Genomic DNA, 57671 nt, shown 5'->3' with positions numbered 1-57671 from the left:
CTGCCTTACATGTCTAAAATGACAGAGGTACAGCATCGAGTATCAGAGGCTGCACAGTATACTTCTTGGGAACGAACAGTGTGGAAGAATAGTCGTCCCAGTTTGTTGCCAAATAATAGCTCTCATCATTCGGCAATTATGCCAGAAAATGATATTGCAATGCGTATTCCTTGGCGATTTTATCAGAAAAATGGGCTGTTAATTAGTAGTGAAAATCGAAATGAATGGGATTGGGACGAGAACGTTCATCCATTACTAAAATCTCAAACTACACAGAACTCATCAAATGACAATTTATTATCCTTAACGGATGAGAATATTGCTGACGGTGAGTTTTCTCGATTTGAACGAACAGAGCGAAGTGGTAAAACACCTGGAAGTATAGGGAGTACGATAGATAATGCGGTTGGATTATTATCTTTTACAGGATTAAATTTAGAAAGATCGCCATATTACGAAACAGAAGTTAGCATTAAATTACAAAATCACTATTTAGAACCCTTTGATCAATTAAATTTAAGTTTTAAAGGGAATAGTGCATTAATGGCTTCAGGGTGGAATGCTGGAGGTGCTGTTCATGCAGATAAGAGAGTGAATAAACTAGTGTTAACCTCAGTTTTAGATAACAGTCTTGTAGGCCTTGTTCAAACAATTGGTGGTTTTATTCCGTTTGGCAAAGAACTTAAAACTAACTCTTTAAAATTTGGTCATGTAGATTCTGATGTCTTACCGGAAAATAGGTTATGTCGTTATGGTACTGAAAATTGTGGTGGTTAAATTATGAATAAGTTATTCACTCTCCTTCTATTATGCATACCTTCTATATGCATCAGTGTTGAATGGCCTGATATCGAGTTTCCGGAAGGCGCGGTTGTAGAAATTGTTGCAGAAGACATTAAAATGTATGGGTATCCAACTAAAACTTGGATTGTTAAAGATAATGCGAGTCAAATGTTAACCGCAGCATTTTTTAAAAAGCAATGGAAGAGTAAAAGCGATAAGTTTGACGAGCAAAAACTAGGCAGTGATTATGTCATTAATAGTCTGCAAGATCCTTTTTTACTGACAGCTCGAATTAAGAAGGAATATGATGGTGTGACTGTTTTAGTTGGCATAACACAAAATATTGAAGCAAGTTCCAATAATATTAGCGCTGATCAATTTCCATCACCACTTAACTCGAATATAATTTCTGATATTAAGTCGAAAGATTTATTTAAAAACGGTAGAACAGTAATTTTACAAAACAAAAGGAGCATTTCAGAAAATTACCATTACTATCGAAGATATTTTCAACGACTTGGTTGGAGCGAAAATACTGGCATTCTAGATGTTAATTCAGGAAAAGCGGTTTTAATGATGAGTAATGGAGCTAATACGGTTGATATCAGTTTTAACAAAAAAAGTGAAAATGTAAATGTAGTGTTCAACCAAGTCATGGATGGACTATGAAATGACAAGATATACATATAATAAAGGACAATCGAGTGTTGAATATTTAATTGTATGTGCAGCATTAGTCGCTGCATTATTTACTCCATTAGAAAATGATAAAAGTGTAATCGATAATTGTGCTGAATCATTAAAAGAGTGGTATAGCGCATTTGCATACAATAAATCAATGTCAACATTACCAGATTATAACTAGGGATAGGAAATGCGATTTAAATCTATAGATTTCAACTGGATTTTACTGATTATAGCTATTGTGCTAGGTGGTGTTTCAGCTTGGGCAACAAAAAATTACTTTATTACTAAAGAACAGCAGCTTAGAGATGAGCTTTCGAATGATAATATCGTAATGGCTGACGTAGTTGTCGCAACGCAAGAATTACGAAAAGGTGATGTTGTATCGCAAGACAATATGTCAGTAAGAAGAGTTCGGGCAGATATTTTACCTTTAGACGCCGTGCATCCTTCACAGTTTGATTTAGTGGTAGGACAAATGTTATTGGCACCTATGAGTGAGGGAAGGCCTCTAATATCGACATATTTGCCAGGTATGCACGCAAAACAATTTTCGGATTTACTTAAAGAAGGTGAGCGTGCGGTTACAATTAATATAGATGAAATTAACTCAACAGCAGGAATGTTAGTACCGGCTGACCACATCGATTTATTATTAGCCTTTAAAGACGATAAAGATGAGCAAGAAACAGAAAAACTGCAATTGCTTATTGAAAATGTGGTTGTGCTAGCAGCTGGTCGTAGAAGCTTAGACATCAACCCTGAATTAGTCGATACGTTTTATGATAACCCGAATGCTTACAATACTGTAACACTGGCATTATCGGTAGAAGATGCTGCGAGAGTTTCTTTAGCGAGAAATAAAGGCAAGTTTGTGACTTTGCTGCGTAATCAAGTAGAAGATAAGCCTTTAGAGTTTGTTTCATTAAAGGAAAGTCAAATATTTAATGTTGTTAATAATGATACTGCTGAAAATAATGTTGAAATGATTATTGGCGGTAGCGGAATTAAAACAACGACTCAAAGCTATCCTCTTCCTAAAGAAATGCTTGAGCAATTAAATCAATATAAGAATAATTTATCACTATGAAATCATTAAATTTAATTTTTGTTTTTTTTATTTGTATTTTTACATCACCGTTAGCGTCTGCGCATAACAATACCCCATTTAAGTTATATGTAGGTGCCGTAGAATTATATAAAGCCAAAAATATTGAAAGGATAGTGGTCGGTAATGGTAGCGTGATTAGCACTAAAGTTGTCGATAATAACGGTCTTATTATTATTGGTGAGTCAGCTGGAGACACTGATTTACAAATATGGCAAAAGTCCGGTAATGTTATTAAATTAAGTGTCACGGTAACGCCTGACAACTCATTAAAAACGTCAGCGACTATCAAGAAAATGTTAGCGGCTTTTCCTGCTTTGCAAGTTAGTGAAAATGATGGCTTGATTATTGTTCAAGGTGAAGCCGATCTTAATCAAAAGGAACAGTTAGAGAAAATATTTGAGGCAAGCCCGAATATAGTCTCACTAGTCAAGTATGCAAAATATGCCACTGCAATTGCTCCGATGGTGAGAATGCAGGTCAAAATTGTTGAATTTAACAAATCGACCTTGAATAATATCGGCATAAAATGGGATTCAGTTATGGCTGGTCCTGCATATGGTGCCGCAAAAGCTTTTACAGCGAATCCAATTTTTAGTGTTGCTTCTTCTGGTCAGTTCGTTGATCAAATCTCAAGTGCTGTCACAGAAAGTATTGGAGTACTAGATAATCGTAGTTGGAGTTATTTTGGGGTAGTGACAGGTATAAGCTCGCAAATTCAATTATTAGCACAAAAAGGTGATGCAAGAATGCTTGCTGAACCTAATCTCACTACTCGCAGCGGTGAAACTGCATCATTTTTAGCCGGGGGGGAGTTTCCTATTCAAAGTGTGAGTGGACTTGGTGCCGTAGATGTTGAGTTTAAAGAGTATGGTATCAAGTTAGATATCGAACCCGTGGTAGACGAGAACCAAAATATTGTGAGTAGAGTAATGGCCGAGGTCAGCTCAATTGATCCTTCTGTATCAATTGGGAGCATCCCTGGCTTACTCACCCGTAAGACTGAATCGGTCATTAATGTCAAAAATAATGAAACGATTGTGATCTCTGGTTTAGTGAGTAGTGAAATGTCAAAATCAGTCAGTAAATTTCCTTTTCTGGGTGAAATCCCTATCCTCGGTGAATTATTTAAATCGAGAGATTTTAGAGAAAAGAAAAGTGAATTAGTTATTTTTGTTACACCCACGATAGTGTATCCAGGTGAAGAAAGTCATGACGCACAGTTAGCCAGAGGTGTGGAGTTAACTGATGAAGCGTCCAAACTTGAAGCGTTTTATATCTTAGATTAAAAGGATTTACAGATGTTTAACGTAATAGTGAGTACAACTAAAGGTACTAAAGTTGGTGAGTTTCAATGCATACATTCAGAATGTCATGTGGGCAAAGATAATGGACAACTGATACAACTCCGTGGGTTTAAAGTATCAAAGCATCATGCCACGCTATCGCAGAATGAGATTGGTATATTTGTCTCTGATAATCAAAGCCGCACAGGCTTAAAAGTAAATGATGAAAAGCAAAAAGAATTTGGCCCTTTATCTCTAATCGACAAAGTACAAATTGGTGATTATATCATTAGAGTGCAATCATCTGATCCTAAAACAATTACATCTGAAACTTATCATAATGAAGACCTAAGCCTAACGGATAGCAGTATTATAGATTCCGAAATAGCTCAAGTTAACGAGTTAGATAAACAAACTACCCTTAATCGTGAGGCTATTGCGTCAGATGAATTAATTCAAAGAATTAAAGTTAGAAATGAATGCAGACGTAAAGTTCATCGAGAACTACTAAAATTGATGGATTTAAGGCGCGTGAATGTCAACGAAATGAGTGACGATGAATTAAGAATCCAAAGTTCCAAATTGATTGAGCAGATTATTGCATCTATGACTCTTCCTGACGAAATAGAAGTCAACTCGCTGATTAAGGAAGTCTTAGACGAGACCATCGGTTTAGGGCCATTAGAGAGTTTAATTGCCGATCCCGATGTTACCGAGATTATGGTTAACAGCCATGATCAAATTTTTTATGAAAAAGCAGGTAATTTGTTTTTATCTGATATTTCTTTTTCAGATGATCAGGCGGTTTTAGGAGCAATAGAAAGAATCGTAACACCTATTGGGCGTCGAATTGACGAAAGTTCACCAATGGTTGATGCAAGGTTAAAGGATGGCTCTCGTGTTAATGCGGTAATACCTCCATTAGCCCTAAAAGGTCCATGTATTACAATTCGTAAATTTATGCAGAAAAGACTTAGCTGCAATGATTTAGTTAACTTTGGTTCAATGAACCAGCCGATGGCTGCATTTTTAGAAATGGCGGTTAAGCAAAAAAGAAATATTGTTATTTCTGGTGGTACTGGTTCAGGTAAAACAACGTTGTTGAACGTTTTATCTAACTTTATCCCCGATAATGAGCGGATTGTAACGGTAGAAGATGCCGCTGAACTGCAACTATATCAGCCAAACCTTGTTTCATTAGAAGCCCGTCCACCCAACCAAGAAGGGAAAGGAGCGGTAGAAATTAGGGATTTAGTTAAAAACTGCTTACGTATGCGTCCAGACAGAGTGGTTATTGGGGAATGTCGAGGTGGTGAAGCTCTCGATATGCTTCAGGCAATGAACACTGGCCATGATGGCTCATTGACCACCGCACACTCTAACTCTCCTCGTGACTGTGTTTCACGATTAGAGGTTATGGTGATGATGGCCGGTATGGATTTACCTATATTAGCGATTCGTGAGCAAATTACCTCAGCTGTTAATATTATTGTACAGCAATCTCGTTTTTCTGATGGATCAAGAAGAGTGACAAGCATATGCGAATTAACAGGACTAGAAGGAAGTGTTGTTCAGTTATCTGAAATTTTTAAATTTCAGCAAACAGGTTTTAATACTGAAGGTAAAATTGAAGGTTTTTATACTGCAACAGGCACCGTGCCAGAGTTTTATGAGCAGCTACAAAAACGAGGTGTAAAGATTAAATTGGATATTTTTGATACCGGAGGCCGTAAATGACAATAATTATACTTGCAGCTTCTTTAGCATTTATTTCAATCGCCTTATTGGTTTGGTCTTTAAAGCATTTATCCGAAAGATTTGCATTGAACTATCACCAGACATTTACCTCGTCTGCAAAAACGAATCTGACAGAAATGTTTTTATTCATTGAACCTAAACAGCTGTTTATCGTGAATATGATAACCCTTTTATCGCTGCCTATTCTGTTTAGGCTTTTTCTGGGTACATGGGTTTTAGGCATTTTATTAAGTATATCTCTGGCTCTGTTACCCCGGTTTGCTTATAAGTATCTACATAAAAGACGTCGTAGAAAGTTTGTACACCAACTACCTGACTCGCTCAATATGGTTGCTACCTCCATGCAATCTGGGGCTAACGTTACTAGCGCAATTGAATTTATGGCTGAAGAAATGGAGTCACCATCAAAGCAAGAGTTTCAGTTGTTTCTTCGTGAGCAAAGGCTTGGTGTTGAGTTTAATAAAGCGTTAGACAATATGCTGGTGAGAATTCCTGAAGATGAATTTCAACTTGTTACAGCAGGTATGCAAATATCAAGAGAGATTGGTGGCAACTTAGCTGAAGTTTTACTCAGACTTTCAGATACCCTGCGAAGAAAAATTGAGATGGAAGGTAAAATTGATGCATTAACCTCACAAGGTAAAATGCAAGGTGTGGTAATGACGTTATTACCTGTCTTTATTGGCTTAGTACTATATCAAATGGAGCCATCATCAATGGGGCGTATATTAACAGAGCCAATGGGATGGGCGTTAATTGCGCTTATCACCATCATGTTATTTGCTGGCTATATGTCAATCCGAAAGATTGTTACAATAGATGTATAGGGAATATTATGGTTAATCTTATTGTAGCGTGTTACACAATAGCCATTATTTTTTTGGTCGTTAGTTGTATTCGAATTTATCGAAAAGTGCCCAACGATAATCGTGAATTTATGGATCCACTATCACCAGGACTAAAATTGATTTGGCCTTTGGTGAAAATATTCGCTTTTTATATAAGTGAAAATTTAAGTGTTGATTATCTAGAGCGTGTTTCAAAAAAACTGCAAATCTCTGGGCTGTCATACATAATGACCGCTGAACAATATTTTGCCATAAGGGTATTAAGTACACTTTTTTCTCTCGGGTTAACAATATTTTGCGGTATATTATTGGAGAGTTTGGAAACTAATTACTTAATTTTTTCTGTTGTTTTTGGTTACTTTTTACCTGTATTAACCTTAAATGATTTACGGAAAAAGCGTCAAGGCCTGATCGTCAAATCGCTGCCTGTTTATTTAGATTATTTGACCATGGCTATTGAGGCAGGGTTAAATATGACTGGGGCGTTGTCACAAGCCGTAGACCGTGGGCCAGCCGGACCGTTACGTATAGAATTAGAGAAAGTGATCCGCGATATGCGTGCAGGTATGTCAAGAGCGCAATCTTTTAGAAACATGGCCGAGCGTGTACAAATTACCGAAGTAAATAGCCTTGTGAGCGCACTTGCTCAAGCAGAAAGAACCGGTGCAAGTTTAGGTCACACATTACGCATTCAATCAGATCAACGACGTGTTGAGCGTTTTCAGCGTGCCGAGAAGAAGGCTCTTGAAGCGCCGGTTAAGTTAGTGTTTCCGCTAGTTATATTTATTTTCCCCGTCACTTTCATGATACTAGCTTTTCCAATCGCCATGAAATTTATGTATGAGCTATAAAATGGATTTTATTAGTATTAAAAGCGACAAAGGCAGCATTATTGATAGTGTTGCTTTGGCAGATAAAACCCTTAACAGATTAAAAGGCCTTTTAGGTAAAAAAGGGCTAACGATGCAACAAGGTTTACTGATTAGCCCTTGTAACTCAGTACATACCGTAGGGATGAAGTTTGATATTGATGTCATTTTTTTAAACAAACAAAATCAAGTTATCAAAATTAAACCATCAGTAAAGCCAACTAGAATGGTCAGCTGTTTTCGGTCAAAAAAAGTACTAGAACTGGCGTCGGGAAGTGCTCAATACAACAATATTTCAATAGGAGATTCATTGTCATGGTAAGACAACTATCATTCATTGTAGCTTTATTATTTTTGGGTTTAAGTGGTTGTACAACTACAAAAACAGATGTACCAGAAGGTAATCAGCAAATAATGCAAATTCAAGCGAATGCGGAACGTGCTTATAAAATGGCGATGTTAGACAAAGCAGAAAGTCTGTACTTTGAAGTATTAGCTAGTGTGCCTAACTATGCTCCAGCATGGTTCCGTTTAGGTAATATTTATACTCGAACTGGTCGTCATGACGCAGCAATAGCAGCTTATTCAAAAAGTTTAGAGTTTGAACCTGATAATCAAAAAGCATTTTATAATATAAGTCTGGTTAGAATTAAGCAGTCAACCGAAGCGTTATCGGCAGCAACCAAACATGGTGATATTAACTCGCCGATTGGCAAACAAATACAAGCATTATTAAATGCGCTTAATCAATTACAGAGAGAGCCTCGCAAACCCGATCAGCAAATCGAAGCGTCGTTATAATGAAACGCATAATTTTTCAAAATCAGAAAGGTCAAAGTATGGTTGAGTTTAGCCTTGCTGTGCCTTTTTTAATGCCAATCGTTTTAGTCACCATGATGCTAATTGTACAGTGGGCCTTTATATATTCAGCCAAAAGTACCCTAAATGCGGCCACAATTAATGCTGTTAGGGCAGGCACGCTGCACAACGGTAATATCAATGAAATTCGTAATGGGCTTGCTCAGGGGATGATGCCTTTATTTGCCCATGGGACTGATATTTCTGACACTCTAGAGGCTGTTGCAAAATCAAAAGTGGCAGTAGCATTACAAAGCGATATTACTATTTTAAGCCCAGATAGAACCGCTTTTGATGAGTTTAAAGTGAGGGTGAGATATCCCCAAGGCAATCTTTATGAAATACCTAATAATAATTTAATGTACCGAAATCCGGCATTAAAAGATTTAGGGCAAGGTAGAAAGTTAAATGTACAAGATGCCAATTTATTACAGATAGAAGTCAGATGGTGTCAAAAATTGATAGTCCCATTTGCTAATTATGTTATTGAAGAAATTATAACGTCGGCACTGTACTTACCCGGTCCAGAACAACTTGTTTGCAACGCGCTTGGGCAAGCAACAGGTGATAGTTATTTAGCAATGGTTTCGCAAGGGTTAATGCGAATGCAAACACCTTTTAGATTGTAATTGAAATAAAGATGAACTTGACATAACAGTCAATAAAAATTGAAAAAATGGATTTATATAGGGATATATTCAATGAAACATAATGCACTTTGGTTAGCTATTTTATTAGCTGCCAGCGTAGGAATGAGTGGTTGTAATAGTGAGTTAGAGGAAGGGGAAGGCGTTGGCGTTGTGGTGCCCACTCCGGTAGATCCGGTTGATCCAACAGATCCTATCGACCCAACGGATCCGGTTGATCCTACTGATCCTGTCGAGTTTGTCGGTACCTGGGAAAACAAGGATGAAGATGGTGATGGCGTGCCAGATGAGCAAGATGATTATCCGTTTGATGCGAGTCGATCTGAATACGAATTGGTTTATGAGGAAGAGTTTAATAATAATGTTGCTCAAGCAAATCTAGCAGGTCGTATTCCATTTCGGATTCAAGGATCCATAAGTGATTCACGTGATATCGATGATTTTAAGTTCACCGTATCAAGTGAGGATATTGTCGCAGAAAATATTTTTAGTTTTATGCTTTATAAAGATGAGCCTAAATTCAAACCAAGAATAGTTATCATAAATGATGATGGTATTGTTCTTCAAGCGCCAAGTTTAGCTATTGATGTGGTTGGCCGAATAGGTTACGCAATATCTTTTAAACCTGAAGGTGCTGGGAATTATAATATAAGTGTGACTGACTATAATGGGAATAGTGATGTAGGTTTTACATATTTATTAGAGTCATTCGTTGATCAAGATAGTGATGGCGTTGCTGATGAATTAGAAGTTGCCTTAGCTATGAATCCTAATATACAAGATACAGATAAAGATAATATTCTTGATGGTAATGAATATCATGTCTTTAAAAATCAATATTTACGTGATATCGATGTCGACTCGGATAATATTCCTAACTGGTTAGATAGTGATTCTGATGATGATGGTATTTTGGATTTATTAGAATCTACAACGAATTTTGATGGAGATAATTATCCAAATTTTGTAGATTTAGATAGTGATAATAATAATGTTTATGATAAAGATGATTTTGATGATTCTATAGGGTACCTGCAAGATACCGATGGAGATAATATACCCGACTATGCTGATATCGATGATGATGGTGATCTGCTTTTAGATATAAATGATATAGAAAGTAAAATCGCTTTGTTAACATTTGATAGAGAAAGTGCTACTTCACCAAAAATACTAAATGTCCAATTAAATATTAATGGTAGCTATGCAATAAACAAAATCTCTGCATTTAACCCTGTAGTTATTAATGGCGAAAACTTAAATTTATCAAGTGAAGCTTTTGTTGTTTTAAGTAAGGATGATGCAAATGGGAAAATGTCAAATATAAAGGTTAACGTTGCTTCAGAAAATAAAATTGAATTTGTTGTACCTGATTATGGTGATATTGCGTTTGGCGGGGAATATGTAGAATTATTTCTTGTTATTGATGGTAAGAGAACAGAAAAAATACGTGTTAGATTGCTGGATCCACTAAACCCACAGTTGTATACGTTTACCCCAACTTCTACAGAATCAGGGCAAGTTATTAGTATCGTTGGTGAGAATTTATCGGCAGGCACAAATGTAGTTATTAATGATCAAGAAATCCAACTGAGTATACTTAGCTCAAACTCTGCACAGTTTATAATACCTGAGTTAGCTTTAACGTCTAATATTTATCTAAAGAATCAATATGGTACAAGTGAACCGAGCTTATTGATTATAACTAAAAATCAAAATGTTGTAATTGATATACCGGCACAATATCAAAATGTAGTTGGACCGTTTCGCTTATCAATGGTTGATAAATCATTTGTTGAACTAAGTAATATTCAAGGTTATGCATATCCATTTAATAGTGCGCAACCCGATACTTTGCTGATAACAAATTCTAATGGCATCAGTATATTGCGTACTATAATGTTACCTTCTGAATCGCAAATTAATGTTAGTTTAGATTCAACTATTAAGGCTATGGCTTTGACTAGCTTTATTCAGGATAAAACAGAAGCACAAGTCATTGAAGCGTTAGAGTTACTTCCACAGTTGTCAAGTTATCATTCTCTTGAAGAGTATGTGTTGGCTGGTATAAGTACAGATATAGATGCTACATTAGATTTAGGTAATATGGCTATAGCGGCTAAAATTTATGATGTAAATGAAGAATTAAAACAATTATTAACACAGACATCCAATTCACCAGAACACAAAAGCAGTTTTAAGAATTATATAGAAAGCGCGATAGTTGGTAAGTCTTCAGCTTCTGATCCTCAAAGACCTGTAATCACACCCGCAGAGTCACAAGACGGTATCAAAGTTGAACCCACAAGAAAGGGTATTACAGATTTTTTCGATTATGATGGCTATACAGAATTGCAAAATAGCACTCAGATGTATTTGAGTGCAGCTGTATATAAAATTAATAGTAATTTAGACGTTCAAACCTCGCCAGCAGTTGGTATAGATCCGTCAAATAACAAAACAAGTAAGACTTATAGTCATATTGATTCTTTTCTTGACCGCGATATGATTGCTCCTATCAACTATACTGCATTTTCAATTGCTTATTGGTCGAAAGATACTGACTTAGATGTGTGTAAATACCAAGACTGTTTAATTGAAGTAATTACTCCAGGACCTAATGGTGAAGAATTAACTGATGCAACAAAAAAAAATGTTGCAAAGAATTTATTTATTAGAAATTTAATCGATAGAGCAATTTGGCCTACTTTTAAGTCAATTTCAGAGATTATTACTAAAGCAACATCTAAAGATAGTAATAAGCAAGGAATTGGCTCGGATGGATACGTTCGAGATCCATCCAAGCCTGAAATGGCTAAACATATAACCGAAATATTTATATCTGTACTTCCTAATGTAATGGACTCTATACATGATGCATTTAAAGATGGAAAAGTTACTCCTGCAGAAGAAAAAGATATTATTAATGAACTAACTAAGGTTATGGATGCAGAAACTAATGCTTTAAAATCACTAAAGTTAGGACCTGTTTTTACTGCAATTTATTCAGCAGCAGGTTTTGATTTAGCCGATTTACTTAAAGATATTTCAACAGCCATAAGGGATAAGATTCTTGAAAGTTTTATTCCATATTATGGTCAAGCCATTAGAGTTATTGAGGTTTTAGAATTAATTAATAATGGGGCTGATGCTGCAGAGGCTTGGTATCATTTATTTACATTAAATCAAAAGTATGAATATAGAGTTACTTGGGGATTACGTATTGTAGCCATGGATCCAGGAGTGATTCAAATAAAAGAAAATGATTTGGTTGAGTTAAAGATAATAGGTATTGGTATTTGTCCTGTTACGGATTGGGCTGGAGATCCTACTTATCCGGTGATAAAGTTTCATGATAAAACGACAGGTGAAATGACAACATTAGTTATTGAGAATCGAGGGGAACTATATAATTCTTATCGAGTGAATAACCTATGTACTGAAGCGAAAATATATATGCCACCAACATATTTATCTAAAATGACAATTGATTCCAAAGTGACAGTAGAACTTGAATTTTCAGGGGATATCGCGAATAGTGAAGTTCAACAGTCGAAACCACAATTTCTTACTTTTGGTGATGGTTTAAAAATCGATAAGATAACACCGCAACCAGCATTTATTAATAGTGAAGTGATTATTACAGGCTTAGGTTTTTCAGATACACCTAGTAACAATGAGGTTTATTTTGTTGATAAATTGAATAATAAGATATCTGCTAGGATAGTAAAATCAACAGCGAATAAGCTTACTGTATTGGTACCTTCTAGCGCTGTTTCTGGTAATGTCTATGTTTTGGTTGATAATAAAGAGGTAGTTAGTAATATTGTCATAAGCTCTACTGAGATGATATTTACTTTTGGTGATAATGGTAACGAAACAGACGATAGCTTTCAAGTTCTGGTAAATAACGTTGCGGTTGATGAATCAACAGCAGGTCAAACTAAACGTACAAAGAAATTAACTTTACCACCAGGAGAGGTAGACTTCGAGCTTGTAGGTATTACAGTTCCCGACTCTCGGGCGACATATTATGTTTGTTTTTCAAATAATGTAGATGTGGTTAGTGGTATTACATCTGCTAAAGTAGATTTCGAACCTGGAAGCCAGTTTTCTACTAAACTTAGATTAAATGTTAAGTCAGAGTCAGCTTCTAATCCGGTGAATTGTAGGTACTTCGATCCAACAACCAGCCAAACAATTGTAATGTGGGAAGAATAATCATGAATATTGTAGTTAAGTCGCTAATATTGGCTTTGCTCGTTAGCTTGTCATATGAATCGTATGCAGATGATAGTAATTATAATTTTGTTGCGAACAGTAATACCGATAATATTTTTCTTGATAAATGTAAGATTTATAGGGAAATACTAAAAACCAACGATATTGAGTTATTCAAAACTTTTATCGATCCGTCATTGCATGAGCATCCTCGTTTAGCTAAAGGTTTCTCTACTTACGTAAAGAACTATGAGCGAGAAGTCGGTGAAGAGGCTTATACATTGGAAAGCATTGTCATAGTGAACTTAGAAGACCAAAACTTTGCTGGTGTCGATTACATATATTCATTTAATAATGGCAAAGGCCATGGTAACTCAGGTTGTACATTTACCCGTTTAGAAGGTAATCATTGGAGACTACGACCTCGTTAATATTAAGTATATTAATAAGATCTACAGCAAAATGAAAAAGTGTAAGTCGATTAAGGAATAGGATGTTTAACAAGTTAACAGGGACGTTATTGATTACCGCGTCATCATTTTCAATTGTGTCAGCTGTTGAAAAAATAAAGTGGATTTTTATATGCTTTAATCTGATTTATGTGGTGTTGGCGGTAAGTGTTTTTTCTTTTTCGGCTGAAACTGTCGGGCGTTTAATGCTCAGTATATTGTCGATGTTGGTAGCGTTTAGTTATCAATGTCGATGGTGTTTTGATGCCTCACGCAATGTGTTAATACAGTTCCATGGTTTCAAGTTAGGGAGGAAATCCATTTATTCCCTTCAACAACAAGATGTTGATTACTCAATAATAAAAAATATTGAGTTAAAAGAAGTGCATAATACTTATAAAGTGATTTTGCATGTTAAAGAGAGTCAACAAGCTCCATTTCCTGAACCGATATCGATATTGTTAAAAGTGAAGCAACATAAGTTGCCCACATTGGTGCAACAATGTCGAAAAGAGTTAATGTCGCAGGGGATTAATGTTGTCGGTCAATTTGATAGCGTTAGCCGTAAAGATTGGCCAACCTTTAGTTCAGTTCCGCTCGACCAAGATACCGTAAAAGCCTTTATTGGGATTAAGCTATTTAACGACCCGATAAAATTACAATACCCCGTCACACTGTTTATGCTGCCTTTACCTCGGCAATACTTTCATCAAGTCTGGGCTTCAAGTTATATTAGTTTTATGGCCGCCCTGTTTATCCTTTATTCCAGCCATAATATCGTAGCGGGCATAGTGGTTGCATTATTTGGGGTAGCTGTGTCTGCTGTAAGGCGAAAGCTCATTTGCGATAAGCATTATACACAGGGGATATCGAATCCTAATGAGATTGTTATCAGCGAGAATTCACTTGTTATTCCAAGAGTGTATTTTGAGGACAAGCAAGTTAGACAGATAGAAAAGTCTGCGATTAAATCAATTAATATTGAGTGGAATTGGTATAAAGCTGGTGATGGTGACGGTACCTGGAGGCAATACAGGCGACCTTTTGTCTTTAGGGTAAACATTGATGTGAGTAACGGTGAAAGCATTACGTTAGCCGGGCAAACATTTGATAGTAATAAATTTGTTATTGCACTGTCTCAACTCGGCTACAGTGCAACGTTGACGCAAATCCCAAAAATAGCAGCGGTATGGCGTTTTTACATACTCATACCGATGGCTATAGCGCTACTAGGTATGACAGGCTTTGGCTTGTACTCGCTATATATTCGTTATTTGGTTTAACAGCAAAAGCATTTACGTTGTCATAGCACGACAGAGTTAGTGTTATAAACGTGAAACCTCTGGGAAATGGTATAGACAAATATCGAAAGATGAATTTTATACCCTAGTGCTTCACTACAATGATGACTCTGGCTTTAAGCCAAATATCTATTTTTCAGGCGAAGATGGTATGGCATTGAATTTTGGTAAGATACCAATAAGTAACGCATTGAAAATTATTGCAATTAACGTTGGGATCTTAAAAGACGGAAAGTATCACATCGGTGTTAATGACATTGATTTTGATGGCAAAGAGAGCTTTACCTACAATGCCACAACCTTTATTGATAGAGATGGATATGCGCTCAGTGATGATCTGGAATCTGCAATGGGTATTAATAACTTAACCCACGATACTGATAAAGATAACATTTGGGATGCGCAAGAGTATTACTTTGGTTATTTCGACTCATTTAATGTTGATCATGACGATGATGGTTTACCCGATTGGCTAGATAAAGATATATAAAATCAATTAGCTGTTCTATTTATAAAATAATATTTCGTATCGTTGTTAAGGATAACAAATGCAGTATTCGCAATTACCTAAACAGTATAAATTTATCAATCCGGTAGGGTTGCCAGAGCAATTACGCATTGCCACTAAAAGGCATTATTTTTGTAAGGCGTTTTGTTTTCTTGGGCTAATACCTCTGTGTGCATCAGTGCTAATGACTTTAACACTTGATGGAAACCAGCAACTTTTTTATCAAGCTGTGGTGGCGTTATTATTACCGACGCTAATATTGTTAGGTTTGTGCCAACATTACCTCGTGTTTGACCGCGCAACTCATCAACGTTTTGTGCAATTACAATTGTTAGGTTATTACTTTAAAAAAAATAACTGTGAGTCACTGCAGTCAACTGAATTAATCTTGCTGCATAATGTTAATGACAGAAGCCAATACGAAAATAACATGGCCACCCAAAATTGTTGGCTAAATATTAAACACTCAACTACGCTTTATTTACCCTTCCTAAATGGTATTTGAAGATGGCCAGACCAAGACAAACTATCGTTAGCTTAGAAGATACACCTTACTATCACTGTTGTTCACGTGTGGTACGTAAGGCTTTTTTGTGCGGTTTTGATAGCTCAACAGGTGAAAACTTTGAGCATCGACGAGAATGGGTTGATGCCCGTATTATTGAATTAGCGACAATTTTCGCCATTGATATTTGTGCGTATGTTGTCATGAGCAATCACTTGCATGTAGTGATTAAAGTGGACGCAGATAAAGCAAAAAACTGGTCAGATAAAGACGTACTGATTCAGTGGCACAAAGGCTTTAAAGGTACCTTACTGACACATAAGTTCGTAAAAGGTGAAGACCTGAATGAATTTGAATTAAAGACGGTAAATGACAGTATCATCCAATATCGCAAACGTTTGATTGATATCAGCTGGTTTATGCGCTCGCTTAGTGAGCCAATAGCCAGACAGGCCAATAAAGAAGATAAATGCACCGGAAGATTCTGGGAAGGCAGGTTTAAATCTCAAGCGTTGCTTGATGAAGCCGCAGTGTTAGCTTGTATGGCCTATGTCGATTTGAATCCTATTCGCGCTCAAATGGCCACCACACCCGAAAGCTCAGACTATACCAGTATTCAGCGTCGAATAAATTCAGCGATAAAAGGTGAGCAACCAACAGCGTTATTGCCTTTTGTGGGTAATGAGCGCTTAAACATACCTAATGGGTTAATGTTCAGTGTAAAAGACTACATCGTACTGGTTGAAGATACTGGTAGGATTATTCGACAAGATAAGCGCGGTGCCATTAGTTCAAGCAGCCAAGATATTCTTAATAGACTCAACATCCCTGCTGAGAACTGGCTAAAAATTACTACCGAGTTTGGCGCGTTATTCAAAGGCGCAGTAGGGGCTTTACCTGCATTAACTGACTATTGTGAACATTTAGACCGAAAGCGACGACAAGGCGCTTCAAATTGCCAGCGTTGGTTGTGTGCTTAAGGCTTAATGTCGAGAAAACTATAATGTTTTTAACACGTTGGTTGGTATCGGTCAAAGTGTTGCCTTGATTTTGGCCTATAAGCTGATTATCAAGTTTAAAAACTTATTTGCTGTTTAAAAGGATATATTTTGGTTTTTGTATAGTCATAAAAGGCTATCGTAATTCAAGTGAAAAGGCAGTAAGTTATTTCATTAAAAATGGGTGGCATTGTTAATATTTGGCCAGATGGACAATTGGTATTATCGAAAAATGATATAAAGGAAATAGATTTAATTTATAATGTTCAAACCAATAAAGGCCATTCTATTCGCACCGTATATCAAGTTACTATTTGTTTAGCTTCTGGTAAGGAATTAAATTTTGATATGTTGCATTACCCATTAAAAAGTATTTTTTATTTATTAGTTTATTTTAATTACCCTATGAAATTGACTCAGCGACGGTGGACGATGAAGTATCAGTTACATGTAGTGGTGTTAATTTTCCCTATACTAGCTCATTTTGCATTGACTAGCTTGATGGTTTTATTGGTATTTCCGTTAAATTTATAATGATTTTAAGTCATTTACATGACTTATCTCCGCTCACTCCGTTTACACTATATGGTGTGTGTATTGTTTTATTCTACATCACTTATGATAATTGGTGTCGCAACCTACAAGCTGTTAATATTATTTCTATTCATATTTTTTAATTTAATGAATTCCAAAAATGGGTGGCATCTTTATATTAGTCCATCTCGAATCTTATTTAATATCGCATGGGGCATCGAAATAAAACGATTGTCGCCAGCGATTGTTACCACTGAAAACGATGCGCCTATAACAGTCCATGGTGTAGGTTTTTGTATTGAAGAAGGTTGGTGGAGTGATGATATCCCTCAATTTACTGTTGCAGATTATAATGATGATGACCTTAATTATGAAGTGGAGGATCTTGTTAAAGAAGATGTCAGCGAAGATTGTCGGTTCGTAAATTTAATGGTTCCAGCAAACTTTCTTCGTACTGTTGAGTCATCAGGTAGCAGCAAAATAAAAGTGAATGTCGAGCATTTAGGTGACAGAGCATCTTCTGCAGGTATTGAGTCATTAAATAAACCTGCAGCTCAGCCTGAATACATTCAAATTGGTAATGGCGTTGTCATAGGTGAGATAAATCCAAATCCTTCTTATACTAATCAAGATATTGAAGTCAGTGCTATTGGGTATTCATCATTTATAGATAGAAATAAATTTTATATCACCAATAAAAACGGTGGCCGCACATTAGTGCCTCTGCTTGAAGAGCCTGTAAATAATGTCGCAAGAATAACCATTCCTGACGATGCTGTGACAGGCTCACTGACATTGGAAGTGACACGTGTAACTAACACACACATTCCCGAGGTTGTTAAGTCCGAACCAGTCGATATTGAAATTGTAGAAAGTTATATTCAGATAAAATATGACGATAACGGTAATTTTGATGATGATCAATTTGCTATTTATCATAATGGCATTGAAGTTGATAAAACTGCAGTGGGTCAAAGAGATAAAGTCTTTAGCTATAATTTAGCAGTAGGGCAATACAGTCTTGAAATTAAAGGGTTAGTTGCGCCGGATAAAATTGCAACCTATTCAGTATGCTTATCAGATAATGTCGTGATTGTGTCTGGTGATAGTAATGGCCGCGTCGAAACTGACGAGCAAGCTAATCCATCAGGAATATTTAGTAATCCGTTGGTTATTAAGGTAAATAGTGGTGATGGGCAAAATATCACTAGTTGTAGTAATGTTGCCTCTGGTGTGTTGTCGCGCATGAGTGCATTAAATGGAGATTAATATGAGATTAACGACAGTAACAATAACTTTTTGCAGCATGATGCTGCTAAGTACTTCTGTAAATGCCCTTGAGCGATTTGCAGGGTTTGAAGATGGCTCTGACGAAAATTTAAGAACCGTTTGCCAAGACTATATGGTAAACAGCTTTTTAAAAAATGATCCCGAACTGTTTTTTCATTTATTACCTAAGTCATTGACAAGCCGTGTGGAAAGGCTAGAGGAAAAGTGGTACGAAGGGCATTTGAAGCGCTTTGGTAGCGAGCCATTATATGAATACGACGTATTTGAGATGGATGAAAAAATTACAGAAAAAATGTACAAAGGTAATAATATAAAGCGCATAAAAATAAAATATAAAGCAGGGACAATGAAAAAGGTAAGAAGAAGTTCGTGTGGCTTTGAACAGTTTGAAGATAATCGCTGGTACCTTGCCCAAAAACCTTGATTACGTAAGTAAAGCCCTATTGTGAAAGCAATAGGGTTTTGTTTTTAAATGGCTAAAAAAATATTAAAGGGATGTAATGGGTTACAAAATTTGTAAGCAGACTGATGAACACATTGTATTGCAAACTACTGGTGGTATCGTCGATTTTATTTTTGGTGCAGTCATGGGGGCAATTGGCGCTGTAATTATGTCTTTAGGATGGTTTAACTATCAGGACACTGGCGAGATTATTATGTCTCTCGTGTTTCTATTGCTAGGGAGCTGTTTTTTAATTCCTGCTCTTAAGCGTAACCGTGTGATTGTTGACGTAACTAATAAACAGTTTGTCAAAACTAAGTCTTGGTTTGGTATTACCACCAATAAAGAAATTATCACCAATAATGGTTTAACTTTACTGGAAATGTCTGGCGCTACCAGTGGCGAAGTAAATGCGTTTTTTGATAATCAAAAACAAGTCAGTCATCATTACCGTCTTAAATTCTATAGCTACCCGGAATGGAACCTTTCGATGAGAGGCTTTTCAACGATGCTGGATGTTGCGCTATTTATTGAGCAGCATTTTGATGCTGATTTGGCGATGGTCGTGCAGCATAAAAGGCATAAATTTAGCACTAAAGGGCTATTACAAAATCATCAGAAAACGCCATTACCTAATGACTCTATTGTTAAAGAAACGGGGTTCCAACAGTTAACCATATCAGCCGCAAAGGGGGGAGTAATTGGGCAGTGGATTGTGGCTATTAGCATTATCACTTGGGCAGTATTGACCAGCGTATTTTTGTTGTACTTATCTGAGATGGAAGGTTTTACATACATCCCTTTTGCCGTTCAGCAGTTAATAGCATTCATCATTGTGAGTGGTCTTAGTTATATTAGTATTAATAGCAGCGTATCGACTCGCTTGAAGATTGACCATGGTAATTTGATTGTGAAAACAAGCCTATTTGGTGCGAGGAAGTACCCATTATCTGAAGTGATTGGCGTGGTTAATGTGGCTAAAATAACTTATTTGATAACACGTAAAGGCTCAGAACAACTCGCTTATAAAATACCGACTAAATATAGTTACGCGATTCATAGTTGGTTAATGAGCTTTATTAAGTAACCAATATTATGGCTTATCTTTAAAGTGAATTAACAAACTAAAATAACATCTAAAATAACATTAAAATAACATGGCCACCCAAAACTGTTGGCTAAATATTAAACACTCAACTACGCTTTATTTACCCTTCCTAAATGGTATTTGAAGATGGCCAGACCAAGACAAACTATCGTTAGCTTAGAAGATACACCTTACTATCACTGTTGTTCACGCGTGGTACGTAAGGCTTTTTTGTGCGGTTTTGATAGCTCAACAGGTGAAAACTTTGAGCATCGACGAGAATGGGTTGATGCCCGTATTATTGAATTAGCGACAATTTTCGCCATTGATATTTGTGCGTATGTTGTCATGAGCAATCACTTGCATGTAGTGATTAAAGTGGACGCAGATAAAGCAAAAAACTGGTCAGATAAAGACGTACTGATTCAGTGGCACAAAGGCTTTAAAGGTACCTTACTGACACATAAGTTAGTCAAAGGTGAAGACCTGAATGAATTTGAATTAATGACGGTAAATGACAGTATCACCCAATATCGACAACGCTTAATCGATATTAGCTGGTTTATGCGCTCACTCAGTGAGCCGATAGCCCGAATGGCCAACAAAGAAGATAAGTGCACAGGCAGGTTCTGGGAAGGACGCTTTAAATCTCAAGCACTATTAGATGAAGCCGCAGTATTAGCTTGTATGGCTTATGTTGATTTAAATCCTATTCGCGCCCAAATGGCCACCACACCCGAAAGCTCAGACTATACCAGTATTCAGCGTCGAATAAATTCAGCGATAAAAGGTGAGCAACCAACAGAATTATTGCCTTTTGTGGGTAATGAGCGCTTAAACATACCTAATGGGTTAATGTTCAGTGTAAAAGACTACATCGTACTGGTTGAAGATACTGGTAGGATTATTCGACAAGATAAGCGCGGTGCCATTAGTTCAAGCAGCCAAGATATTCTTAATAGACTCAACATCCCTGCCGAGAACTGGCTAAAAATTACTACCGAGTTTGGCGCGTTATTCAAAGGCGCAGTAGGGGCTTTACCTGCATTAACTGACTATTGTGAACATTTAGACCGAAAGCGACGACAAGGCGCTTCAAATTGCCAGCGCTGGCTGTGTGCTTAAGGCTTAATGTCGAGAAAACTATAATGTATTTTGACACTTTGGTTGGTATCAATCAGCTAGTGTTGCCTTCATTTTGGCCTATAAGCTGATTATCAAGTTTAAAAACTTATTTACTGTTTAAAAGGATGTATTTTTGTTTTTGTATAGTCATAAAAGGCTATCGTAATTCAAGTGAAAAGGCAGTAAGTTATTTCATTATAAAAATGGGTGGCATTGTTGGCAGCATTGTTGGCAGTAAGTTATTTCATTATAAAAATGGGTGGCATTGTTGGCATTTCGTATCGTTGTTAAGGATAACAAATGCAGTATTCGCAATTATCTAAACAGTATAAATTTATCAATCCAGTAGGGCTGCCAGAGCAATTACGCATTGCCACTAAAAGGCATTATTTTTGTAAGGCGTTTTGTTTTCTTGGGCTAATACCTCTGTGTGCATCAGTGCTAATGACTTTAACACTTGATGGAAACCAGCAACTTTTTTATCAAGCTGTGGTGGCATTATTATTACCGACGCTAATATTATTAGGTTTGTGCCAACACTACCTCGTGTTTGACCGCGCAATTAATCAACGTTTTGTGCAATTACAATTGTTAGGTTATTGCTTTAAAAAAAATAACTGTGAGTCACTGCAGTCAACTGAATTAATCTTGCTGCATAATGTTAATGACAGAAGCCAATACTGCATGAGATTAAACGGTACCAGCTATATGATTGGTACTCTTGAAGAAACATCTGAGCTTGTGTTATTTATTTCACAAAATTTTAATATTACAGCAAAAGAGCAAGTTACTGACTTTCCTAACATCCATACTTTAGATACTCATGTGCCAGCCGCATCATTGGCTGAATCGGGCTCTCAAGGCATTTATACCATGGATATGCCTACCTCTAACTCTAACTCTTTGCATAAAGCTAATGCCAAGCAGACAAATTCCATTGATTCACCGTCAATGTTTATCCAACCACTTTGGCAAGTTCGTATTGGATTAAGGCTGTTATACCCATTACCTTTTATATTGTTATTTTGCTTTTCCATGAAATACATCGGAGGCTTATAGCATGTTTTTCAAACCACTATCGCCAACAAAGGCCGTTATGGCCAAGACTCGTTTACACATTATCACCCGAGTGTTTTTTAGCTGTGTGTTTGCTTGTATGCTTTTAATTGTCATGGTGGATATTGCGCAACACACATATGATGAGGTGTTCATGTATTCAACTCTTGCGCTACTCTGGTGGCATTTCACATTTGCAAAGCGACAAGTCACATTTGATCTTCAAAGCCAGCAAATCACCACCAAAATCAGCTCTCTCTATTTATTAACTCAGCAGGTTATTCCCATCAGGAATATTGCAGCGCTGCAATTACGCCGCAGGGCAAGTAGTAATGGCGGTCGTGCTTACGAGTTATTAATCGTGATGCACACCCAAACTGAACCGTTAAGGTTTGAGTATGGGGGATTATATCGAATGCAATCTCTAGGCAAGCAAATAGCAGATTTCTGCAACATACCGTTTATAAATCAGTTAGATTAACAAGACATGTGAGCTCAAACCGCTAACCGACTCATTTTGTTGTTAAGCGAGTACAAGCACATAATGGACATAGTGACCTAGGCTAGTCGTATCAATTAAACTACGTCACTTTGTTTTTTTAATGCCTAAAAAATATTAAAGGGATTTAATGAGTTATAAAATTATTAAGCAGACGGATGAGCATATTGTGCTGCAAGATACTGGTGGCATCATCGATTTCATTTTTGGAATAGTGTTTGCGTCACTTGGCGCAGGGGTTATATATTTAGGTTGGTTTGGCTACCAAGATACCGGTGAGATATTCATGCCACTCATTATAGCCCTCGTCGGCAGTTGTTTATTCTTTCCTATGTTTAAGCGTAACCGATTAACGATTGATGCGACACGTAAAGAGGTGGTGAAAACCAAGTCCTGGTTTGGTATTACCAGCAATAAAGAAATAGTCACGAATAGCGGTTTATCTTTACTAGAAATGTCTGGTTTCATTACCGGTGAATTTAACGCTTTTTTTGATCGTCAAGAAATAGTTAGGCATCATTATGCGCTTAAGTTTTATAGCTTCCCTGAATGGCATATCACTATCAGAAATGTATCAACCATGATCAATATTGTGATGTTTTTTGAAAAACACTTTGATACCGATTTGGCATTAGTTGTTCAACATAAAAGGCACAAATTTAGTACCAAAGGGTTATTAAAAGACCATAAGCCGACTGCACTTCCAACAGGTGATTTAGTACATGAATCAGGCTTTCAGCAACTAACTATCGGCGGCATGCCTTTTACATCATTAAGATTTTGGTTGTTTGCGATGAGTACCATAGGCATATCATTTTTTATTTCGATATTTATATTATTCTTTTCTGAATCCGTTTTTACGCCTTATGTATCCTTGCCAGTTCAATATGCTTTATCAGCGTTACTGATTGGGTTTTTTTCTTGGGTATTTTTTTACCGCGCAGCGGGGACAAAACTCAGAATTTATAATGATACTTTGATTGTTAAACATGGTGTGTTTAACGAAAAAACCTATAAACGTTCAGATATCATTGGTGTAGTAAACATTACCCGAAATACGTATTTAGTGACTCGATTAGGTGCCGAATGGTTAGCTTTTAGATTACCAACAGAGCACAGCTATGCGATTCACAGTTGGTTAATGCCATATCTGAAACGCTAAATACTGGATCTATTATAAGCATTTATTTAAATCTCAACTAACAGGATGTTATCGATGAACATGATGAAAAAAGCCAGCTTACTGGTGGCCATGACTACTGCCATTACCACAATGAGTTTTGCTGCATTGGCGAGTAACCAAGCTGCTATTGATGCATTTGAAGCTAAAACCAAACCCATAGCACAAGATGCAAAAGTGCTATCCGATAAGCAGCTAGTCTTGATGCAAGAGTTTAATCAGCTTATGGATTCTGGCAATGCGTCGGCTGTATTCCAAAGTGGCAAGGTGCAAGAATTACAAGCACTCGGTGAGCAGACGTTGGTGCAAGCTAGGTTGTTTGTAAAAGAGTATGAGCAGTTTTTATCGCAATTACCTGAAACATCTACCTGCTATTTGCCTGAAAACGTCACAGAATATAACAATCTCATTGATGAGGTCTCTGCTAATAACCAGTCGTTATCTGAATTGAGCGCTACAGTATCACCCGGCGATGATGCAGGTGCCACCATGGCATTATTAAATGTACAAATGCATGCAGGACGGGTTAGCTCTTTTGTGCAAATGTTTCAGCTGGTGAAAATATGTTATATAACCGAAGCCATGGGTTACACCAAGCAAGATGTTGAGCGTATGGAAGCTGAAGAAGATGGTGATGAGCTGTAATGCCAGTATCTAATATGTCACTTTACATATTGGCAGTGTTTACTTTGTTGATTGTTAATAAGTAACAGGTTATTGAGTTGGATGGGGTGTATGACTATAGCAGTCATTCTATCTAGCATATTTAGTGCATTAGGGATTCATCATTTTTATGGCAGCAGAACGGTCCTTTGTCTATGGTGTGTTTGATTTAGTCTTAGCGATTGTTGGTCGTTTTATTGATAAAGAAAACGATATGATTAAAGCAGGCTAATATTTGTGGCTTGATGATAAAAAACCATTAGCTTTTGCTAATGGTTTTTTACATTGCGAGTAAGCAATAAGCCTCTTATGGTGTTGTTTTTAGTGACAATAAATGATTGTATAATATTTGGGTAAAGCGTTCTGAATTGTCATAAGTCATCATTAGTTGATTGTTTGCGTCTTTCGTGTCGAAAGCTTTATTTAAATTGACTTCAATTAACTGTTGATCTGCAACTAAATAATATGTCGGAAGAATGTGCTCAGCAACTTTGTCATTTATAGCGTCCTCAGTTGTAATAATTAATGGCTGATTACTTGGGCTAATGCTGCGTTCTACTGTAAATGTCGTTTCTGGTTGCAGGTTAATATCAAGCAGAGTGATCTTACTTTGTTGCTCATCGACGATGATAAACTCTGGATATAAACTATCAAATTGTGCTCTAGCGATATCATCAACTGTGATCATATCAGCCGTCTCGTAATCAGGAAGGTCGTAGATTTCATAATTATTGACTTCACGACACATGACATCAGCTTCTTGAGATACGTTTATAGAATATAATGTTTGTGGCCAATTTAGCGTGTTGAATTTAAGACTATCAGGAATAATGTTAAGTATTGAGCTCCAGCTATCACTTGGTGTGAGTATTTTTTCTACATTAATAGTGACATTAACATCTGTTGATTCATACACTGTTTTGTAACTATTACCATCTATAAACGGTTCAGGCGTCGGCAATGGTGCAATGGTATACCAACCGTTATGGGTTGTGTTCCAGCATTCAATTTCTATTTCTTGCTCATCTATATCTTTAGGGAATTCGGTAACATACCCAATTCCGTCAATAGAGGCTGATCCTATAACTGTCTTTCCTGTCTCATCATTGTCTAGTGAGAATGTGCTGAACTGTGACAGCAACGCTAGCGATAAGGTATTAGTGAAACCTTTATCATTAATGATATTACCTAGCACAACATCCCAATCGTTTTGTGACAAAATACGTGAATCAATAGGTAATTCTGTAAATCCTAATGCGATAGCTGAATCACTAAAGAGTATATTTGCGGCTAAAGTAAATATGTCGTCTGAGAAGAACTCTTCGATAGAAAGGCCGCTATCACTTAATATTTGCCAAAGCTCTGCATAAGTCGCAGCAAGAATTTTTTCTGCTGCGATTAAGTTTGGAATTTGAGTCGCGATGACTTGCTGTAAATAAGCAATGGCATAGTCTATGCGCATAAAGTTAGCTGAGGCTGATGTTTCCGCTGAAATAGAATACAAGGTGTCTGCATCTAATTGATACAAAATAGCCAATAGAGTGTCTAATTCAGCCGATAATTGACTAATATCACTGTTAGACAGACTTTGACTCTTCATCTCAATCACCCGAGAGAGTTTAATATGGGTCAGGTTATTAATCGCGCCATTGTACTGTGGGCTAGCGATTAAAGTGCCTTTTCCTGCGTCACTAACGATAGATTTTGGCGCAGAGCGGGTGGTTGGATTTTTAACCTTAAGTGCTAAAGAGCGGGCTTGGATTGCTTGTGTTGCTGTCGCCGCCTGCCAGTTAGCCACTAAATAATAGTCTGGGGTTTCGACTTCGCTCTTCCAATCAATTTGATAGTTACCGTCAACATCTGTAATAGTAAAAGGTTCATCACTATCACAGGCTAAGTTTTGGTTTAAATCGGCGCAAACAGTCGCACCAGATAATGCACCTTGATATACCGCTAAACCGTTTACCTGGTGAGTGTATTCTGATGCTACTGGCGGCGTAGTAATCGGGGGAGGTGTACCTGAATCTGGTTGCGTGATTTCGGTATTAGAATCGTCGTCAGATGAACCGCAACCGACTAAGAGTGCGCCAGAGATTAATATGGCTAATATGCTTTTATGGTGCATTAATGTGTCCTTACATTATGAGGTGAAATGTTTTCACCTGTTATAGAAAATTCTAACGAGTGAATATTAAGTAACTTAGCTATATATCTCTTAAGGGATACATAGGTGAGTTTATTTTCGGTTTTAGTTGAATTGTTAGGTGTAAATAAGTTAACCGGCAGCGAAAGCAAATAATTGGCCACGGTTTTTAATCTTGGTTTTTTTATAAATATTCTGTACGTGCATTTTGACGGTATTAACAGAGATGTTGAGCTCTTTGGCCATTTCTTCGTTGGTTAATCCATGCAGTATAAGTGATAAGACTTGTTGTTCTTTTTTTGTGGTGACGGCAAGTATTTTGGCGCGATTACCTGATGATGGAATACGCTTTCTTTGGAGGATGTATTTAGAAACGGCTTTAGGGTTAAAGCTAATGTCGCCATCTTGCACTTGTTTAATGCTTTGTATTTGATGAGCGATAGAGTCAGAGACACTAATGGCGCCATGAAATCCAGATGAAATAAGGATAACTTCTAGTTCTACATTCAAAGCAGAACAAAATGCAATGTGCAGGTCGCTTTTAAATAATTCAGCAGATAAGTAACCAATTTCTTGTAATGGATTATCAAGATAATGGACCATAATGGCGCTGCCATTTTCGGCATTTGATGCAGCAGACAATTCTGATAACGCGCAGTTCGCATTGGTTGGAATTAAGTTAAATTCAATCAAACTAGCGAGATTTTGAAATTGTCCATGAAGATGGACAGGGAAATCTACGATTATAAGGTTATTGCTGAACATGTCACATTCCTTGTTTAAAAACCCAGCGTCCGTTTGCTGTTGTTTTATACTTTTTCGATGTTTGTTTGTGCTATTTATTGAAAACTTGCAGCAACACTAGCATGTATCAAATCAATAAAAAATGCATTTTGTGTAATCTATTAGCATGAGTGATTATACAATGTTTACTGTAAACCGATGTTTTATTTACATTTGAGCAATATTGATTGTTTAAATAATGCTCAGAGCAGTATCCTACAACATAAAAAGACTATTGCATACGGTAAAATGATTATTTTTAACCCGTAAGCTTATCCTAAGCGGTGTATCACTTATGCTGTTTTTTTGGATCAACGTTTAGGTTTTCTTGAATGACTTGGTTTACCTTTATTCGCCACCGGCTTTTTAGGTTTCGCGCCTCGACCTTGCATAAAGTGCTCTGGACCTTCAATTTTATCTCGTAAACTTTGAGTCGGCTTTTTCTTGGCTTTTTTGGGCGCGTTTTTGACTTCTGAAGATGAATGTTCAATTAACTTCATTAGCGTGCTGAGTTCTTGCTCATCCAAATCGCGCCATTCTCCTACAGGCAGCCCTTTAAGCGACACATTCATAATTGACTGACGTTCTAGCTTGGTCACTTCAAAGTTGAAATGTTCGCACATTCGACGAATTTGACGATTAAGCCCTTGCACTAGAATTATTTTAAATACGAACGTTGAAACTTGTTCAACTTTACATTTTTTAGTGATGACACCTAACATCGGCACGCCTGCTCGCATACCTTGTAAAAATGCTTCGGTGATCGGCTTATTAACCGTGACCACATATTCTTTGTCGTGATTGTTGCCTGCGCGGAGAATTTTATTGACTAAGTCACCATTGCTGGTGAGAAATATTAACCCTTGTGAATCTTTGTCTAAACGACCAATCGGAAATACGCGTTCGCTGTGGTTTACAAAATCGACAATATTATCGCGTTCGGTATTTTCGGTGGTACTCACAATACCTACTGGTTTATTAAGGGCGATGAAAACAAGATCGGCTTCGTCTCGAGGGGCGATATCGTGACCATTCACTTTGACTTTATCGCCAAATTCGACGCTGTCACCAATTTTGGCGCGTTTACCGTTGATAAAAACATTACCTTGCTCAATGTAGCGGTCTGCTTCACGGCGTGAGCAAATACCACTCTCACTAATGTACTTATTTAGACGGGTTGCAGATTCACTCATGGTGGTTCCTTTATCAACATAAACGCACTGCAAAGGCAGGCTGGATCGGCGCAGATAATATCATAAAATAACCGGACAAAGAGCTGTTTGATAAACGTTTATTATCAGTCGTTGAGGTTTCCTATGTCATATAGGTGAGTATCACAAATCAAAACCCAGTTGCGTTGTGGTGTGCTGTTGTTGAGGTAATAGGTTAATGTCGGCTAATACTGATGCACTGTGTGCCAACTGTTGTTGCAGTAAACTGTACAAATCGACCGCTAATTGCGGTGCATTGTGATTGTCTGGGGTGTGGATAAACAAATAGGGTTGTTTGTTTTGCGCGATCCATAAAGGCAGCTGTTTAAGCCAGTTTTGGAAAAAATGTATATTGGCTTCCGCTTGCGGATGACCAATAAAGCGCACCACAGGATTGTTTGCGGTTGCAATGGCGTGTACTGGCACTTTAGGCTTTTTTTGGTGGGCATCTATCACTGCGGCTGTGGTTGGCGCGGCCGCAAAAACAGGCCTCGTATCCATAATGATACGATTGCAGTTATTGTCGATGAGTAAGCGGTTTAATGCTTGCTCTGCTTCACCTTTAGCAAAAAAGGCGCTATTACGTACTTCGACGCCATAGGTTAGGCCTTGTGGTACTTGAGTTAAAAATTGCGCTAACTGTGGCAACGATTGTGGCCCAAAACTGGCCGGAAGTTGAATTTTCCACACCCCGGTTCGGTTAATTAGCGGTTCCATTACGCTAAAGAATTGTTGTAGGGCCGGCCCTGCATGTTGTAGCTGTAATTCATGAGTGATGTGCTTGGGCAGTTTAAAGGTAAATTTAAAATCGTCATGGGTTGCGGCGTACCAATTTTGTACATTCTGTAACGACGGCGTGGCATAGAAAGTAGTGTTACCTTCAACGGTATTAAATATTTCGGCATAGCGCGCGAGGCGATGTGCTTGGCTATTGCCGTAGACGGTTTGTTGCCATTGGTTTTGTGACCACATGGCTAAACCTAATCTTAATGGCGGATAAATAGTCGCTGTTGAAGTGCTATTGTCCAAAACAATCCTTAGACTTGGGTAAGTGTTTTATATAAAAATATCGATATTGTGCTAATAAGGTCTTTAATGGGCTAAAAAACAACATTTAGTTATTTTTGTCTATATCTAATGGCTTTACCCATCTGATAAAATTATCACAATTAGTTACGCGATGTATTGAACATCTCAACCAAAAGTTAAATGGTGCGTTATTGTGATTTTATGCGTTAGATGGAGAGTTTGTGTCTAGTCCACATACAGACAGTCAGTTTGATAATTATCGACCTAATACATCTTCCGCCAAACCGGCTCCGGTTCGTCGCAGTAAAGCGGGTTGGTTATTCATCGTATTATTGTTAGCAACAGCCTATCTGATCGAGTTTGAGGTGCGGACATCGTATTATCAATCTTATTTTTTGCATCAATATGCGACTAAATTAACCTATAAAGTACGTGATTATCGCAGCGATGCAGTGATTTATCCTAAGTATGGTCCTTTTGATGATCGCCATGGTTATAGCCAATTACCGCAGAAAATAGCGCGTTTAATTGAGCGTAATTATCAAATCACTCAGCAAGTGGCATTTTCACCAATGTTGATGGATTATACCAATATTGGTTTTTTCCCGCCGTATCATGAAAAAGCCCAATCAGGCTTAATGATAAAAGATTGCCGTGACATGACGGTATTCGATTTCTCCTATCCTAAACGAGTGTATCAAGACCAAGATAAAATCCCTGACCAAATCATTAATACCTTATTGTTTATCGAAAACCGTGAAATGTTGAGTCCAGAAGCTAAATACAATCCTGTGGTTGACTGGCCTCGATTTGTGTTGGCTGCCGCCAGCCAGGTAGCGGGTATTTTTGGGGCTGATATGTCTAAAGCAGGTGGCAGTACCTTGGCCACCCAAATTGAAAAATTTAGGCATTCTAACCACGGCTTAACCTTGAGTATTAAGGATAAGTTATTACAAATTGGTTCGGCAATTGTGCGAGTGTATCAGCAGGGTGAAAGCACCATTGGCGCTCGCCAACGTATCGTACAAGATTATCTCAACACAGTGCCATTATCATCGGCGCCTGGTTTTGGTGAAGTTCATGGTATTGGTGATGGCTTATGGGCCTGGTTTAAAACAGATTTTAATCAAGCTAACCAAATACTATTGAGCCGTCATACTCAGCAAAATGCTGCTGAGCGTGGCAAGGTGTTTCGTCAAATCGTGGCCTTAATGATTGCTCAGCGTCGGCCATCGTATTACTTACGCCAAGGTCATGAGGATTTAGAATCGTTAGTAGACAGCTATTTACGTTTACTGGGCGGTGATGGTCTGATTGAAACGCAATTGATGGTGTCGGCACTTGAGCAAACATTACAATTTAATTCTAGTAAGTTAGCGGCGACTAACCTCGCTAACAATAAAGGGGTTAATGCGGTACGTATTCGCACTGCGGGTATGTTGGGATTAAGTTTATTTGATCTCGATCGCTACGATTTATCGATTAACAGTACCTTTCATGGTGACTTGCAACAACAAGTTAGTGATTACTTACGTAGTTTAGCTCAGCCCAGTTCGGCTGAACGTATCGGACTACTGGGTGAGCGTTTACTGTCTGTGCAGCAGTTAGATAAAGTGTTGTACAGCTTTACCTTATATGAAAGCACCGACAGCGCCAATCGGGTACGGATTCAAACCGACAGTATTGATCAGCCGTTTGATATTAACGAAGGCAGTAAGTTGGAGCTTGGTTCAACGGCTAAGTTACGTGTATTAGCGACATATTTAGACATTATTGCCGAATTACAACAGCGTTTTTCGGCAATGACGGTGGCTGATTTACGCCAAGTGGATGTGGAACGTAAAGACCATATTACACGCTGGGTAGTTGATTATTTAATTACTACCCGAGACCGTAATTTAACCCGAATGTTAGATGCAGCACTGCAGCGCGAATATTCGGCTTCACCAGAAGAACGTTTCTTCACCGGTGGTGGTTTGCATGTATTTAACAATTTTAATAAAAAAGAAAACAGCCGCGTACCAACATTATATCAAGCATTGCAAGAGTCAATAAACTTGCCTTTTGTGCGCTTAATGCAAGACATTGTTAATTACAGTAGTAGTTATAACAGTGAAGGCAGTGTGTCGCAGTTATTGCGTAACGACAAAGATCCGCGCCGTGAAGAATACCTAAAAGCATTTGCTAAGCGTGAGGGCAGTTCGTTTGTAAAACGTTTTTATCGCAAGTATCGTCAGCTTGCACCAGAGCAACGTCTTGAGGTGTTATTTGATGGTATTCAACAACAAGAGCACAAGTTAACGGCGGTTTATCGTTATTTAAAACCTTACGATGGTGCCCGTGAGTTAAAGATTTTTCTTGCAGGGCGTTTACCAGCAAAAACCTTTACTGATAAACAAATTAATGTGCTGTACAACAAGTATGGCGAAGAAAAGTTCAATTTGGCTGATCAAGGCTATATTGCGCGGGTGCACCCGTTAGAGCTGTGGGTATTACGTTATTTAAATGACTATCCAGAAACGGGTCTTACTCAAGTATTAGAGGATGCGCAGCCGCAGCTACAAGAAGTATATCGCTGGCTGTTTAGAACGCGTCATCAAAATGCACGTGATGTGCGTATTCAAGTGATGTTAGAAGTTGAAGCTTTTTTAAGTATTCATCAGCGATGGGTGAGAATGGGTTATCCGTTTGAATACATGGTGCCTTCATTAGGCTCAGCTTTAGGCAGCTCGGGCGACAGACCTGCAGCATTGGCTGAGTTAATGGGTATTATTCAAAATGATGGCTATCGTTACCCTACAGTGAGAATTGATGAGCTGCAGTTTGCCAAGGACACACCATATGAGGTGACATTGGCTAATAATAAGCAAACAGTAACGCGGGTGATGCATCAAGAAGTTGCGCGAGCGTTGAAAAAAGCACTGGCAAATGTGGTCGAAAATGGCACTGCGAGAAGACTCAAAGGCAGCTTGGTGGATAGCAATGGCCAGGCTGTTGTTATGGGTGGTAAAACGGGTACTGGTGATAACCGTATTGCGACTGAAATTCGTAATGGCCGTAAAGTGTCTTCAACCGCTATAAACCGTACTGCAACGTTTGTGTTCTATTTAGGCGATCGTCACTTTGGTACCTTAACGGCGTTTGTGCCAGGGGAGAAGGCCGACGACTTTAGCTTTACTTCAGCACTGCCATTACAAGTACTTAAAGGCATGATGCCGATTTTATCACCGATGATAAACCAGCAAGAACAGTGTCAAACTGGTTTATAAATGATGAATCCAGCTTGCTGCGATCAACAAAAAAGCCCATGCTGTAAAGTATGGGCTTTTTGTTCGAATTAACATGTTGTTAAACGCTAAAAAGACTGAGCATAACAATAATGTGGCATACTACAGCAGCACTGGTTAATATTGTGCGTAATGTGAGGTAGCTGGTGGTGGTTGATAATTGTTTGGCTTTAAATTCAATATACAATAGATACAGATAACCACTGGCGAGTAGGATAAGCGCGGATAATGCAAATGGTGTTAACAGTGCAATCCAACAAGCGAGAGCGATGATATTACTAATGATAAGTAACTTAGCGATGTTGTCATCTAAGGTTAATATAACCGCTTTGCCCCACAGAGTACCGGCAACAAAACTTAAAATCACTGCGCTATAGCTAACAAACCCTAGCATAGTATGTTCGGGTGCTAATAGGCTATGATTGAAGGCTAATACACTGAGAATAATAAAAGGTAAAAGGCCAGCAAAGCCCAACCATTGCCATGTTTTAATGCTTTTCATCCTGTAGTCCTTTAATGCATGTTGATACGGTTATTCATCGTCAAGCGTGTCGATGAATGAGAGTATATAACCTCAATTATGGATAATAAACGGTCATCAAACAGGCATTTCCGCTATCAGTGTTGAATCGACTTACAATAGGCGAGCTATTGATACGTCCAATATGCCTTGTTAGCAAAACACATGGCAAGTTTGATATTGCAGACTTGAATTAAACCCGTTTTTAACGATTTATCCCATCTCTTTTTAGAGCTGAGGTTATCTATAATATAAATGATCTTGGTGACACAACATAGAAAAGGCGAACCCGAAATGAATATTTCTCTTCATCCCATTACTGAAGCAGATTTAGATATATTGTTTGAATTTGAAAACGACCCTATTGCTAATAAAATGGCAGATTTTGTGCCGCGTAAACGTAAGGCTTTTAACCTGCATTGGCAGCAAAAAGTATTGGCTAATGAAAAGGCGATAGCGCAAGGGATTTGGATCGATGATGTTTTAGTGGGTAATGTTTTATCGTGGATTAATACCGACGCAGCAGCAAAGTCCGACCCACAAATGCGTTTAGTTGGGTATTGGATTGGACGTGAACATTGGGGCAAGGGCATTGCCACAAAAGCAGTGGAAATGTTTTTAAAGCAATTTATTTCGAGCCCAGTTTTTGCTTATATCGAGAAACAGAATCAAGGCTCAGTGGCAGTGGCGTATGCCAATGGCTTTTTCGACGTTACAGCGCAGTATCCGCAATTAATCAGTAAAGACAATTTACGTTTATTCAGACGTGGTAACGTTTAATATTCTCGTGGATTAATGATTGCCGCCGCCACATCCACCGCAACAACTGCCACCATTAGCTTGTTTTTTGGTAGTATTTTCAGCCTGAGATACTTTTTCTGTTGCAGAGTTCGAGTCTGTTACAGCAGTGTCCTGGGCTGTAGGTGCCACATTGCTAACTGGTTCAGCTTGCTTGGCAGGCTTGAAAATACCGCTAATTGAAAAACTCATGGTGATACCTCGTTATGGGAGCTGATTGTGTAATGTTGTGATGAAATCTAGTGGCTAAATTTAAACATGTTTTTTATTTGCATGTTTAAATTGTATAAGGCTTACTTTTTTAGTCAAGTGATATCTGCCGCAAAAAGCTCGACCTGCTTAAGATGTGTTGAGTATCACATTTAACTGCCGTGTTAATTAACGATAATCCAAGCAAACACTGCCTAGAGCCTTTGTTTTCATCTGAATGAGCGTGATAAACTGCCCATCCACATGTTTGGAGTTTTTATGTCTTTTGCAGATTTATCGTTACATCCCATATTGATTAATCGTCTAGCTGAATTGAAATATCAGCAACCTACGCCGATCCAACTACAGGCTATTCCGGTTATTTTAAGCGGTAAAGACGTGATGGCGGGGGCGCAAACGGGCACCGGGAAAACGGCTGCTTTTGCATTACCGTTACTGCATCAACTATTGACTCATAAAGATGCTTTAGTCGCTCAGCCAGATACTCAATATATTCATTTAACCCCTATTACCGCGCTTGTATTAGTCCCAACTCGAGAGTTAGCCCAGCAAGTGCACAGTAGTATTGAGCAATATGCTTATGGCAGTTCAGTCACTAGCGTGATGGTTTATGGTGGGGTTAGCATTGGTGAACAAATCCGCCTGTTAGCCAATGGCACTAATATTTTGGTGGCGACTCCAGGGCGGTTATTAGACTTGCTGCGTAAGCGTGCGTTGTCATTGTCGCAATTAACCCATTTGGTATTTGATGAAGCCGATCGCATGCTGGACATGGGCTTTAAAGATGAAATTGTCGAGGTGCTTAAGCGTTTACCAAGTACACGACAAACATTACTATTTTCAGCCACCTTAGATGACCGTATGCTCAGTTTTAGCCGACGCTTATTACGCTCACCACAAGTGATTGAAGTGGCTCAGCGAAATACCACCGCCAGCAGTATTGTTGAGCGAGTGTTTAATGTCGACGCTAACCGAAAATGCGCCATGCTGTGTCATTTAATCAGCCAAGAAGGTTGGCAGCAAAGCTTAATATTTAGCCGCACCAAACAAGGTGCTGATGCACTGGTAAAGCAAATGAATCAAGCTGGTGTAGCGGCTGAAGCATTTCATGCTGACCTAACTCAAGCAGCACGTGAACAAGTATTAGCAGCATTTAAAGCCGGTGATGTGGCCGCGTTAGTCGCCACCGATGTGGCTGCTAGAGGGTTAGATATTAACGAGTTGAATTATGTCGTTAATATGGAGTTACCGTTTCAAGTTGAAGACTACGTCCACCGAATAGGCCGCACAGGCAGAGCAGGTAAAGCAGGGCAAGCTATTACATTATTAAGCATCGATGACGAGCCATTATTAACTAAACTAGAAGCCTTTTTAGACCGACGTTTACCACAGCAATGGCTGGCAGGTTTTGAGCCAGACCTTGATTTAATTGCTCCAGTTACCCGTAAAACAACCAAATCTGCATTAAAACAACAAGCACGTAAAAAGGCATTAGCGGCATCTTCACGCGGTAAAAAACGCTAACATGAGTTTTATATTGATTCCATCACACATGACAGTGTGGTGAGTGTCTTTTTACTGCCACATTAATGTCATCTAGTTTGAACCGAGTTGTCACATTAGACGCTTATCTTAACTGACAAATAATTATACCTATATTTGATCCGTTATTTTCAGAGCATATCTAAGGACAATTTATGAGCAAGGCGACATTTGATCCAACTCGTTTTAACAACAGTAAAAATACCCCCTTCAATGAAGTGATGGATAATCATCTATCACGTCGTAATTTTGTTAAGCGTGGTTTAGGCCTTAGTGCTATGACGGCGTTTGGTGGCTTCGGATTAAGTGCTTGTGGCTCTGACAATGACACCGTTGCAGAAACGCCAACAACGCCGACCACGCCAACAGCACCAACAAAAAGTTCTGCCGTATTAGGTTTTGAGTCTATTGCCGGTTCTAAAACCGATGCAGTTGCGGTAGCTGCTGGTTATTCAGCTTATGTGTTAGCACCTTGGGGAACACCCTTAAATTCGAAAGCTGCAGCGTGGAAAGCCGATGGCAGTAATACTGCTATCGATCAGGAAAACTCAGTAGGTATGCATCATGATGGTATGCATTTCTTCCCGTTGAATGATTCGGCAGATGACGGTTTATTGTGTATTAACCACGAATACATTGACCAGGATGCTTTACATCCAACAGGCCCAACGTTTGATGCTGATGGTAAGCGCACATTAATTGATGAAATCCGCAAAGAAATCAACGCCCATGGTATTTCAGTTGTACGTATTAAATTAGTTTCTGGACGATGGCAAGTGGTCGAAAACGACAGCCATAACCGTCGTTTTACTGGTGCAACCGTGATGGATATTGCTGGCCCACTAGCGTACAGCTCATACCTTGAAACGCGTTATTCGCCCGATGGCAGCCAAGCGCGCGGTACCTTAAATAACTGTGGTAATGGTTATACGCCTTGGGGCACTTATTTAACATGTGAAGAAAACTGGCCTGGTTACTTTGTTAATAAAGGCACCTTAACGCAAGAGCAAACCCGCATTGGTATTTCGACTTCTGACACTCGTTATGGCTGGAGCCATTTAGCCGGTGATGACGATGAACGTTTAGACGAATTTGCTCGTTTTGATGTGACGCCAACGGGCTCAAGTGCGACTAACGATTACCGTAACGAAGCCAATGGCCACGGTTATATTGTTGAAATTGATCCATACAATCCTAACTCGCGCGCCATTAAGCGTACTGCATTAGGTCGCTTCCGCCACGAGGGCTGTGCCTTTGGTAAACTTGAAGAAGGCAAACCAATCACATTCTATTCAGGCCATGATTCTCGTTTTGAATATCTGTATAAGTTTGTTTCTGACGCAGCGTGGGATCCAGCAGATGCTAACAGCACTAACCGCTTAACAGTAGGCGATAAGTACATGAATGCCGGAACCTTATACGCGGCTAAGTTTACCGAAGATGGTGTCGGTGAATGGTTACCGCTGACGTTAGATGGGGTGACTGCCGACGGAAGCACGCTTGCGAGTAGCTTTGACTCACAAGCCGCGATTATATTAAATACCGCTGGCGCCGCTGACTTAGTGGGAGCTACACCAATGGATCGTCCAGAATGGATAACTGTCGATCCATTTACAGGAACGGTATACCTAACGTTAACCAACAACAGTAAGCGTACCGACGGCACCAACCCTGCAAACCCACGTTTAAATAACAACTTTGGTCATATTATCCGTTGGGATGAAGGTGATGCAGCAACGGAATTTAGCTGGGATATCTTTATATTCGGTTCACCTGCAGATGGTGATGCTGAGACTAACTTATCTGGCTTAACTGACTTAAACCAGTTTGCTAGTCCAGACGGTTTGGCGTTCGATCAACGTGGTATTTTGTGGGTGCAAACCGACAATTGTGCCTCTGAAGTTACCGAAGAAACCAACGATCAAATGTTAGCGATTGTGCCATCAACGATGGTAGATGCAGACGGTAACCAACAAGTGGTAACGGCTGAAAACCAAACTCAGCTTAAGCGTTTCTTTGTTGGCCCTAACGGCTGTGAAGTGACTGGTTTTGCCATGTCGCCAGATTACACCGCAATGTTTGCCAATATTCAGCATCCTGGCAACTGGCCATACTCTGATAGAGCAGATGAAGAAACGCCTGCAGGCACAACGGTTCGTCCACGTGCGGCCACAGTGATGTTTATTAAAGATGACGGCGGTGAAATCGGCGTTTAATGTAAACCACTGTCTCTGGAGGTCACTAACCTTGCTTTAGTCTTGTTTATGACTTTAAAAGCGTATATTAACCCTGGTAGACTTGTTCTATCAGGGTTTTATTTTTCTGTGTTCAAAATCTAATGATCAGTTCTAATTATCAGCTTTAATTATTAATAGTCTATTTACAAGGACAGCCATGCTAAATGGAATTCATCACGTCGCGATTATCTGTGCCGATTACCCACGTTCAAAAGCATTTTATACGCACGTTTTAGGGTTAAAAGTTATTGCTGAGCATTACCGCAAAGCACGGGATTCTTACAAGCTTGATTTAGCTTTGCCCGATGGTAGCCAAATTGAGTTATTTTCATTTAATGGTGCGCCGCCAAGACCCAGTTATCCCGAAGCCCAGGGCTTACGTCATTTAGCGTTTAAAGTTGATGCTCTCGATGTGGTAGTGGCCCATTTGCAGCAGAACAACATCTCAGTCGAACCCGTTCGTATTGACGAATATACCGGTAAACAATATACCTTTTTTAGCGATCCAGACGGTTTACCGTTAGAGCTTTATCAAGTCAGTTAACTTATGTCGATAAAACCGCTGTATCCGAGCGGTATTCAAGCTGTTATTAATGAAGCTTTTTATCAATAAACGCAGTTATCAATAACGGCTACCTATCTGCTTATTTTGTCCTTTTGTTAGTTTAATTTCATATTCAATGAATCTTTACACAAATGATAATGATTTGTATTTGCGATCTTTGTTTCATTTATGTAAAGTGCATCACATAAATGAAATTTAGTTAACGCTTATTAATAACAGGATGATGTTAAGCATGAAGTCGAGTAATTACAGTAAGTTATCGTTAGGTGCTCAAGCCGTTGCTGCAGCATTAGTATTCAGTAGCCCAGCGCTATATGCTGCAGACACCAAAAATGAAACTTGCGATAAGGATATATTGGCGAAATGTAAACCCGCGCAAACGGACGAATCAATAGAGCGAATTCGTGTTCATGGTGTGCAAAACTCGGTTTACATGTTTAATAACTCAGCCGACAAACGCCGAATGGCTGCACTTGTCGATACGCCTCAAGTGATTACCGTGTTAACTCAAGACCAAATTCAAGAGTCAGGAAATACGGACTTAAAAGACATTTTGTCAGCTCAAGCGGGTGTCACCCTTGGTACGGGTGAAAACGGTAATGCATTCGGTGATCGTTATATTATCCGTGGTCACGAAGCACGTAGCGACGTGTTTGTAGATGGACTTCGCGACCCTGGCATGACCACTCGTGAAAGTTTTGCCACCGAGCGAGTTGAAATTACCAAAGGTCCAAGTTCAACATTTGCTGGCCGTGGTTCATCAGGTGGTGCCATTAACAGTGTGACTAAAAAAGCCTCAGTAGCTTACGATTTTGGCCGTGTCGATCTGGGTATTGGTACTGACGATCACACTCGTCTAACGGTGGACTATAACTTACCGATATCAGACAAAGTGGCAGTACGCCTTAATGGCTTAGCGGCTGAAGAAGACAAGCCGGGCCGCGAAGGCATTACGAGTGAACGCCAAGGTGTTCAGTTATCGGGTGTGTATGAAGCCACCGATGCATTGTCATTTACCGCCGATGGTTACTACCTAGACGCGAAAGATGTGCCAGATTTAGGCAGTTATTTTGATCGAGATACTCGTAAGCCGCTAGAAGATATTCCTGTTTATGCTCAAGATGGTGACTTTCTAAATTCTAAGGTCACCACGTTTACCTTACGTACCGAATATGAGTTAAATGACAGCATTACGTTGTACAACGCCACACGCGTTGGACATACCGAAAATGGCTATATTACAACAGGTATGGGCGGCACAACGCGGGCCGATACCGACCCAACAGCGCCTGGTGCCAGCACCTTAACGCTTAGTACTCACCAAGGTAACCAAGATGTTGATTATGTCAGCACTCAATTCAACTTATTTTGGAACACTCAAGCACTGGGTTTTAATCACAAGTTAGTATTTGGCCTTGAATACACCGATGAAAATGTTGATAACGGCGTATATAGCATCACCAACAACAATGATGGAAATTGTTTGACCAATGGTCGCGGTGGCGTATCAGAGTCTTATTGTATTATTGATGGTGACGGCAATACTGTCGATAATATCGGCCAATTAATCAATCGCAGCTATGTTGATGGTGGATCAGATGCGATATACGACATCGAAACCGTGTCGGCATACATGATGGATACGGTAGAATTAACCGATCAGTTAGCATTATTTTTTGGTTTTAGACAAGACAGCTTTGATTACAGTAACAACACCACAGGTCGTGATGGCGAAGTGGATTATGCCTATTCCGATACCATGTATAACGGCAATATTGGCTTAGTTTACGACTTATCTGAAGATGCCAATATCTACGCCAATTACAGTACTGCTACCAACATCAACGGCGGTGAGTCTGACTTAGGTGCTAACTGTGGTTACGGTGGTATTTGTGGTACACAAGAGCAAGCTGCTGAAGCCGATGCCGAAATCGTTGAAAACCTAGAGCTTGGCACCAAGTGGATGTTGTTTGACGACAAAATGATGTTTTCAGCATCAATCTTCCAAATCACTAAAAGTGATGTAATGGAAAGTGTTGGCGACAGCTACTCAACTTTGGGGACACTTAATACCGGTAAAAACCGCGTTAAAGGTATCGAGTTTGGTATGGTCGGCAATATTACTGACAAACTCAGCATACAATTCTCGGCTGCCAAAATGGATTCTGAAATTTTAGAATCTTACAATCCAGCTAATATTGGTTTAGTACTGAGTAACTTTGCTGATGAAAGCGCTTATTTGCAACTGCGTTATGAGCTAACAGAGTCATTCGTATTTGGTGGTAGTTACACTTATCAAAGTGAAATGTATGGTGGACAACCAGATACTGCAGCAGGTTATGATAGCGACAATAGCCGTTACAGCATTGTGGTGCCTAACTATCAAGTAGTTGATTTATTTGCCAGTTACAATGCCACCGAAGATTTAACTTTCCGTGTCAACGTAGGTAACATATTGAACGAAGAATACTGGACGGCAGCTTATCGTTCTGGCTCATTTATGTACTTAGGTGACGCCCGTAATGCTAAATTGTCGATGACATATGAGTTTTAATTAAAGGTATTTGCATGATTGTTATTGAACAAATTCTCTCGAAACAGGATGTCGGTGCTTATCGTCAGCAACTGGCTGAATGTCCGTGGGGCGACGGTCGTAAAACCGCAATGGGGATGGCGGCGTCGGTTAAAAATAACAATCAAGCAGATGCGCAACACGCTAATGTGCGCCAACTGGCTAATCAACTACTGGCGCGTATTGGCGAAACGCCTAAAATTGTATCAGCAGCGTTACCGCATAAAATATTTCCGCCGTGCTTTAATCGTTATAGCGAAACTGAAGAGTATGGTTACCATGTCGATGCAGCCATCATGCGGATCCCCAATACCTCTGAAGTGATCCGCAGTGATGTATCCATGACGGTATTTTTGAGTGAACCCGAAGAGTATGACGGTGGTGAGTTAGTTATTGCCACTGAATTTGGCCAGCAGCAAATTAAATTACCTGCAGGATACGCCGTAGTATACCCGTCGAGTAGTTTGCATAAAGTGACCGCGGTAACCCGAGGGCAACGCGTAGCAGCTATTACCTGGATGCAAAGTATGGTTGCCGATGTGACTTTACGCCAAACCTTGTATCAGCTCGATCAAAGCATTCAAAACTTGATCAAAACCAATAACACAGATCGCGCCGAGTTAGATAACCTGCATAATGTGTATCATAATTTGATCAGGCAGTTTACCCAGCTGTAATAGCTCTAATGGGCTTTGAATGACGAGGTAATAATGGCTGGTTTTGAATTGTTAGCTTGTCTTAATGCCAATTAAAATCAATTGGTAAAAATAGTTAAGCGAGGGTGACTCAAAAAATGGTGATTCAAAAAAATGAGACTCAATAAAGGGGCGAGGTTACAAACAGCGGTATCTTCTGTCGAATAGACGGTGACAGTACGGTTGCTAACGCGTGCTATCACCGTTAATTTTATTAACTTACCACCATTTGACCGGTATAAAGTATAAAGTTACGTAATAATATGACGCCCAATAAACTTAGACATGCTGTTCCGGCAACATAGGAAAACTTGCGTTTTGAAGTGGCGGTCATAAATAAGTTCATCGCTAATGGGGCCGACAATCCTAGTCCCATAATGCCGAACCAGAATATAAATCCCCAAAAGCCTACTCCGATAGCATTGAATGCCGCAACCTTGCTTTGGCCACCACTGAAGACCAATCCTAGGAAGAAGGTGAACATAAGGAGTATCTCGCCTAAAATCAATGGGATCTCTATTTTATGAATAAAACGTACTTCAGCACCATTGGGATTGCCTTTGAGTAACACACCACCTAATAGTGATGCAGCGGCACCTGAAGACAAGCCAGAAGCTAAAAATAGTAAGGGTAATACTCCTGTATTCCACATCGGGAAGTGAGGTTGAGCCGATAATAAAAATCCGGTATAGGCACCTAGCGACACTGAGAAAATTACTAGTAAACCGGTTATACCTGCTTCATATCGCGCTAGCAGTCTGGTTAACGTACAGACGATTGGTAAATGTTTTTCACAAAATTTATCAATGGGTTGTCTGAATGTTACTGCAATCCAAGCATACATAAATACTTGATATAGCATTAAGATAATCACACCCATCGACATCACCGACGTAGGATTGTAAAACACTAGAATCTTCCAAAAGTCCCAAGGTTTTGTTAAATCTAATACCAACACTCCTAAGCCAGCTAAAACGGAAATTGCCGCAATAATACAAGCAGCGATAATAAATCCAGACTGATATGCTTTCTCTTTTAAGCAAAAATGTTTCAATAAAACAGCGAAGAACATGGCGCCTGCGGATGCCCCGGCTAAAAATAGGTATATTGCAATGGGCCAGTGCCAAACCAATGTATCAAAATGAAAAGCACTCATAATATAATCTCCCCTTGTTTCGCTTTGATACGAAATATTTTAGGTCGGGTACCTAAATCTTGCTTAAAGCGCTCAGTCGGATTCGCCTTTAATCGCGCAACCAGTTCAGACTCGGGATCTTTAAGATTGCCAAACACTAATGCTTTTGTCGGACATATTTCTACACAGGCAGGTTGTTTACCCTGTTTGAGATTAGTTTCACGGCAGAAGTCACATTTGTCGGCAGCTTTAGTAACAGGATTAATAAAACGCACTTCATAAGGGCAGGCTGCAATACAGTATTGGCAACCGACACATTTATCTGCATTTACTGCAACAATACCGGTTTCTTTATTAATAAAGGCGGCCCCGGTTGGACAAACAGAAACGCAAGGTGCGTTCTCGCAATGTTCACAAGAATGTCGAGAAAAATGATAAAACTGATTAGGGTATTCTCCAAACGGCCCAGTTCTTTCAATGCTTAGTCGTGTGACACCTTCAGGTACATGATTCACTTCTCGACATGCTTCAACACAGGCATTACAGCCAATGCATTTAGTTTCATCATGTAACAAAGCGTACTTTATGTTGTTTATAGCGGGTTCCATTTCGGCATTGGCATTATTACCACTGAGTGGATATACCGACACGCCTGCAACCAATGCGCAGGTGCTTTTAAGGAAATGCCTTCTTGAGTTTTCCATGATTACTTACCTCTGCACCGTGTGACAATTTCGGCACACATTACTGCGATCTTTTGATCCTAAGCCCATTATGGGGTCAGATTCAGGATGCAGTTTATGGCAAGATGTACAACTCACTTTTTGAGCATGTACGTTGTGAGTCCACTCTGCTTGGGATATCTTTTTAGGCGAATGGCATTTCAAACAAACGTCATTTTTAGCGTCTATTGTAATGTCGTTTCCCGCGGAAAATACCATCAGGTCATTGGGTTTTTTAGGGTGATTTCCTTGCTCACCATGGCATGAACTACAGCTCATTTTTAGCTGTGCTTGGGCATGGTGGCCTAGCATTGCACCATTGCGTTTATGGCATCTCATACATGAGTCATTGTTAATTTTCTCAGTAGAGTTAGCGCTATTTGCTCCCTGACTAATAAGGGCAAACGACAATACGCCTACACTTAACATCAGTAGCCAGTTATTCCGGGACATAATCAGTCCTCTCTACAATCATGGATTATCAAAAAATATCGGGTGAAAACAGATTGTCTTCACCCGACAGGGTCTTCATACCGGTAGGGATAGCTTTAACATTTGCATGTCGTAAGGTTTGCCTCGAACGATTTCAACTAATTTAACGTTGAATTTTTCAAACAAACTTTTTGCGTTAGCATCATCTTGTTGACTGAAATCAGAGATAACCAATTTCACTTCCGACGAGTCATGATCTATCACGACATAATCGAATCGTGTATGGTTTTCGGCTGCGGTTTGGGCATCCATTTCGAACACGGTATCGATTGGAACGTTGCAACAAACATCATATTTGCCGCCCACCATTGTTTTTAGTGATTTTAAAAAGTTAAAGCTCTGAGTATCAAAAAGCATTTTTTTGAACTTAATTGAGTGCTCTTCAGTGTCAGTTTTGAAGAACTTTATACAAGTCATAATGAAAATTACTAATATAAAGGGAACTACAATAAACAGCACAGAGTACACAAATGCATAACTTAAAAAGACTGAAGTAATCATATTATCCTCCAAAAAATCGTTTTTAATTTATTGTTTTATGAATTAAACATACGTCATTGACGTACGATTAATATTATCCTTATATTTTGGTTTTTAATTGATCGTAATCAATTAAATGATGTGCTTTTAATTTATTCGATCGTAGTTATGATTTAGGTCTTATTGTTTTTTTCTGCATTTTAAGTTGATATATATTTGAAATAAACAAAGTTGATTTGAAAGTTATTAAGTTTAAATTTGAATTTTTAAAATATTGATATATTGAAATTTAATAAATCAATATGTGAATATCTGTTTTCTCGAAATTCTAGTTGTTTAATTGGATATTACAATACATGAAATTAGCTTTTACTAAACATTGCTCCAATCGATGGAAGCATTCTATGTGAAATATGTCGTGTTAGAAAATTATTTTTATGATCTGGAATAAGTAATCATTGAATACTTAAAATAACATTATGAACTCTTTTGAAAAGCGTTAGAATGCTAGGTTATATACCTAAAATGGAGTATCTAAGATGAAGCCAATTGACTTAGATAAATTAGATTTATTAACACTATCTATATTAGTGAGTCTTTATGAAAATAAATCAGCGACGCATGTTTCTAGAATATTAGATGTGCCAGCTTCGAAGATAAGTCGTTGTTTACACACAGCAAGACTAATATTTGGTGATGAGCTGTTTATTAGACGGAAATACGGATTAGTCCCAAATGATTATGCGGGAAAAATTTATCCCATTGCTAAAGAAATAGTGGACTGTGCTAAAAATTTCAATCGAGTTAATAGTGCTGAACAATCGCATAATCGATACTTTGAATTAGTCATTCCTGGAATGATTGCTTATGCCTATCCGCGAGCATTGATGAAATCCATTAAAGAACATAATAAAAATATCCATATTAATGTGAGTAGCTGGAATAGTCATTCTCTGGAAAGCGTGATTAGCGATCCACACAGTATTGTGATGTGTTGCTGCAAAGGCCCTGAAGAGATCCTCTGTTTTGACCAAAAATTACAGGTTGAAGTGCTTGCGACAATGAACCGACAATACTTACTCAGCTGCAGAAAGCACCCTATATTAAAGCAAGACATCTCTCTAGAAACCATTGCTAAATACCCATATATCAATACGCTTATTGGTATCCAGGCCCCCATACTCAACCCATTCCAGGAGTATTGTCAGGCTAAGGATTTATCTCTGAATACCGAAATGACCATTACCAGCGTGTCTTCTTTATTTGATTACCTCTCAGACTGTCAGTCATTGGCAATAACACCCTACAAAGCAGTGTATGACATGTTAGATGATGACTCTGGTTTACATGCTTGCCAGTTATCTGAGTACGAATGCAATCGTCTATTTGAGGTTGTAGAGCCATTAAAATTGGTTTTAGTCACTCATCCTAGTGTTGACAATGAAGATGCAGCATGGTTAAAAAAGCAAATTCGTGAATTAACCCATGAGCTAATTTAATATAAAACGAGTTAATATGAAGGTTCGCATTATTGCCTAATGAGTGAAATTATAATAATTCCTGTATATTTAATAGAAATAGAAATAGAAATAGAAATAGAAATAGAAATAGAAATAGAAATAGAAATAGAAAATAGGGGGTAAGGGATCGGGAGTTTAGCTCGCTGGTATTTAGTTATTAATATTTAGTTCCTTAATATTTAGTTATTGCTTATTTTTAAAGATGTAAAATGTCATTTTTGCATCTTGAAAGAGGGGTTTTGATATCTAATTTATTAAATTAGAATGTTGGTTATACAATTTGCAAGGTTCACGTTATCATTGTTTGTGCCTATTGATATTAAGTTAATGTATCAATTTTTTTATATTTCACTAATAGATTTTATACATAATAATGAAGCCCCTCAAGATCTTAACCCACAGCATAGTTTGAAAATTCTCCATAATGATCAGTTTTCAGGGGCTTTATTCATTTATTCACGTTAAGCTAATCTTCTTGTCACTTAGCGCGTTAGCGTAATCAGTGCAGCATAAGGAGATGATGTGAGCGCAACCGAATCTATCAGTATCACTACCACTAAAACCAAATCATTTTTAGCTGGCGCGCTTGCCGTTATGCCGCTAACGATAGCGGTGATCCCTTGGGGGATTTTAGCGGGCTCGTTTGCCCTTGAAGTTGGCCTTACAGCCGTTGAAAGCCAAGCAATGTCGGCCATTATCTTTGCTGGCAGCGCCCAGTTAGTTGCGCTTGGCATGATAAAAGCCGGTATTGGTATCGGCAGTATTCTGATAACCACCTTACTAATTACTTCAAGGCATTTATTGTATGCCATGGCCATGCGTACTCATATTAGCCCGTTGCCGCTTAAATGGCGTTTAGGGCTAGGGTTTTTACTCACCGACGAACTCTTTGCTATCGCTAATCAAACTCACAGTGGTGATAAACCAGGCCAACATCAGTTTGATCGTTGGTACGCTTTGGGCGGCGGGTTAACTTTTTATGTCGGCTGGAATATTGCTACATTGCTCGGCATTGTCGCAGGGCAGTCTATCGACAACCTAGGCGAACTCGGGCTCGACTTTGCCATTGCAGCCACCTTTATTGCCATAGTGGTACCGACAGTAAAGAAGCCGTCAATATTAGTGTGCGTTTTAGTGTCGCTTACGTTAGCTGTGGTGTGCGCAGTATTCGCGATCCAAGCAGGGCTGTTAATTGCCGCTATATCGGGTATGGCTGCAGGCATGACCTACGCCAAACTGACTAATGAAGGAAGTGCAGTGGCAACCGATGTCGATTCAACTCCTAACGCTAAGGAAGATAACGCATGACCTGGCTGATTATTTTATCAATGGCAGCAGTGGTATTTGTTAGTCGGCACTTACTGCTAGAACCTAAATTGCCTATTCGGTTAAGTAAAAATACCTTAACGTTTTTAAGCTATTCAGCACCTGCGGTATTAACCGCCATATTAGCCCCTATCGTATTTGTGCCCGAAGGCCAGCTGGCTATTAGTGTGCATAATCCTTATTTAACCTGTGCGCTAGTGGCCACTGTGCTGGCTTACGTCACCCGTAATACCTTGCTCACAACCGTGCTCAGTATGGGGCTGTTTTTTATTTTGTATTAACAACATACCCTAGATTAATTTCAATCATTGTTAACTGACATTCTGTGGCGCAATAGATTAGAATAACCGCCATATTACGGACCAATTAGAGTTGAGTATGCACGTACACATTTTAGGTATTTGTGGCACTTTTATGGGCGGTTTAGCCCTACTTGCCCGCGCAATGGGCCACAAAGTTACCGGCAGCGATGCCAACGTTTACCCGCCGATGAGCACCCAGCTTGAGCAACAAGGTATTGAGCTAATCCAGGGGTTTGATCCGGCTCAATTAGGCAAAGAAGGCGACAACCAACCAGACTTAGTGGTTATTGGTAACGCCATGAGCCGCGGTAATCCGTGTGTAGAAGCAGTATTAAATCGCGGCATAAAATACACTTCTGGGCCGCAGTTTTTGGCTGAATATATTTTGCAAGACCGTTGGGTATTGGCGGTAGCGGGTACACACGGTAAAACTTCTACTTCAAGCATGCTTGCGTGGGTTTTAGAGTACTGCGGCTACGAGCCGGGTTTTTTAATTGGCGGCGTACCGCAAAATTTCGGTGTGTCAGCACGTTTAGGTAACTCAGTGTTTTTTGTTGTCGAAGCCGACGAATACGACAGTGCCTTTTTTGATAAACGCTCTAAGTTTGTTCATTACCATCCTCGCACTTTAGTGATCAATAACCTTGAATTTGATCATGCCGATATTTTTGCCGATTTAGCGGCGATCCAACGCCAGTTTAATCATGTTATTCGTACAGTGCCGGGCGAGGGTAAAGTGATTTGGCCTAGCGACGTTGAAGCCGTACAACAAGTGATTGATATGGGCTGTTGGAGCGAGCAAGAAATTTATTCTAAAGCCACAAGCTTAGCCAGCGATTCAGCTCAACAAGGTGAACCAAGTGCTTGGCAGTCGCGTACTATTGCCGACGATGGCCATGAATTTGAAGTGCTGTTTAAGGGCGAGTCGCAAGGAGTATTAAACTGGGCATTAATAGGTCAGCATAATATTGAAAATGCCATAATGGCAATAGCGGCTGCTCGTCATGTGGGCGTAGCGCCAGGTCATGCTATTGAGGCGTTGGCACAATTTAGTCCACCAAAGCGTCGTTTAGAGCTATTAGCCACAGTAAACGGTGTGGCGGTGTATGACGATTTTGCTCATCATCCAACCGCTATAGCCACTACATTACAAGGGTTACGGGCTAAAGTTGCATCTAGTGACAATCCTAATGGCAACATTATTGTGGTGCTAGAGCCGCGCTCAAACACCATGAAAAGTGGAGTACATAAAGATACTCTCGCCAACTCGATGGCATTAGCCGATGTAGGTTATCTATATCAAGCGGATAATATTGGTTGGGACATTCATGCCAGTATGGCTAACGCGCCAATTCCTGTGACTGTGTTTAACAACATTGAAGATATTATTAGCACTGTCGTCGCCACAGCAAACCAAGGTGATACCGTGGTCATCATGAGTAATGGTGGCTTTAATGGGATTCACCAGAAAATTATTAAGGCTTTAGCGTAAGGCTTTCGCCGACAGAGGGTACAACATGGCCTACGCCAAAAAAGCTAAAGCAATTAGTCTTGCCTGGACGGGGGCATCTGGCGCTCCTTATGGCATTAAGCTGCTGGAATGTTTGTTAGCGGCCGATTACCAAGTTTTTTTAATGATATCCAGTGCAGCGCGGGTGGTATTAGCCACCGAACATGGCTTGCAACTGAGCGCAAATCCACAAAAAGCCAAAGAGCAATTAATTGAACAGCTGCATAATGCCGATGAGCCATTAAAAGGTGAGCTAGTCGTATTAGGCAAAGATGAATGGTTTTCGCCGCCAGCATCAGGCAGTGCTGCGCCTAAGCAAATGGTGGTTTGTCCGTGCTCAACTGGCACATTAGCCGCTATCGCGACAGGCATGAGTAATAATTTGCTCGAAAGAGCAGCAGACGTAGTATTAAAAGAGCGCGGGCAGTTAATCCTTGTTCCGCGTGAAACTCCGTTTAGTGCCATACACTTAGAACATATGTTAAGCCTTACGCGAAACGGTGCGACCATCATGCCAGCAGCCCCAGGCTTTTATCATAATCCCAAATCGGTTGAAGATCTGGTAAACTTCATGGTTTCCCGAATACTTGATCATTTGGGCATTGAACACGACTTAACGAGTCGCTGGGGATACGGACGTACTCAGTCACACGACATCGACAATTGAGAGATTTATGAAGCACACCATTGAAATGATGATTTCAGAACAAGAAATCAATAAAACCCTAGACCAGCTAGCAGAACGTATTAATGCTCATTACGCCGACAGTGAACGCTTATTAATGGTTGGCTTATTAAAAGGTTCTGTCGTGTTTATGGCCGATTTGTGTCGCCGTATCAAAGGCCATGTTGAAATCGATTTTATGTCAGTATCAAGCTATGGTAATACCATGAACAGCTCGCGTGATGTGAAAGTGCTTAAAGATGTACAGTCTGACATCGCCGGCCGTGACGTATTAATCGTTGAAGACTTAATCGACTCAGGTAACACCTTAAACAAAGTGCGCGAGATGTTATTACTCCGTGAGCCAAAAAGCTTAGCGCTTTGTACATTATTAGATAAACCAGAGCGCCGTGAAGTCGATGTTTATGTCGACTTTATTGGTATTACCATCCCAGACGAGTTTATTGTGGGTTACGGTATCGACTACGCAGAGCAGTATCGCAACTTGCCTTACATCGCTAAAGTGGTTCCATTAGATTAATGAGATTTGTATACACTCCCGCTACAGGCGGGAGTTTTGTTTTGGGCGTCAGAATATTTCAGCGTCTTTCTCATTTACATTACGTCATAAGCAGCACGTAATAAAAAGTGTTTAATTCGCAATTCATGGATTAGAGGTATGACAATGAGTAACACCAACAATGCATTGGTGATCGAAAACCTTAAAAAAACCTATAAAGGTGGCGTAGAAGCCGTTAAGTCGATCAGTTTGACGGTAAAGCAAGGTGACTTTTTTGCCCTGCTTGGCCCTAATGGTGCGGGTAAATCTACCACCATCGGCATTATCAGCTCATTGGTACAGAAAACCGCAGGTACAGTGTCGGTATTTGGTTTTGATATTGATAAGCAGCTCGAACATGCCAAGTTATGCATCGGGTTAGTGCCGCAAGAATTTAACTTTAACCAGTTTGAAACCGTGCAACAAATAGTGGTTAACCAAGCAGGTTACTACGGGGTACCAAAAGCGGTTGCATTAGAGCGTGCTGAAAAGTACCTCACCCAACTTGATTTATGGCAAAAGCGTCACGCCCAAGCCCGTGAACTGTCTGGCGGTATGAAACGCCGTTTAATGATTGCCCGTGCGTTAATGCACGAACCTAAATTATTGATTTTAGATGAGCCAACAGCTGGGGTCGACATTGAACTGCGTCGTTCAATGTGGGAATTTTTAAAGCAAATCAACAAGCAAGGTGTGACCATTATTTTAACCACCCACTACCTTGAAGAAGCTGAAATGTTGTGTCGCACCATTGGTATTATCGATACCGGTTTGCTGGTGGAATGCACCACCATGAAGGCATTATTGAGTAAGCTAGATGTTGAAACCTTTATTTTCGATTTACGACACGATCTCGACGTAGCACCAATGCTCACCAATATGAATTGCCGCTTAACTGACGCACATACCTTAGAAGTCGATGTGGCCAAATCGAACAATATCAATGAATTATTTACTCAGTTAACAGCAGCCAATATCGAAGTATTGTCGATGCGCAACAAAGCTAACCGCTTAGAAGAATTATTTGTAGAGCTGGTAGAAAAAGCCAAGGAGTCAAAATAATGAACAGTCTGTATTTTGTGGCTTTTAAAAGTATTTTAACCAAAGAAATTAATCGCTTCACCCGTATTTGGATCCAAACACTAGTGCCGCCAGCCATTACCATGACGTTATACTTTTTAATTTTTGGTAATTTAGTTGGTAGCCGTATCGGAGAAATGGGCGGCGTTACCTACATGGAGTTTATCGCGCCAGGTTTAATCATGATGTCGGTGATAACCAGCTCATATTCTAATGTAGCCTCATCGTTTTACAGCGCCAAGTTTCAACGCAACATTGAAGAAATCATGGTGGCCCCAGTGCCACATTACGTGATGATAGCCGGTTACGTCGGTGGCGGCGTCGCCCGTGGTCTAAGTGTTGGTTTAATTGTTACCACAGTGGCGATGTTGTTTGTTGATATCTCGTTACATCATGTTGGTTTGGTCGTGCTAACCATGTTTTTAACCTCTGTGTTATTTTCACTTGGCGGGTTAATTAATGCGGTATTTGCCAAAAGCTTTGACGACATCAGTATTATTCCAACATTCATTCTCACACCATTAACCTACTTAGGTGGGGTATTTTATTCGTTATCGTTATTGCCACCTTTTTGGCAAGGTGTATCGGGCTTAAACCCAGTTGTGTATATGATCAACGTATTCCGCTATGGTTTTTTAGGTTTTGCTGACTTAAGTGTACCGTTATCCATCGCAATTATGGTTGGTTTTTGTGTCAGCTTATGGATACTGGCTTACTATTTGATATCGCGCGGGATTGGGTTGCGTAGCTAAGTCTCATAGGCGGTAAGCCGCAGCCAAAGCGGTTGTTATCATCTCAGTGTAAAAGGGCTCGTAAGAGTCCTTTTTTGTGGGCGTTATCTATCTATTGGGCTGGTAGTATGACTAAAGCGAGAACCTATAACATGAGTATACAGTTCAGTCGTTTTAAGATCTGAATGGCCTAATAGTTCTTGAACAGTACGAATATCGGTACCATTTTGCAGTAGTTGAGTCGCAAACGTATGCCTAAAGGTATGTGCTTTTACTTGTTTCGGTATTTGGCTGATTAATACTGCTTTGCGTAATTGTTTTCTAAATGTTGTTTCGTGAATATGATGACGACAAATATAGCCATCATATGGATGTGTACAGCGCGTCGATGAGGAGAAAACATACTGCCAAGATAAATCTTTAGCGGCATTACCATATTTGCGTAATAGTGCAGGTTGCAAAGATGCTAACCCATAACCTTCACTTAAATCTTGCTGGTGGCGAGCTTTTACCATACTAAATTGGTTATCCAAAGAATGGCTTAAGGATTTTGGCAATAATGTATAACGGTCTTTTTTACCTTTGCCTCTAAAAATAAATAACGTATTATTCTGTATGTTTACATCTTTAATTCTTAGCTTTAATGCCTTATTTATTCGTAATCCTCCACCATATAGAAGTGATGCAATTAACCAATATTGGCCAGAAAGGTGGCTAATAATGTTTTTAGCCTCCTCGTGGGTTAGCACTGTCGGTATGGACTGCTCCCGCTTAGTAAACGAATAACGTAAATCCGATATCTCTCTTCGAATAATATGTTTATATAGATAAATAATTGCGCATAAAGCTTGGTTTTGTGTTGCAGCACTTACCTGCCGATTGACTGCTAAGTGATTTAAGAAACGCTCAATTTCGGCATTACCCATGTCTTGAGGATGTTTTTTGTCATTGAAAAGGATAAATTGCTTTATCCAATATAAATATACTTTCTCTGTTTTGATACTGTAACGACGAGTGCGAAGTTCGGTACGAATTGACTCGAGAAATGGTGATGTTGACATATCAACTCCTTTTGATTCAAACTAACATTATAGCTGTATATATATACAGTTATAATTCATTCTTGTAAAAATGCCAGTTTTGTTCTCGTTATGTAATCGCAAAAATTCTCGGTTTTACCTAAAGGACAATGCTATCCAATTGAATTAGCTTATTTTGTTAAAAAATCGGATCTATATGACGAGCCATATCATTCTCGGTTATCTAAATTCTCGCTTTCGTCCAGACTAAAGGGTGATTGATTCGAGTTAACTAAGCTGATAAGTTACTAAAATTATTAATAAATAAAGTGGTATGGATGTTGAGTTTTGGTGAGCTTCTCAGGATGTTTATTGGAATTCTCGCTAAACGCTGTTAGGCATATACAGGAAGTATTGTGTTAGATTCAAGACCGAATAAACCTCTCATACTAGGCGCACTATTCAGTGCAGTTGCAGCTTTAGCTCATTTGGGCTGTATTATATTTGGTGGTGATTGGTATCGCTTCTTCGGTGCGGGGGAGCAAATGGCTAAGATGGCTGAAGCAGGGGAATCTTATCCTACGATTGTTACATCTGTTTTAGTTTTAGTTCTTTCAATTTGGTCTCTATATGGATTATCTGGAGCAAGGTTTATCACTAAGCTTCCTTTTTTGCGTACGGCTTTAGTTCTTATATCATCTATTTATGTATTACGTGGTGTGTCATTCGTTGCATTAATGCCTATGTTTCCTGAGAATAGCATTAAATTTTGGCTTGTAAGTTCAACAATATGTTTAAGTATCGGTATGTTATATTCAATTGGTACTTATCAAAGTTGGTCAAAGCTAGGTGCAAAACATGCCTAACACATATGAGCCTTCCACCAGTCAATAGGCGAGCCTAACTTATTTGACTGCTTTTGCAGTCAAATTAAAATCAATCAACAAATTCATCTACTTCGTCTGTCATTTAGCTGTCAAATCATCGTTTACAGCAAACACATATAGAGGCTCTCTTAGTGCGATCTTATCGCTGCCTGACTCTTTTCAATCCGTTGAAATATCAGGGGCACTAGACATTTATCGGTTAACCCTAAGATGGCACTATTCAAGTCAGAGGTGCTTTTTGCACAGTTAGTTTCAGGCTCATTTAGGGTGTAAACGACTTTGTTGATTGTATTTATTAATGCGCGCCAATAAGGTGTCTAATCAAGGCAACGTAGCTTAAATAGCATTTGGCATAGTGATGATGGTGAGAAGTCATTGCTTCATTAGCCACATCATTCACGGTCATGCTCGCTTCTCTTTTTAAGAGTATCTAGTTAGACGTTCAGCTCACCTTATTGCGCGACTTATCCTTTTAAGAATCGTTGTTCATCAAACACCGTTTTGTTCTTCAGCATGAAATAGACGCAGCGACCAAGCTTATGTGCCAGTGCAGACAACGCCTTTGCTTTACTCATTCGTTTTTGTAATCGATTAAGGTAGTTACGTGCTTTGTCATTGCCTCGCAGGTAAAGCACCGCTGCTTCTGAGAATGCCCATTTCAAATGAGCATTACCGATTTTATTGCCATTGGTGCCATAGGTTTTACCCGCTGATTCTGCTTTGCATTTGACCAATCGAGAGTATGAAGCAAACTTTTGTACTGACTCAAATCGACTGATATCACCGATTTCATAGAGGATTGTCAGTGACAAAATCTTGCCAATACCTGGTACTGTTTTCAGTAATTCTAAATAGACGGGATTATGGTTTTTGGCCTGTTTTTCAATGAACCATTCAACCTGTGCGAGTTCCTTTGCATAACAATCAAGTAGTGCCATGTCTAAATCAATGTTGCGTTGTACGATAGGATCTTGATATTGCTCGCGAAGTTTTTGTCTTGCAGAGATGTTTTTAAGATTAAGTTCAGTGGCAGGTAAATTGTATTGGCTGTTGGTGTTAACCACATGACCTTTGAGCATGGCCCCGTGACGGACAATCTTCATTCTTCGGCGCAGTAGATCACGAGCTGCGCGCATTTCACTTGGATAATCATAAGCTATTGGAAAGTTACCACCACGCAGTAGTGTGGCAATTTTAAAGGAATCGACTTTATCATTTTTGGTTTTACCACCGTGAATCGCCTTCATATAAAGCGCATGACCTAAGATAAAATCAATCCCAAGTTCAGCACACCAGTCGGACACCCAATACCAGCAATGCATGCACTCAACTCCGACAATTACATTGCCGATATAAGGTTCTAGAATGAGTAATAAGTCATCTTTACTGGCACCTATCTTTTTATGAGCTACAACTTCCCCTTTAGAATCAATGATACAGACATAAAGTAAACGTGCATGTAAATCGATACCACAGTAGTATGGATGTGAGTTATTATAAAATCTCATTGAGCTTTCTCCTGTTGGTTTAGTCACCTTAAGCATACCGCTGATGCGTCTTGCTAGGGAGGGGGCTCAATGAGTATCAAGTCACTCAAAAGGACTAAGAAACAGTTGGTTCTTGCTCGTACCTCGCATATTATAACCAACAATTTTTAGCCTATTAGTGAGGCGTTATATTTTTTAAAGGGAATTTATGAGTTCATTTGTAGTAAGACATCTTCCGGAAGAACTAGGTGATGTTACGAGTATCTATAAAAGCGTTAAAAAAACACCATTTTCTTATACTAGCAAAAAGCATGAAGCTGAAAAGGCTGCTACTGGTAAGTATATTTATGTCATTGAAAGAGAAAAATCTGGCAAGAATATCATTTATAAACTCGCATACCGCTACAAATGTTCTGCTTGTTTCAAACCAGCAGGCACCAATAAATGGCTTGAAAAGTTTGATTTTAAAAATACCGTAGAATACGGTTCTGAAGCTGATTTACAGCTATTAGAATCACCTAAAATTATTACGAACCCTGATTTTAATAGTTGGTACAAAACTAAAACTTTAGGTATGTGCGAGCTTCCCGCTGAACAAGAAGCAATATTAAACTCCTTGCTAGTGTAGTGCAGACAAAAATATAACTAATAAGGATAGGCCGCGCGAAGCCGCGTCCTTATCCCAAGTGTTGAACAAGCCCGAACACCTGAGAGTGACTCTTTATTATGTAATTAACAGCTCGAGAAAACGCGCTGTTTGATGTGATAGTTATCGTGCTAATTTTCTGTAGTCAGCAAGCTCCCTTAGCCCCTCTGCTAATTTTTTAACGCTATACTTTCAGTATCTTAAATTAACTCCTTCATCGTATGATTCTTTAACATGGCAATTCTTTTAACATGGCCATATATGGACGCTCCCGGTGAGTCAAGATAATACTCTGCTCACCGAAGGCTTTTTGGCCTTAGTTTTCTATACAACATTCTCACTCTTATCGTTGCTTTTGATGTGCTCATTTACCGCTAGAAGCGGTTGTACTGCCATATATACGGGCTTAACAGCCAAGCTGCGCCCCTAATGAAATCCGTACCACTGCGCCTGTCAATTGAAACACCCATGCGGATTCGGCTTTCCTATCCTTGGCCTATTCGGGCTAGCACTGGTTGGACTGAGCCATTTCTTCATCGTTCACAACAACCCTGGTGAATATTTAATGTGCTATCTTGCGGCTCTTATCACCCAGTCGGACTCGGAGTCCTTGGCCAGACCGAGCTCTGCAAGATAGCGACAACAGTGTTAACAAGTACCATGGTTTACACCTTGATTTGCTGCATATTGCGGAGCATAAGGCACTTGTTTTTGTAATAAAATCCATATCAGTCTGGCGAGTCCCCCCTGTGTCAGGATTGTTGTCACCCCTTAAAATCATCCAATAATTAAATAGAGGGGGCGGTCAATGAGAGCTCAA

General features: G+C 39.2%; 54 protein-coding genes (1 of these 54 running past the window's edge). 42 read left to right on the top strand and 12 right to left on the bottom strand.

What is annotated here, in order from left to right; translation table 11 throughout:
* The 25 genes from AAEY97_RS07570 to AAEY97_RS07450 form a co-directional block, all read left to right on the top strand.
* On the top strand, positions 1-777 hold the 3' portion of the coding sequence (locus AAEY97_RS07570) for a hypothetical protein (RefSeq protein ID WP_350997808.1). 84 nt of this gene lie to the left of the window's left edge; 777 of the gene's 861 nt are visible here — the last part of the coding sequence; its start codon lies beyond the left edge, outside the window; the stop codon is at positions 775-777.
* Between the two features lie 3 nt (positions 778-780).
* Positions 781-1452, top strand: a complete 672-nt coding sequence (locus AAEY97_RS07565) for a hypothetical protein (RefSeq protein ID WP_350997805.1) — start codon at positions 781-783, stop codon at positions 1450-1452.
* Between the two features lies 1 nt (position 1453).
* Positions 1454-1648 carry a hypothetical protein gene (locus tag AAEY97_RS07560; RefSeq protein ID WP_350997802.1) on the top strand — a complete coding sequence of 65 codons (195 nt, stop codon included), beginning with the start codon at positions 1454-1456 and terminating at the stop codon, positions 1646-1648.
* A 9-nt stretch (positions 1649-1657) separates the two neighbouring features.
* A complete protein-coding gene (cpaB, locus tag AAEY97_RS07555; protein ID WP_350997799.1) occupies positions 1658-2557 on the top strand; it encodes a Flp pilus assembly protein CpaB in 900 nt (299 codons plus the stop codon).
* Positions 2554-3864 carry a type II and III secretion system protein family protein gene (locus AAEY97_RS07550; RefSeq protein ID WP_350997796.1) on the top strand — a complete coding sequence of 437 codons (1311 nt, stop codon included), beginning with the start codon at positions 2554-2556 and terminating at the stop codon, positions 3862-3864. The genes cpaB and AAEY97_RS07550 overlap by 4 nt, the downstream gene beginning before the upstream one ends.
* Before the next feature lie 12 nt (positions 3865-3876).
* Positions 3877-5598 (top strand): TadA family conjugal transfer-associated ATPase, encoded by a 1722-nt coding sequence (locus AAEY97_RS07545; RefSeq protein ID WP_350997793.1) that lies wholly within the window; start codon positions 3877-3879, stop codon positions 5596-5598.
* Positions 5595-6446 carry a type II secretion system F family protein gene (locus AAEY97_RS07540; protein WP_350997790.1) on the top strand — a complete coding sequence of 284 codons (852 nt, stop codon included), beginning with the start codon at positions 5595-5597 and terminating at the stop codon, positions 6444-6446. Before AAEY97_RS07545 ends, AAEY97_RS07540 begins: the two co-directional genes overlap by 4 nt.
* 8 nt (positions 6447-6454) lie before the next feature.
* Positions 6455-7318 (top strand): type II secretion system F family protein, encoded by an 864-nt coding sequence (locus AAEY97_RS07535; protein WP_350997787.1) that lies wholly within the window; start codon positions 6455-6457, stop codon positions 7316-7318.
* A 1-nt stretch (position 7319) separates the two neighbouring features.
* A complete protein-coding gene (locus tag AAEY97_RS07530) occupies positions 7320-7658 on the top strand; it encodes a DUF192 domain-containing protein (protein ID WP_350997785.1) in 339 nt (112 codons plus the stop codon).
* Entirely contained in the window at positions 7652-8137 is a 486-nt protein-coding gene (locus AAEY97_RS07525) for a tetratricopeptide repeat protein (protein ID WP_350997782.1), read from the top strand. The genes AAEY97_RS07530 and AAEY97_RS07525 overlap by 7 nt, the downstream gene beginning before the upstream one ends.
* Positions 8137-8823: a TadE family protein gene (locus AAEY97_RS07520; RefSeq protein ID WP_350997779.1), complete on the top strand. Its 687-nt coding sequence runs from the start codon at positions 8137-8139 to the stop codon at positions 8821-8823. The genes AAEY97_RS07525 and AAEY97_RS07520 overlap by 1 nt, the downstream gene beginning before the upstream one ends.
* 72 nt (positions 8824-8895) lie before the next feature.
* Positions 8896-13062, top strand: a complete 4167-nt coding sequence (locus tag AAEY97_RS07515) for an IPT/TIG domain-containing protein (protein WP_350997776.1) — start codon at positions 8896-8898, stop codon at positions 13060-13062.
* 2 nt (positions 13063-13064) lie between these two features.
* Positions 13065-13493, top strand: coding sequence for a hypothetical protein (locus AAEY97_RS07510; protein WP_350997773.1), 429 nt, complete (start codon positions 13065-13067; stop codon positions 13491-13493).
* Positions 13494-13555: 62 nt separating this feature from the next.
* Positions 13556-14794: a hypothetical protein gene (locus AAEY97_RS07505; protein ID WP_350997770.1), complete on the top strand. Its 1239-nt coding sequence runs from the start codon at positions 13556-13558 to the stop codon at positions 14792-14794.
* Positions 14795-14963: 169 nt separating this feature from the next.
* Complete coding sequence (locus AAEY97_RS07500) at positions 14964-15302, top strand: hypothetical protein (RefSeq protein ID WP_350997767.1); 339 nt, start codon at positions 14964-14966, stop codon at positions 15300-15302.
* Between the two features lie 58 nt (positions 15303-15360).
* A complete protein-coding gene (locus tag AAEY97_RS07495; RefSeq protein ID WP_350997764.1) occupies positions 15361-15825 on the top strand; it encodes a hypothetical protein in 465 nt (154 codons plus the stop codon).
* 2 nt (positions 15826-15827) lie between these two features.
* The gene (locus tag AAEY97_RS07490; RefSeq protein ID WP_350997762.1) at positions 15828-16805 is read left to right on the top strand and encodes a transposase; all 978 of its coding nucleotides are present in this window, start codon (positions 15828-15830) and stop codon (positions 16803-16805) included.
* 615 nt (positions 16806-17420) lie between these two features.
* Positions 17421-18626, top strand: coding sequence for a hypothetical protein (locus AAEY97_RS07485; RefSeq protein WP_350997760.1), 1206 nt, complete (start codon positions 17421-17423; stop codon positions 18624-18626).
* Position 18627: 1 nt separating this feature from the next.
* Positions 18628-19071: a hypothetical protein gene (locus tag AAEY97_RS07480; RefSeq protein ID WP_350997758.1), complete on the top strand. Its 444-nt coding sequence runs from the start codon at positions 18628-18630 to the stop codon at positions 19069-19071.
* 76 nt (positions 19072-19147) lie between these two features.
* A complete protein-coding gene (locus AAEY97_RS07475; RefSeq protein WP_350997755.1) occupies positions 19148-20176 on the top strand; it encodes a hypothetical protein in 1029 nt (342 codons plus the stop codon).
* Positions 20177-20323: 147 nt separating this feature from the next.
* Entirely contained in the window at positions 20324-21301 is a 978-nt protein-coding gene (locus tag AAEY97_RS07470) for a transposase (protein ID WP_192115450.1), read from the top strand.
* A 300-nt stretch (positions 21302-21601) separates the two neighbouring features.
* A complete protein-coding gene (locus AAEY97_RS07465; RefSeq protein WP_350997752.1) occupies positions 21602-22360 on the top strand; it encodes a hypothetical protein in 759 nt (252 codons plus the stop codon).
* Between the two features lies 1 nt (position 22361).
* Positions 22362-22838 (top strand): hypothetical protein, encoded by a 477-nt coding sequence (locus AAEY97_RS07460; protein WP_350997749.1) that lies wholly within the window; start codon positions 22362-22364, stop codon positions 22836-22838.
* 148 nt (positions 22839-22986) lie between these two features.
* A complete protein-coding gene (locus tag AAEY97_RS07455; protein ID WP_350997746.1) occupies positions 22987-24018 on the top strand; it encodes a hypothetical protein in 1032 nt (343 codons plus the stop codon).
* 54 nt (positions 24019-24072) lie between these two features.
* Positions 24073-24681 carry a hypothetical protein gene (locus AAEY97_RS07450; RefSeq protein WP_350997743.1) on the top strand — a complete coding sequence of 203 codons (609 nt, stop codon included), beginning with the start codon at positions 24073-24075 and terminating at the stop codon, positions 24679-24681.
* 325 nt (positions 24682-25006) lie between these two features.
* Here AAEY97_RS07450 and AAEY97_RS07445 read toward each other — a convergent pair whose 3' ends face one another.
* The 4 genes from AAEY97_RS07445 to AAEY97_RS07430 form a co-directional block, all read right to left on the bottom strand.
* Positions 25007-26824, bottom strand: coding sequence for a hypothetical protein (locus tag AAEY97_RS07445; protein WP_350997740.1), 1818 nt, complete (start codon positions 26822-26824; stop codon positions 25007-25009).
* A 150-nt stretch (positions 26825-26974) separates the two neighbouring features.
* The gene (locus AAEY97_RS07440) at positions 26975-27607 is read right to left on the bottom strand and encodes a response regulator transcription factor (RefSeq protein WP_192115456.1); all 633 of its coding nucleotides are present in this window, start codon (positions 27605-27607) and stop codon (positions 26975-26977) included.
* A 329-nt stretch (positions 27608-27936) separates the two neighbouring features.
* On the bottom strand, positions 27937-28818 hold the full coding sequence (gene rluF / locus AAEY97_RS07435; protein WP_350997737.1) for a 23S rRNA pseudouridine(2604) synthase RluF: 882 nt from the start codon (positions 28816-28818) through the stop codon (positions 27937-27939).
* Between the two features lie 141 nt (positions 28819-28959).
* Positions 28960-29865: a DUF72 domain-containing protein gene (locus AAEY97_RS07430; protein WP_502959437.1), complete on the bottom strand. Its 906-nt coding sequence runs from the start codon at positions 29863-29865 to the stop codon at positions 28960-28962.
* Between the two features lie 221 nt (positions 29866-30086).
* Between AAEY97_RS07430 and AAEY97_RS07425 the strand changes: the two genes are divergently transcribed.
* Positions 30087-33134, top strand: a complete 3048-nt coding sequence (locus AAEY97_RS07425; RefSeq protein WP_350997734.1) for a transglycosylase domain-containing protein — start codon at positions 30087-30089, stop codon at positions 33132-33134.
* 79 nt (positions 33135-33213) lie between these two features.
* Here AAEY97_RS07425 and AAEY97_RS07420 read toward each other — a convergent pair whose 3' ends face one another.
* The gene (locus tag AAEY97_RS07420; RefSeq protein WP_101086135.1) at positions 33214-33654 is read right to left on the bottom strand and encodes a DUF3429 domain-containing protein; all 441 of its coding nucleotides are present in this window, start codon (positions 33652-33654) and stop codon (positions 33214-33216) included.
* Between the two features lie 312 nt (positions 33655-33966).
* Here AAEY97_RS07420 and AAEY97_RS07415 point away from each other — a divergent pair, with 312 nt between their 5' ends.
* On the top strand, positions 33967-34452 hold the full coding sequence (locus AAEY97_RS07415) for a GNAT family N-acetyltransferase (RefSeq protein WP_157822781.1): 486 nt from the start codon (positions 33967-33969) through the stop codon (positions 34450-34452).
* A 12-nt stretch (positions 34453-34464) separates the two neighbouring features.
* Here AAEY97_RS07415 and AAEY97_RS07410 read toward each other — a convergent pair whose 3' ends face one another.
* Positions 34465-34662 carry a hypothetical protein gene (locus AAEY97_RS07410; RefSeq protein ID WP_162022300.1) on the bottom strand — a complete coding sequence of 66 codons (198 nt, stop codon included), beginning with the start codon at positions 34660-34662 and terminating at the stop codon, positions 34465-34467.
* Between the two features lie 276 nt (positions 34663-34938).
* Here AAEY97_RS07410 and AAEY97_RS07405 point away from each other — a divergent pair, with 276 nt between their 5' ends.
* From AAEY97_RS07405 to AAEY97_RS07385, 5 genes are all read left to right on the top strand, one after another.
* Positions 34939-36204, top strand: a complete 1266-nt coding sequence (locus tag AAEY97_RS07405) for a DEAD/DEAH box helicase (protein WP_101086133.1) — start codon at positions 34939-34941, stop codon at positions 36202-36204.
* Between the two features lie 173 nt (positions 36205-36377).
* Positions 36378-38438, top strand: coding sequence for a PhoX family protein (locus tag AAEY97_RS07400; protein WP_350997729.1), 2061 nt, complete (start codon positions 36378-36380; stop codon positions 38436-38438).
* A gap of 178 nt (positions 38439-38616) precedes the next feature.
* Entirely contained in the window at positions 38617-39003 is a 387-nt protein-coding gene (gene gloA2 / locus AAEY97_RS07395) for an SMU1112c/YaeR family gloxylase I-like metalloprotein (RefSeq protein WP_350997726.1), read from the top strand.
* A 244-nt stretch (positions 39004-39247) separates the two neighbouring features.
* Positions 39248-41578, top strand: a complete 2331-nt coding sequence (locus tag AAEY97_RS07390) for a TonB-dependent receptor (RefSeq protein WP_502959439.1) — start codon at positions 39248-39250, stop codon at positions 41576-41578.
* A 14-nt stretch (positions 41579-41592) separates the two neighbouring features.
* Positions 41593-42273, top strand: coding sequence for a Fe2+-dependent dioxygenase (locus AAEY97_RS07385; protein WP_335690682.1), 681 nt, complete (start codon positions 41593-41595; stop codon positions 42271-42273).
* A gap of 232 nt (positions 42274-42505) precedes the next feature.
* On the opposite strand, the gene nrfD is transcribed toward AAEY97_RS07385, so the two are convergent.
* The 4 genes from nrfD to AAEY97_RS07365 all read right to left on the bottom strand — a co-directional run bounded on the left by nrfD (position 42506) and on the right by AAEY97_RS07365 (position 45141).
* Entirely contained in the window at positions 42506-43447 is a 942-nt protein-coding gene (gene nrfD, locus AAEY97_RS07380; RefSeq protein WP_335690683.1) for an NrfD/PsrC family molybdoenzyme membrane anchor subunit, read from the bottom strand.
* On the bottom strand, positions 43444-44130 hold the full coding sequence (locus tag AAEY97_RS07375; RefSeq protein ID WP_350997720.1) for a 4Fe-4S dicluster domain-containing protein: 687 nt from the start codon (positions 44128-44130) through the stop codon (positions 43444-43446). The genes nrfD and AAEY97_RS07375 overlap by 4 nt, the downstream gene beginning before the upstream one ends.
* A gap of 6 nt (positions 44131-44136) precedes the next feature.
* Complete coding sequence (locus AAEY97_RS07370; RefSeq protein WP_101086126.1) at positions 44137-44601, bottom strand: cytochrome c3 family protein; 465 nt, start codon at positions 44599-44601, stop codon at positions 44137-44139.
* A gap of 75 nt (positions 44602-44676) precedes the next feature.
* Positions 44677-45141, bottom strand: coding sequence for a hypothetical protein (locus AAEY97_RS07365; protein ID WP_101086125.1), 465 nt, complete (start codon positions 45139-45141; stop codon positions 44677-44679).
* 518 nt (positions 45142-45659) lie between these two features.
* On the opposite strand from AAEY97_RS07365, the gene AAEY97_RS07360 reads away from it, so the two are divergent.
* The 8 genes from AAEY97_RS07360 (at position 45660) to AAEY97_RS07325 (ending at position 52833) form a co-directional block, all read left to right on the top strand.
* Entirely contained in the window at positions 45660-46619 is a 960-nt protein-coding gene (locus AAEY97_RS07360; protein WP_101086124.1) for a LysR family transcriptional regulator, read from the top strand.
* Positions 46620-47162: 543 nt separating this feature from the next.
* Complete coding sequence (locus AAEY97_RS07355; RefSeq protein ID WP_162022308.1) at positions 47163-47948, top strand: AzlC family ABC transporter permease; 786 nt, start codon at positions 47163-47165, stop codon at positions 47946-47948.
* Positions 47945-48247: an AzlD domain-containing protein gene (locus tag AAEY97_RS07350; protein ID WP_059746143.1), complete on the top strand. Its 303-nt coding sequence runs from the start codon at positions 47945-47947 to the stop codon at positions 48245-48247. The genes AAEY97_RS07355 and AAEY97_RS07350 overlap by 4 nt, the downstream gene beginning before the upstream one ends.
* 97 nt (positions 48248-48344) lie before the next feature.
* The gene (gene mpl, locus AAEY97_RS07345) at positions 48345-49760 is read left to right on the top strand and encodes a UDP-N-acetylmuramate:L-alanyl-gamma-D-glutamyl-meso-diaminopimelate ligase (RefSeq protein WP_101086121.1); all 1416 of its coding nucleotides are present in this window, start codon (positions 48345-48347) and stop codon (positions 49758-49760) included.
* Positions 49761-49785: 25 nt separating this feature from the next.
* Positions 49786-50445 (top strand): flavin prenyltransferase UbiX, encoded by a 660-nt coding sequence (locus AAEY97_RS07340; protein WP_350997717.1) that lies wholly within the window; start codon positions 49786-49788, stop codon positions 50443-50445.
* Positions 50446-50452: 7 nt separating this feature from the next.
* Positions 50453-50983 carry a hypoxanthine phosphoribosyltransferase gene (hpt, locus tag AAEY97_RS07335; protein ID WP_011638672.1) on the top strand — a complete coding sequence of 177 codons (531 nt, stop codon included), beginning with the start codon at positions 50453-50455 and terminating at the stop codon, positions 50981-50983.
* Positions 50984-51127: 144 nt separating this feature from the next.
* Positions 51128-52063 carry an ABC transporter ATP-binding protein gene (locus tag AAEY97_RS07330; RefSeq protein WP_101086323.1) on the top strand — a complete coding sequence of 312 codons (936 nt, stop codon included), beginning with the start codon at positions 51128-51130 and terminating at the stop codon, positions 52061-52063.
* Positions 52063-52833 (top strand): ABC transporter permease, encoded by a 771-nt coding sequence (locus AAEY97_RS07325; RefSeq protein WP_350997714.1) that lies wholly within the window; start codon positions 52063-52065, stop codon positions 52831-52833. The genes AAEY97_RS07330 and AAEY97_RS07325 overlap by 1 nt, the downstream gene beginning before the upstream one ends.
* 83 nt (positions 52834-52916) lie before the next feature.
* On the opposite strand, the gene AAEY97_RS07320 is transcribed toward AAEY97_RS07325, so the two are convergent.
* On the bottom strand, positions 52917-53873 hold the full coding sequence (locus AAEY97_RS07320; RefSeq protein ID WP_350997711.1) for an integron integrase: 957 nt from the start codon (positions 53871-53873) through the stop codon (positions 52917-52919).
* Positions 53874-54247: 374 nt separating this feature from the next.
* On the opposite strand from AAEY97_RS07320, the gene AAEY97_RS07315 reads away from it, so the two are divergent.
* Positions 54248-54697, top strand: coding sequence for a hypothetical protein (locus AAEY97_RS07315; protein ID WP_350997708.1), 450 nt, complete (start codon positions 54248-54250; stop codon positions 54695-54697).
* Positions 54698-55182: 485 nt separating this feature from the next.
* On the opposite strand, the gene AAEY97_RS07310 is transcribed toward AAEY97_RS07315, so the two are convergent.
* Positions 55183-56226, bottom strand: a complete 1044-nt coding sequence (locus AAEY97_RS07310; RefSeq protein WP_123884363.1) for an IS110-like element ISShfr7 family transposase — start codon at positions 56224-56226, stop codon at positions 55183-55185.
* A 187-nt stretch (positions 56227-56413) separates the two neighbouring features.
* Between AAEY97_RS07310 and AAEY97_RS07305 the strand changes: the two genes are divergently transcribed.
* Positions 56414-56833 (top strand): hypothetical protein, encoded by a 420-nt coding sequence (locus tag AAEY97_RS07305; protein WP_350997705.1) that lies wholly within the window; start codon positions 56414-56416, stop codon positions 56831-56833.
* The last annotated feature ends 838 nt before the right edge of the window (positions 56834-57671 follow it).

Origin of the sequence: Shewanella sp. TB7-MNA-CIBAN-0143 (assembly GCF_040310065.1) — a bacterium.
Classification (GTDB): Bacteria; Pseudomonadota; Gammaproteobacteria; order Enterobacterales; family Shewanellaceae; genus Shewanella.
The sequence above is the reverse complement of the archived record's forward strand: the minus strand, read 5'-3'. Positions and strand labels throughout refer to the sequence as shown.

Excerpts from the sequence above, each read along its gene's own strand:
- AAEY97_RS07565 (WP_350997805.1), top strand. The coding sequence starts at position 781 with ATGAATAAGTTATTCACTCTCCTTCTATTATGCATACCTTCTATATGC.
- AAEY97_RS07560 (WP_350997802.1), top strand. The coding sequence starts at position 1,454 with ATGACAAGATATACATATAATAAAGGACAATCGAGTGTTGAATATTTA.
- cpaB (WP_350997799.1), top strand. The coding sequence starts at position 1,658 with ATGCGATTTAAATCTATAGATTTCAACTGGATTTTACTGATTATAGCT.
- AAEY97_RS07550 (WP_350997796.1), top strand. The coding sequence starts at position 2,554 with ATGAAATCATTAAATTTAATTTTTGTTTTTTTTATTTGTATTTTTACA.
- AAEY97_RS07545 (WP_350997793.1), top strand. The coding sequence starts at position 3,877 with ATGTTTAACGTAATAGTGAGTACAACTAAAGGTACTAAAGTTGGTGAG.
- AAEY97_RS07540 (WP_350997790.1), top strand. The coding sequence starts at position 5,595 with ATGACAATAATTATACTTGCAGCTTCTTTAGCATTTATTTCAATCGCC.
- AAEY97_RS07535 (WP_350997787.1), top strand. The coding sequence starts at position 6,455 with ATGGTTAATCTTATTGTAGCGTGTTACACAATAGCCATTATTTTTTTG.
- AAEY97_RS07530 (WP_350997785.1), top strand. The coding sequence starts at position 7,320 with ATGGATTTTATTAGTATTAAAAGCGACAAAGGCAGCATTATTGATAGT.
- AAEY97_RS07525 (WP_350997782.1), top strand. The coding sequence starts at position 7,652 with ATGGTAAGACAACTATCATTCATTGTAGCTTTATTATTTTTGGGTTTA.
- AAEY97_RS07520 (WP_350997779.1), top strand. The coding sequence starts at position 8,137 with ATGAAACGCATAATTTTTCAAAATCAGAAAGGTCAAAGTATGGTTGAG.
- AAEY97_RS07515 (WP_350997776.1), top strand. The coding sequence starts at position 8,896 with ATGAAACATAATGCACTTTGGTTAGCTATTTTATTAGCTGCCAGCGTA.
- AAEY97_RS07510 (WP_350997773.1), top strand. The coding sequence starts at position 13,065 with ATGAATATTGTAGTTAAGTCGCTAATATTGGCTTTGCTCGTTAGCTTG.
- AAEY97_RS07505 (WP_350997770.1), top strand. The coding sequence starts at position 13,556 with ATGTTTAACAAGTTAACAGGGACGTTATTGATTACCGCGTCATCATTT.
- AAEY97_RS07500 (WP_350997767.1), top strand. The coding sequence starts at position 14,964 with ATGGCATTGAATTTTGGTAAGATACCAATAAGTAACGCATTGAAAATT.
- AAEY97_RS07495 (WP_350997764.1), top strand. The coding sequence starts at position 15,361 with ATGCAGTATTCGCAATTACCTAAACAGTATAAATTTATCAATCCGGTA.
- AAEY97_RS07490 (WP_350997762.1), top strand. The coding sequence starts at position 15,828 with ATGGCCAGACCAAGACAAACTATCGTTAGCTTAGAAGATACACCTTAC.
- AAEY97_RS07480 (WP_350997758.1), top strand. The coding sequence starts at position 18,628 with ATGAGATTAACGACAGTAACAATAACTTTTTGCAGCATGATGCTGCTA.
- AAEY97_RS07475 (WP_350997755.1), top strand. The coding sequence starts at position 19,148 with ATGGGTTACAAAATTTGTAAGCAGACTGATGAACACATTGTATTGCAA.
- AAEY97_RS07470 (WP_192115450.1), top strand. The coding sequence starts at position 20,324 with ATGGCCAGACCAAGACAAACTATCGTTAGCTTAGAAGATACACCTTAC.
- AAEY97_RS07465 (WP_350997752.1), top strand. The coding sequence starts at position 21,602 with ATGCAGTATTCGCAATTATCTAAACAGTATAAATTTATCAATCCAGTA.
- AAEY97_RS07460 (WP_350997749.1), top strand. The coding sequence starts at position 22,362 with ATGTTTTTCAAACCACTATCGCCAACAAAGGCCGTTATGGCCAAGACT.
- AAEY97_RS07455 (WP_350997746.1), top strand. The coding sequence starts at position 22,987 with ATGAGTTATAAAATTATTAAGCAGACGGATGAGCATATTGTGCTGCAA.
- AAEY97_RS07450 (WP_350997743.1), top strand. The coding sequence starts at position 24,073 with ATGAACATGATGAAAAAAGCCAGCTTACTGGTGGCCATGACTACTGCC.
- AAEY97_RS07445 (WP_350997740.1), bottom strand. The coding sequence starts at position 26,824 with ATGCACCATAAAAGCATATTAGCCATATTAATCTCTGGCGCACTCTTA.
- AAEY97_RS07440 (WP_192115456.1), bottom strand. The coding sequence starts at position 27,607 with ATGTTCAGCAATAACCTTATAATCGTAGATTTCCCTGTCCATCTTCAT.
- rluF (WP_350997737.1), bottom strand. The coding sequence starts at position 28,818 with ATGAGTGAATCTGCAACCCGTCTAAATAAGTACATTAGTGAGAGTGGT.
- AAEY97_RS07420 (WP_101086135.1), bottom strand. The coding sequence starts at position 33,654 with ATGAAAAGCATTAAAACATGGCAATGGTTGGGCTTTGCTGGCCTTTTA.
- AAEY97_RS07415 (WP_157822781.1), top strand. The coding sequence starts at position 33,967 with ATGAATATTTCTCTTCATCCCATTACTGAAGCAGATTTAGATATATTG.
- AAEY97_RS07410 (WP_162022300.1), bottom strand. The coding sequence starts at position 34,662 with ATGAGTTTTTCAATTAGCGGTATTTTCAAGCCTGCCAAGCAAGCTGAA.
- AAEY97_RS07405 (WP_101086133.1), top strand. The coding sequence starts at position 34,939 with ATGTCTTTTGCAGATTTATCGTTACATCCCATATTGATTAATCGTCTA.
- AAEY97_RS07400 (WP_350997729.1), top strand. The coding sequence starts at position 36,378 with ATGAGCAAGGCGACATTTGATCCAACTCGTTTTAACAACAGTAAAAAT.
- gloA2 (WP_350997726.1), top strand. The coding sequence starts at position 38,617 with ATGCTAAATGGAATTCATCACGTCGCGATTATCTGTGCCGATTACCCA.
- AAEY97_RS07390 (WP_502959439.1), top strand. The coding sequence starts at position 39,248 with ATGTTAAGCATGAAGTCGAGTAATTACAGTAAGTTATCGTTAGGTGCT.
- AAEY97_RS07385 (WP_335690682.1), top strand. The coding sequence starts at position 41,593 with ATGATTGTTATTGAACAAATTCTCTCGAAACAGGATGTCGGTGCTTAT.
- nrfD (WP_335690683.1), bottom strand. The coding sequence starts at position 43,447 with ATGAGTGCTTTTCATTTTGATACATTGGTTTGGCACTGGCCCATTGCA.
- AAEY97_RS07375 (WP_350997720.1), bottom strand. The coding sequence starts at position 44,130 with ATGGAAAACTCAAGAAGGCATTTCCTTAAAAGCACCTGCGCATTGGTT.
- AAEY97_RS07370 (WP_101086126.1), bottom strand. The coding sequence starts at position 44,601 with ATGTCCCGGAATAACTGGCTACTGATGTTAAGTGTAGGCGTATTGTCG.
- AAEY97_RS07365 (WP_101086125.1), bottom strand. The coding sequence starts at position 45,141 with ATGATTACTTCAGTCTTTTTAAGTTATGCATTTGTGTACTCTGTGCTG.
- AAEY97_RS07360 (WP_101086124.1), top strand. The coding sequence starts at position 45,660 with ATGAAGCCAATTGACTTAGATAAATTAGATTTATTAACACTATCTATA.
- AAEY97_RS07350 (WP_059746143.1), top strand. The coding sequence starts at position 47,945 with ATGACCTGGCTGATTATTTTATCAATGGCAGCAGTGGTATTTGTTAGT.
- mpl (WP_101086121.1), top strand. The coding sequence starts at position 48,345 with ATGCACGTACACATTTTAGGTATTTGTGGCACTTTTATGGGCGGTTTA.
- AAEY97_RS07340 (WP_350997717.1), top strand. The coding sequence starts at position 49,786 with ATGGCCTACGCCAAAAAAGCTAAAGCAATTAGTCTTGCCTGGACGGGG.
- hpt (WP_011638672.1), top strand. The coding sequence starts at position 50,453 with ATGAAGCACACCATTGAAATGATGATTTCAGAACAAGAAATCAATAAA.
- AAEY97_RS07330 (WP_101086323.1), top strand. The coding sequence starts at position 51,128 with ATGAGTAACACCAACAATGCATTGGTGATCGAAAACCTTAAAAAAACC.
- AAEY97_RS07325 (WP_350997714.1), top strand. The coding sequence starts at position 52,063 with ATGAACAGTCTGTATTTTGTGGCTTTTAAAAGTATTTTAACCAAAGAA.
- AAEY97_RS07320 (WP_350997711.1), bottom strand. The coding sequence starts at position 53,873 with ATGTCAACATCACCATTTCTCGAGTCAATTCGTACCGAACTTCGCACT.
- AAEY97_RS07310 (WP_123884363.1), bottom strand. The coding sequence starts at position 56,226 with ATGAGATTTTATAATAACTCACATCCATACTACTGTGGTATCGATTTA.
- AAEY97_RS07305 (WP_350997705.1), top strand. The coding sequence starts at position 56,414 with ATGAGTTCATTTGTAGTAAGACATCTTCCGGAAGAACTAGGTGATGTT.